Source organism: Sphingomonas sp. DMC6, from assembly GCF_056314225.1.
The window spans coordinates 53,728-111,398 of record NZ_JBQUYT010000006.1 but is presented as its reverse complement, the minus strand read 5'-3'; the positions used below and the strand labels follow the sequence as shown (position 1 = coordinate 111,398).

The window sequence follows — 57,671 nt, the reverse complement described above, 5'->3', positions numbered from 1 at the left end:
CGCCGGGCAAACCAAGGGGCCTGAGGGGGAAGGATCAAAGGGTGACAATCCGCCCTCCAATGCCTAGCTCTACCGGCAAATGCCCGAGCTTCCCGAAGTCGAAACTACCGTTCGCGGCCTGGCCCCTGTGCTGGAAGGCCAGCGAATCGAGCGTGTGCTGCTCAACCGCAGCGATCTGCGCCGGCCTTTCTCGGCCGATCTGGGGCAGCGCCTGACCGGCGCCACGGTCACCGGCCTGTCACGCCGCGCCAAATATGGCCTGATCGCCACCGATCGCGACGATACGCTCATCTTTCATCTCGGCATGTCGGGCCGCTGGCGGATCGATCCGGCGGAGCTGGGCAAGCACGATCACGTCATCATCGAGACGGCGCGCCACCGGCTGGCGCTCAACGATCCCCGGCGATTCGGCTCGATGGATCTGGTGCCCAGCGCCGCGCTTGCCGACTGGCCGCCTTTCAAGGCGCTGGGGCCGGAGCCGCTGGGGCCTGACTTCACGGCCGCGCATCTGGCGGCGGCCTTTGAAGGACGGATAGCGCCGGTAAAGGCGCTGCTGCTCGACCAGCGAATCGTCGCGGGGCTCGGCAATATCTATGTGTGCGAGGCGCTGTTCCTCTCCGGCATCGCCCCCACGCGCGCTGCGGGTACGATCACGCGCGCATGGCTGGAAAAGCTCGTCGCGGCGATTCGCGAGGTGCTGGAGGCCGCGATTCGCGCCGGCGGATCGACGCTGCGCGACTATGCCCGGCCCGATGGTGAACTCGGCTATTTCGCCAAGGAATGGCGGGTCTATGGTCGGGAAGGGGAGGCGTGCGGCTGCGGCCGCCCCGTGCAGCGCCGGGTGGATGGCGGGCGATCGACCTTCTGGTGTCCGAAATGCCAGCGCTGATGGTTGACCCGAATCGCACAAGCCGTTAAGGGGCGCGTCTTTCCGGCGTGGGCTCGCTTCCGCGCCTCACCCAATTTCGAGCAGGAACAAGACCGAATGGCGAATACGCCGCAAGCGAAGAAGCGCATCCGTCGCAACGAACGCCGTGCAGAAATCAATGGCGCGCGCGTCGGCCGCATCCGCACTTTCGTGAAGAAGGTCGAATCGGCGCTGGCATCGGGCGACAAGGCTGCTGCAACCGCGGCGCTGGCGGCAGTGCAGCCGGAACTGGCCCGCGGCGTGGCCAAGGGCGTGCTGCACAAGAACACGGCGGCCCGGAAGTTCTCGCGCCTCAACAAGCGTCTTCAAGCGCTCGCATAAACGTAACAAATCCGTAATTTTAGCCCCGTCGGAGCCCTCCGGCGGGGCTTTTTGCCGTGGATCAAACGCTTTCTGGTGCCAAATCGGCGTTGCGCCAGCGAATCGCGGAATTCCACGAGTCGTGGCGATCTATAGTGATGAACTAGTCGTAAAACGCTGATGTTATTTGATAAAATTTGGCAACCCACGGAAAATCTAGGGGTTAGCTCTGTCAACTAAACTATTTCAGATTCTTTACGTGCTCCCCCCTTGATCGACTCAGTTCTGGCTACCTAAAACAACGGTCCCGGCACGACGTGTTCGGGAAAGTTTGCGAGCCCTGCGCCCACATGGGGGCATGACCAGTGGTGCGGGGCCTCATTTCGGATTGGCTTATGACGCGGGAACCCCGTTTCCCGTGGAGGAGGGTTGCGTCACCGTGAATCAGGTTCAGGCCCTGGATCGTGATGATAGGGAAGCGGTGGCGAAGGCTTGGGCGCATGTGCGTGCCAACCTGCGCCGTTCCGCCGGCCAGCGGCTGTTCGACCAGTGGCTGAAACCTGTCGTCCTGATCGACGGCAGCGATTCGCTGACCGTGCGGCTGGGCCTGCCTTCGCCGTTCCTTACCCAGTGGGTGAAGAATCACTATGCCGACCGGCTGCTGCTCGAGTTCCGCTCGACGCTGCCCAGCGTGCGCGCGGTTCTGGTAGAGACCATTGCCGACGAATCGGCGCGCGTGCTCAAGGCCGAGCCGGCGCCGGAGCCGCGCGTGGAACAGACCAGTGCCGCCGAGCGGCCGCTGTTCGACCCGCGCTTCACCTTTGAGCGATTTGTGGTGGATTCTACCAACCGCGTCGCCTTCAACGCCGCGCGTGCCGTGGCGCAGCCGGGCGTGCCGCAGTTCAGCCCGCTCTACCTCCATGCTGGCACGGGGCAGGGCAAGACGCACCTGATGCACGCGCTGGGCCATGCGTTCCTCGATGCGAATCCGGGCGCGACGGCGATCTATTCGACCGGCGAGCGCTTCATGTTCGAATTCGTCCAGGCGCTGCGCAACAAGGACACGCATGCGTTCAAGGCGCGGCTGCGCTCGGTCGATCTGCTGATGATCGACGATCTGCAGTTCATCGGCGGCAAGGACGCGACCCAGGAAGAATTCTTCCACACGGTCAACGAGTTCATGGGCGCCGGCAAACGGCTGGTGATCGCCGCCGACCGCGCACCGCAAGCGCTGGAAGGCTTTGAGCCGCGGCTGGCAGGGCGCCTCGGCGCCGGGCTCGTCGCCGACATCAAGCCGGCCGAACTCGACCTGCGCCGCGCGATCGTCGCGCGCAAGCTGAAGGACATGCCGGCAGTCGACATGCCGGCCGAAGTGGTCGAAATGCTGGCCGCGCGTATCACCACCAATGTCCGCGAGCTGGAAGGGGCGCTCAACCGGCTGCTGGCTTATGCCAATCTGTCGAACGAGACGATCACGCTCGATTTCGCTAACAATGTGCTGGGCGAAGTGCTGCGCACCAGCCAGCGCCGCATCACGATCGACGAGATCCAGCGTGCGGTATCGGCGCATTTCGAAGTGAAGCAGCTCGATTTGATCTCCGCCCGCCGTGCGGTGGCGATCGCCCGCCCGCGCCAGATCGCGATGTACCTCGCCAAGCGGCTGACGACGCGCTCGCTGCCAGAGATTGGCCGCAAGTTCGGCAATCGCGATCATTCGACCGTCATTCACGCGGTCAAGCGGATCGAGGATCTGCGGGTGAAGGATGTCGAGATTGACGGTGCCGTGCGCGCGCTGATGCGCACGCTCGAGGGGTAAGCCCTTATAATTCCCCCCTGCAAGGGAGGGGTAGGGGTGGGTTCGCCGCCTTCAGGCGGCGGGACTCGTATTCGGCAAGTAGCGAGACTTTTTGAAGCGCGCAGACGCGCGCACCCACCCCCGGCCCCTCCCTTTCAGGGAGGGGTGCCTAGTCTCTTACACCTGCAGCCCGACCGCCTGTTGCGCAGCCTTCAGCGTCGGTGCCGCCAGCGCGCTGGCCCGTGCGGCGCCCTTGGCAAGCTGGGCGCCCACTTCGGCCCGGTCATTCAGCAGCGCCGTCAGCCGCTCGCGAATCGGGCCCAGCACCGAAATCGTCAGATCGGCCAGCGCCGGCTTGAACGCGCCGAATCCTTGCCCGGCATATTCCTCGACCACCGATTGCGGCTCGCGATCCGCCAGCGCTGCGAAGATCGTCACCAGATTGCGCGCCTCGGGCCGTTCGGCGAGCGCGTCGAACGAATCGGGCAACGGCTCGGGATCGGTCTTGGCCTTGCGGCACTTGGCGGCGATCGTGTCGTTGTCGTCGATCAGGTTGATGCGGCTCAGGTCCGAGGGGTCGGACTTGGACATTTTCGCATTGCCGTCGCGCAGTGACATGATCCGCGGCGCCGCCTTGCTGATCAGCGGCTCGGGCAGCGGGAACAGGTCGACGCCGAAATCCTGATTGAATTTGGTGGCGATGTCGCGGGTCAGCTCCAGATGCTGCTTCTGGTCCTCGCCCACCGGCACATGGGTAGCCTGATAGACGAGAATATCGGCTGCCTGAAGAACCGGATAGGTAAAAAGCCCGACGCTGGCGCCGTCGCGGTTCTTGCCCGCCTTGTCTTTCCACTGCGTCATGCGGTTGAGCCAGCCCATCCGCGCGGTGCCCTGCAGGATCCAGCACAGCTCGGCATGGGCGGGGACGCGCGCCTGGTTGAACAGGATCGAGCGGTCGTCGATTCCCGCGGCGAACAGCGTGGCGGCCATTTCGATCGTCGATTTGGCGAGTTCCTGCGGAGTCACCGTACCGGTGAGGGCGTGGAGATCGGCGAGGAAGAACAGGCATTCGCCCTGATCCTGCATCGCGACCCACTGCTTGATGGCGCCCAGATAATTGCCGAGGTGAAGGTTGCCGGTGGTCTGGATGCCGGAAACGACGCGCATGACTTTTTCACTCCGCACCCGGTTGACCGTTCGGCCGTTGGACCGGCCGCGGGTCCTTGGGCGGCGGGGGTGCTAGGGCCGCGCGAATTGCCAGGACGCGGGCGCTGTAGAGCAGCTTGCGGCGAAGGGAAACCGGATCAGCGCGCGGCGCGGCGGCGCATCAATGCTTTCAGGTCGGCGACCAGGAACGCGCGGGTCAGGAAACAGGCGACGGCATAGACCGCGCAACCCGCCCCTACCAGCAGCACCAGCCCGGCATAGCGTTCCCACAGCCGGCCGCTGAGCCAGGGGTTGAGCAGCCCGTCACCTGCCCACAGCGCTGCGCCCATCACGACCGCCGCCAGCGCAAGCCGTGGCACCCGGCGGCGCAATTGCGCATCGACGGTGAAATGGCCGCGCCGCACCAGCGTCACGTATAGCAGTACGACGTTCACCGTGGAGGAAAGCGCCGTCGCGAGCGGCGGGCCGATATGGCCGATCAGCGGGATGAGGATCAGGTTGGCGGCGATGTTGACGGCGACCGAAATCATCGCGAACCGCACCGGAGTCTTCGTGTCCTGCCGCGCATAAAAGCCCGGGGTCAGTACTTTCACCAGCACATAGGAAGGCAGGCCGATCGAAAACCCCGCCAGCGCGAGCGCGCAGCTGATCGTGTCCTGCGGGGTGAAATGACCGTACTGGAACAGCCCACGCACGATTGGCTCGGCCGCTACGACCAGCGCGACCATCGCGGGCAGGGTGAGGAACAGCGCCAGCTCCATGCCGCGATTCTGAGTCTCCATCGCCTCGGCATCCTTGCCGGCGCCGAGCAGGCGGGAAATTGTCGGCAACAGGATCGTGCCGAGGCCGATGCCGATCAGCCCCAGCGGCAACTGGTTCAGCCGGTCGGCATAATAGATGAACGAGATCGAGCCTTCGCCGAGCAGCCGGCCCGACAGCGCGGTGGAAATGACGAGGTTCAGCTGCACCGCCCCCGCGCCCAGTGCGGCAGGCAGGATCAGCTTCATCAGCTGGCGCACCTCCGGGTCTAGCCGGGGCAGGCGGGGCTTGAGCGACACTCCCGAGGCGCGGCATGCAGCGGCAAGCCACAGCAGTTGCAGCAGTCCGCCGACAGGGACGGCGATCGCCTGCACCCGCGCGGTTTCCTCGGGCGTGCCGTGGAACACGAACAGCGCCACCACCATCGCGATATTAAGCAGGATCGGCGCGGCGGCGTTGACCCAGAATTTGTCGAGCGAATTGAGGATGCCGCCCAGCAGCGAGGCGAGGCAGATCAGCATCAGATAGGGGATGGTGATCCGCGAAAGCTGTACCGCAAAGGCGAACTGTTCATGGGTCGGATGCTGTTTGGCAAAGCCGCCGGAAAGCAGTGCCGTCAGCGGCCATGCAGCGGCCAGCGCCGCCAGCGTCATCGCGAGCAGAAAGACGAACAGCACCGACAGGGTGCGCTCGGCAAAGTCGAACGCCGCGCCGCGCTCGCCGTACACGCCCAGCTTGCGGTTGAACATCGGGATGAAGGCCGATGCGAACGCGCCCTCCGCGAAGAAAGCGCGGAACATGTTGGGCAGACGGAACGCGACGAGAAAGGCGTCCGACGCGAAATTGGCGCCAACGTAACGCGCCTGGAGCGAATCGCGGACCAGCGCGAGGATCCGGCTCGCCAGCGTCAGGCCACCCACTGAACCCAGGCTGCGGACGAGCTTCATCGATAGATCGCCATCGTGGAAAGAAGAGGACGTGCCGCAGCCCATCCTCCCGTCATTCCCGCGAAGGCGGGGATCCATTTGCCGGCGCACTCACGGCAAGAACCGAAGCGTTCCCACCAATGGATTCCCGCCTTCGCGGGAATGACGATGCTGTGGTTGGAGGCTGGGGAGCGCACCGGTGCTTGCAAGGGCGGCGCTCCCCGGAACCGGATCAGGCGTTACCAGCGGGTGCGGCGAGTTCGCCTTCGGCCTGGGCGCGCTGGGTCATGTAGATGCCGGCGAAATCGATCGGCTCCAGCATAAGCGGCGGGAAGCCGCCGTCGCGGACCTGGTCGGCCAGCACGCGGCGGGCGAACGGGAACAGGATGCGCGGCGCTTCGCCGAGCAAGAACGGGTCCAGCGCTTCGGCCGGGATGTTGCGGAGCGCGAACAGACCCGCATAGGACAGGTCGACCAGGAACGCGACCTGCTCGCCGGCCTGGGCGCGGACTTCGATCTTCAGCACGACTTCGTACACGTCATCGGCAACCTTGGACGAGCCGATGTTGAACTGCACGTCGATCGCAGGCGGCGTCTGCTGCTGGTAGATGGCCGGGGCGTTCGGGTTCTCGAACGAAAGATCCTTCACATATTGCGACAGAACGCCCGCCTGCGGCGCGGTGTCGGCGCCATTGGCGGCAGTTTCGCCGATATCGGCGAAGGTGTCGTTCTCGGCCATCAAACTTTCCTCTTTTTTCCGGATAATTTCGCGCACTGGGCGCGTTACCGGGCAGGCGAGTAGCAGGCACATGCCGGCCATGCAATCGTACGTGGGACGCCCGATTTGAAACCTGCGTCCCGAACGCTTATGTGAGACGCTTGGAGGCTTTGGAGGGCCCGTGTTTTACGTCATTCTCTTCGCGATGGTGGCAGGCTTTCTCGCGCTGCGACTCTATGCCGTTCTCGGCAAGCGCACCGGGCATGAGCAGCCGCTGCCCAAACCGGCCGAAGAGCGCATCGTCGCGTCGCCGGTCGCGCGGACGATCGACGCCGCGCCTGAGCTGCGCGAGCCGGTGAGCCGTGCGATCGAGGCGGGCGCGGAAACGGGCTTGCGTGCCGTAGTAGCGGCCGATTCGGGTTTCGACGTCGCGCAGTTCGTGGAAGGCGCCAAGTCTGCCTACAAGATGATCCTTGAGGCGTTCTGGAAGGGCGACGAGGACACGCTTGCCTGGCTGGCCGATGAGGATGTGCGCGCCGCGTTTGGCGAGGCGATCGCCGACCGCAAGGCAAATGGCCATGTGCTCGACAACCGGCTGGTCGCCATCGAGCGCGCCACTATCGTCGACGCTTCGGTCGAAGGCCGGGTGGCACGGGTTGTCGTGCGCTTTGATGCCGACATCGCCGCTGTAACGCGCGATCAGGATGGCAATGTCGTCGCCGGCTCGCTGACCGACGCGGTCACCACGCATGACCTGTGGACCTTTGCACGCAACCTGCGTAGCGAAGATCCGAACTGGAAGCTGGTCGAAACCGACGAAGCCTGAGGGATTTGATGCGCCACTGGGGGGTAATTGCGCTCGCTGCGCTGCTGGGCGCCTGTTCTGGTGGCATCGTTCCTCCCGCACCGGGTTCGAGAACCCCGCCCGAGGCGCCGCAACGTCCCCGGCCCGTGCCGGTGCGGCCGGCGCCGGAATCCACGCCCCGCGCTGACAGTTCCGCCGCGCTGCCGGAAACGCCGCGCAACTTGCCCGCACGCCAGCCTGTCGGTGCGAAGCCGCTGCCCGCGCTTCCCGCTGCTCCGGTCCCGGCGGGCGCCACGACCGCACGGGCCGCCGGCGTGATCGCCGGTCCGGCGGTCGACACGTTGCCCATTGGTGAGGATAATGCCGCGCGGGCGCTGACCGCGTTCCGCCTGAGCTGCCCCGGACTGGTGCGCCGCCCGGATGCGACGGGCCTCACGCGGCCTGCCGACTGGGCCGAGGCCTGCACGGTCGCCACGAGCTGGCCCACCGACGATGCGGTGCGGTTTTTCAACGAACATTTCGAGACGCTGCAGGTCGCCGACGGCGCCGCTTTCGCCACCGGCTATTATGAGCCGGAGATTGCCGGTTCGCGCGACCATCGCCCCGGCTATGACGTGCCGATCTATGGTTTGCCGAGCGATCTGGTCGAAGTCGATCTCGGCCTGTTTTCCGACGATCTGAAAGGCAAGCACATCCGCGGCCGTGTCGACGGACGCAGCTTCGTTCCTTATTATGATCGTGCCCAGATCGAGCAGGGCGCGATCGAAGGTCGCGCGCCAGTGATCGGCTGGGCGGCGGACCCGGTTGAGATATTCTTCCTGCAGGTGCAAGGGTCGGGCCGGCTCAGGCTGCCCGGCGGCGGTGTGATGCGGATCGGCTATGCTGGCCAGAACGGCCGCGATTATACCGGTATTGGCCGGGTCATGCGCGATCGCGGCCTGCTCGCCCCCGGCCAGGCATCGATGCAGGGCATCATGGCCTGGATTCGCGCACATCCCGAGGAAGGCCGCGCGATCATGCGCGAGAACAAGAGCTTCGTCTTCTTCAAGGAACTGACCGGCGCGGGTCCGCTCGGTGCGATGGGGGTGCCGGTGGCCGGCTGGACCAGTGTGGCGGCCGATCCCAAGTTCGTGCCGCTCGGCGCGCCGCTGTTCCTGTCGATGGACCGCACCGACGCGACCGGGCTTTGGGTTGCGCAGGATACCGGCGGTGCGATCAAGGGCGCCAACCGCATCGATACCTTCTGGGGCGCGGGCGAGGAGGCGCGGGCAATCGCCGGCGGCATGGCGGCGCACGGCACCGCCTGGCTGCTGGTGCCGAGGGGAACCGTTGCCCGGCTGACGCAACCCGCCGCACAGCCATGAGCGGGCGCGGGCGCCGCACCCTGGCGCCCGAGGAATCGGCGCTGTGGCAGCGCGTGATTGCCAGTGTCACGCCGCTTCATGCGCGCCCTGCGTCAACGTCCGGGGATGCGCCTGCTCCGGTGCCGCCTGAGCCGAGCGCCAAAGCCGCGCCGCGGCCCAGGCCGGTCGCGCTCGCACCGGGCAAGCTCGTGCCCGCCCGACCGCCGCGCCCTACGGTGACGCTCACCACCCCTGCGGCCGATACGTTCGAGCGGCGGACGCTTGATGCCGGCTGGGATCGCCGCCTGTCACGCGGGCTGGTCGCACCCGAAAGCGCGATCGACCTGCACGGGCATAACCTGCATTCCGCCTATGACCGGCTCGATGCGGGGCTGGCGGCGGCGATTGCGCGGGGCGACCGGGTGCTGCTGCTCGTTACCGGCAAGCCACCCCGGCCCGAATCCGAGCGGCCGCATGCCCGTGGCGCCATCCGCGCGGCAGTGGGGGACTGGCTGGCCGCCTCGCGCCATGCCGATCGCATTGCGGCGGTACGCCAGGCACATCCGCGCCACGGCGGGGCGGGCGCGCTGTACATCGTGCTGCGTCGGCCGCGCGGACCGGGCTTGCCAATTTCTTAACTTCTGTCTGCGAAATCCTCTCTCTCAAACGGGCATCGCCCGCCGGCTGGATGGGGATTCGGAGCGGACACTGGTGGAGGGCTTTTCGCTCAGGAACCGCGCAATCGCATTTGCGATATGCGCAGGGGCGGTGGCCTTTATCCTCGCCCTCATTGCTGCGTCGGGTGGCCATGTGCCCAGCCTCGATTCGCTGGGCCGCGCGCTGATCGCGGCGATCGTCTGCGGCATCCTTAGCTGGGCTTCGGCCGAACGCGCGCTCGCGGCGACGGCATTGGCGCTTGATGTCGCGATCGAGCGGCTGGGCGGCGCGGCCAATGGCGACCTGCAGAGCCCGGTGCCGCAGACCGTCCGCGAAGCCGTGCCGCCGCTGGCGCACGCGATGGACGGCCTTTTCCGCCAGTTGCACGGCAATCTCGAAAGCGTGCAGCGGCTGGCGATGTTCGATACCGTCACCGGCCTTGCCAACCGACCCAATTTCCGTCGCAGTGCCGAACGGATCCTCGCCGAGCTGCCGCAAGGCCATCGTGCGGTGCTCTATTTCATCGATCTGGATCGCTTCAAGGCGGTGAACGACACGCTGGGCCATGCGACAGGCGACGTGTTGCTGGGGATGGTGGCGAATCGTCTGCGTGCGGTGGCCGATCGTTTTGCGGCGGAGGGCATCAGCCGCCTGCCGCTGATCGGCCGTCTGGCGGGCGACGAGTTCACCATGTTCTTCCCCGACCTGGCCGATCCGCGCGAGGCGGAGCGGATCGGGCGCGGCATATTGTTCGCGCTGTCCGAGCCGTTCGACCTTGCCGAGCAGGAAGTCTCGATTGGCGCCTCGGTCGGCATTGCGGTGCGGCCGGACCATGGCGCGACGCTCCACGACCTGATGCGCGCTGCCGACGCCGCCATGTACCATGCCAAGGCGCAGGGGCGCGGCCGGGTCGAGCATTTCACCGAGACGCTGGCCGAGCGGATGGCCGAGCGCGCCCGGCTGGAAAGCGACCTGCGCGTCGCGGTGGAGAAGGACCAGTTCATCCTCGCCTTCCAGCCGCAGATCGCCGCCACTGACGGCCGTATCGTCGGCGCCGAAGCGCTGCTCCGCTGGCAGCATCCGGAAGGGGTGCGGCTGCCCGGTGCCTTCATTCAGCGCGCGGAGGAAACCGGGCTGATCGTCGAGATTGGCGAATGGGTGGTCAATCGCGTTGCCGAAACCATTTCGCGCTGGGGCCGGCTTGGCATCGAACAGCGGCTGGCCGTGAACGTCAGCCCGCGTCAGCTCGACCACGCCACTTTCTTCCGCCGCCTGCGCGAGGCGATGCTGACGGCGCAGGCGCCGGCGCATTTGCTGGAGCTGGAAATCAGCGAGACGCTGGCGATGCATTGCTCGGAGGAAGTGATCGAAGCGATTGCCGCGCTCCGCACCGACGGCGCCAGCATCGCAATCGACGATTTCGGCACCGGCTATTCGAATCTGGCGCGCCTGCGCGATTTGCCCGTCGACCGGGTGAAACTGGATCGCAGCGTGATCGAGCGTGTCGCCGAAGACCCCGAAGCACGGACCATTGCCCAGGCCGTGATCGGGCTGGTCCATGGCCTGGGCTGCGAAGCCGTCGCCGAAGGGATCGAGACCGAGGCGCAGGTCGCCGTGCTGCGCGTCATTGGCTGCGACGTGCTGCAGGGTTATGCGCTGGGCCAGCCGATGGGTGAGGGGGATTTCCTTGCCTGGGCACGCGAAATGGCGCCGCGCCGCGCGATCGTCGGGCTGCCGGCCTAACCCACCCGTTTCAAGATTTCGGCATAGACATCGGTCAGCGCGTGCAGATCGGCGAGCGCAACTGCCTCGTCGAGCTTGTGCATCGTCGCGTTGAGCAGGCCGAATTCCACTACGGGGCAGAGGCGCGACAGGAACCGCGCGTCGGACGTGCCACCGGTGGTGGAGAGTTCTGGCGTCACCCCCAGCCGCGCCTCGATTGCGTCGCTCACCAGCTGTGACAATGCTCCCGGCGTTGTCAGGAACGCTTCGCCATAGACGCGGCCATGCACTTCTGATTCCGGCGCATGGCGGCGGACGATCGTCTCGATCCGCGCGATCAGATCGCTACCGCGCTGCTGATCGTTGAAGCGGATGCTAAGCCGCGCGGCGGCGCGGCCGGGGATAACGTTGGTGGCCTTGTTGCCGACGGCCAGATCGATCACTTCGATGTTCGACGGCTGGAACCAGGCATTGCCCTGATCGAGCTCGATCGCGTCGATTTCGGCGAGCGCACGGACCAGTCGCGGCACCGGATTGTCGGCAAGGTGGGGATAGGCGACATGCCCCTGCCGCCCGATTACCGCGATGTCGATCACCGTCGATCCGCGCCGCCCGATCTTGATCGTGTCGCCCAGCCGGTCGGCGGAAGTCGGCTCGCCGACCAGGCACATGTCGGGCTTCAGCCTGCGTTCGGCCATCCGCTCGATCAGCTTCGGCGTGCCCCAGGTCGCCGGCCCTTCCTCGTCGCCGGTGATGATCAGGCTGGTCGTGCCCGTCGCCGGCATCTGCGCGGCGGCGGCGACAAAGGCGGCGATCGCCCCCTTCATGTCCACCGCGCCGCGACCATAAAGCAGGTCGCCGCGCACGTCGGGGGCAAAGGCGCCACTCGTCCAGCCCTCGCCCGGGGGCACCACGTCCAGATGCCCGGCAAAGGCGAAATGCGTGCCGCCTTCGCCGCGCACCGCCAGCAGATTTTCGACCGGCCCGTCGGGCGCCTCGCCCTCCACGAACCGCTCGACCCGGAACCCCAGCGGCACCAGCGCCGATTCGAGCACATCGAACACCGCGCCACGCGCCGGGGTGATGCTTTCGGCCGAAATCAAGGCCTTTGTAAGTTCGACGACGTCGGGCACAGTTCCTCCAACAGGCTAAGGAGTCGGCATTGCCCAAGCTCGATCTGGATACAATCCCGCAGACGAACGCCACCGGCTATCCTGCCCCTTTCGATGCAGCGGTGGCAGGGCGTTGGTATCGCCGCCTGGCGCCGCCCGGTGGCCTCACCGAAATGGGGGTAAGCCATGTCGTGCTCAAACCCGGTGCCTGGTCGTCGCAGCGCCACTGGCACGACAGCGAGGACGAGTTCGTCGTGATGCTGGCGGGCGAGGCTGTGCTGATCGAGGATGGCGGCGAAACGCTGCTGAAGGCCGGCGACTGCGCGGCATTCCCAAAGGGCGTCGCCAATGGCCATCACCTCCAGAACCGCTCGGACGCCGACTGCGTGTTCCTGGCGATCGGTGCAGGCGAGCGCGGCGGCGGCGACTATCCCGACATCGACATGAAATTCACGGCCGAGGGCTATTTCCACAAGGATGGCACGCCCTACGCAACCCAGCGGGTGAAATAGACCCTTAACGCCCCTCCCTGAAAGGGAGGGGGAGGGGTGGGTGCGCGCGTCTGCGCGCTTCAAGAGACTCATGTTGCCCTGGAAGCCACAGGCACGGCATCGAGCCGCACCTGCGGCAAAACCCACCCCCGACCCCTCCCTTTCAGGGAGGGGAAGCATTCCACTACAAGTTTGCGGTTTCAATCGCTCATTTCCAAGGAGGAGGTGCCGCCCACTCCGCCCCAGGACTGGCGTTACGCTACCGGCAGTTCGTATTTCTCGATCACCCATTCCTCTTCCTGCGCTCCGGCGATCCAGTCCTGCAGGAAGGGGTGCTGGAGCACGGCGAGCATGTAGCTTTGGGCAAAGCGCGGCACCGGCAGGGAGTAGGTGACGATCCGCGTCACTACCGGCGCAAACATGATGTCGGCCGCGCCGAATGCACCGAACAGGAAGGGCTGTTCGCTGCCGTACCGGGCGCGGGCCTGCGCCCATAGTTCCATGATCCGCGACAGATCCTGCGCGACATCCTCGTCCACCGGCCGCGCCGGATAGACTTGGCGGATGTTCATGCTGTGCTTGCTGCGCAGGGCGGCAAAGCTGGAGTGCATCTCCGCCGCCATCGACCGCGCCATGGCGCGCGCGGCAGGGTCTTCCGGCCAGAAGCGCGTGTTGCCGGTCTTTTCATTGAGATATTCGACGATCGCGAGGCTGTCCCAGACCACCGCCTCCCCATCCCACAGGATCGGCACCTTGCCCGAGGAAGGCGCGAATTCCGCGCCCTGACGCCGCCGGTCCCAGTCCTGATCGTACATCGGCACGACCGTTTCCTCGAACGGCAGTCCCGATTGCTTGCAGGCGAGCCAGCCGCGGAGCGACCAGGACGAATAGGCCTTGTTGCCGATGATGAGCTTCATGCCACCGGGATACCCAGCGGCGGGCGACGCGGCAACCGGGAACGGCGCAAGATCATGGTTGCAACCGTAACGTCACCGTCTCATTCTAGGTATTGGCGGGGCCGCGCGGGGGCGCCGGGGTTTTGATGGGGGAAATTGATGATCGGTAAGTCGTGCCTGCTGGCCGCAGGCGCTTTGTTGCTGTCCGTTCCTTTCGCGCCGCACGCCATGGCGCAGGAAGCCAGCAAGCCGGCGACGCCGGCCGCGAGCCGCATTCCGGTGGAAGTCTTTGCCGCACTGCCGCTGCTTGAGAATCCGACGCTGTCGCCCGACGGCAAGCGCTTTGCCGCCAAGATCGCGATCAACGGTGTGCAATATTTCGTCATTCAGTCGATCGAGGCGGGCAAGCCGGCCTTGATCGGGCTCGGCGAAATCGACCTGAACTGGTGGCGCTGGGTCAATGACGACTGGCTGGCGATCGGCATCGGCGAAACCCAGCAGGTGGAAGGCGACGACTGGTACATTTCCCGCGCACTCGGCGTGAACGCGACCACCGCCAAGCTGGTCAAGCTCAACAGCCGTGACGCCGCGCAGAGCGGTGGCGATCTGCTCTGGGTCGCCAGGGACGGCACGCCCCGCGTGATGATCGCGACCCAGACTTCGATCTACAGCAACGAGCCCGGATTCTGGCCCAAGGTCGAGGAAATCGACGTCACCAACGGCAAGCGCAAGACCGTGCTTGAAGGGCAGGAAGGCGTGATGGACTGGTATGCCGATGCCAGCGGCACCGTCCGTATGGGTATCGGCAAATCGATGGACGGACGCAGCCGACGGCTGCTGTATCGCGATAGTCGCAGCCAGAGCTTCCGCGTGGTCGATCGTGCGCGCGGGCTGCACGACAGTCTTTTGGCGCCTGCACTGTTCCTTGCCGATCCCGGCAAGGCGCTGGCGGTTCGGGACGACGACCAAGGCTATTCCGCCGTTTACGAACTCGATCTCAAGACGATGCAGACGGGCAAGCAAGTGTTCGGCACGCCCGGCTACGACATTGAAGGGCTCCAGACTGACGCTACCGATACGGTGCTGACCGGCGTTTCGGTTAATGAAGAGCGGCCGTACACGCACTGGATCGACCCGGAAATGGTCGCGCTGCAAAAGAAGCTGGCGGACAAGGTGCAGGGCGCGCAGGTCGAAATCCAGTCGCTTTCGCGCGATCATTCCGTGGCGATCGTGCAGATCGGCGCGGCGAATGTCGCGGGTGCCTATTTCGTTTACCGCGCCGCAGACGATTCGATGACGCTGCTGGCGATGAACTATGAGCCGCTGGGGCTGAAGAAGCTGCACCCGGTGCAGACGATCCACTACAAGGCGCGCGACGGGCTCGACATCGCCGCCGTGCTGACGCTGCCGCGCAGCGGTCCGCAGAAGAACCTGCCGCTGATCGTGATGCCGCACGGTGGCCCGTTCGCGCGCGACACCGAAGATTTCGACTGGTGGAGCGAGTTCCTCGCCGATCGCGGCTACGCCGTCATCAAGCCCAATTATCGCGGCTCGTCGGGCTATGGCACGCAGTTTGCCGCCAAGGGCGAGGGCCAATGGGGCCTCGCCATGCAGGATGACCTGAACGATGCGGTGAAGGCGCTGGTTGATCGCGGCATCGCCGATCCGAAGCGCGTGTGCATGGTAGGCGGCTCCTATGGCGGCTATGCGGCGATGCGGGCGGCGCAGCGCGACGGCGCGCTGTATCGCTGCGCCGTGTCGTTCGCCGGTGTGTCGGACCTGCAGCGCATGGTCAGCTATAATTCGCGCTTCCTGGCCAGCGGCTCGGGCAAGGACTGGCTGAAGGCGCAGGCGCCCGACTTCAAGGCGATCTCGCCGCTATACCATGCGCAGGATTTCTCGATCCCAATCCTGATCGTCCATGGCAAGAAGGATCGCCGCGTGCCGTTCAAGCAGAGCAAGCTGATGGTCGATCAGTTGCGTGCGGCCGGCAAGACGTATGAGTTCATCGAACAGCCGCTGGCCGACCATTTCTTCACCCGTGCGCAGGACCGGCTGGAATTTCTGAAGGCGCTGGAGGCCTTCCTGAACAAATATAACCCGGCCTAGGCCTTCACATACACCCAGGCGCGGGTGCCGGATGCCAGTGGCACCAGCACCCGCGTGTAGTTTTCGCTTTCATAGATATCGGCGGCGGCCAGTTCGGTCGCCGTCACTTCGAACACCTTGCCGGTAATGGGCGGGCCATCGCCCGGCACCAGCGCGAGGTGCGTCTCGATACCGCTGGCTTCGAGCACCGCAGGGTCCCGGATCTGGATTTGGGTAATGACGAAGCCTTGCAGCACATCATCACGCCCTTCCAGCAGGCGCCCGAACTGGCTCCGCTGAACGCTTTCGAGCTGGAGCGTGCCATAGGAGAATAGCCGCTCCATGCCGCGCCTCAGTCGATCGCTTCGAGCGCGGCGGCGCGCAGTTCGGGCAGGCCCATGCCCTTGTCGCTCGACGTGGCGAGGATGTCGGGATGTGCGGCCGGGCGCTTGCGGGCTTCCTCGGCGGTGCGGGCGGTGACGTCGGCCAGTTCGGTCGCCTTGATCTTGTCGGCCTTGGTCAGAACGATGCGATAGCTGACGGCGGCCGCATCGAGCATGTCGAGAATCTCACGATCGACATCCTTGATGCCGTGGCGCGAATCGATCAGCACCAGCGCGCGCTTCAGCGCCTGGCGGCCGCGCAGATAGTCGTTCACCAGATAGCGCCACTTGCGCACCATGTCCTTGGGCGCCTTGGCAAAGCCGTAGCCGGGCATGTCGACCAGGCGGAAGCGCAGCGGCTCGCCCACGTCGAAATAGTTGAGCTCCTGGGTGCGCCCCGGCGTGACCGAGGTGCGCGCCAGGCTGTTGCGGTTGGTCAGCGCGTTGATCAGCGACGATTTGCCGACATTGGAGCGACCCGCAAAGGCAATTTCCGGCGCCACCGGGTCCGGCAGATGCTGGAGCGCCGGCGCCGATTTCAGGAAGGTAATGGGGCCGGCGAACAGCTTGCGGGCGGATTCGATCTGATCGGGGTCGAAGGGCATTAGTGGGTTCCCACCTGATATGTGCCCCTCCCTGCAAGGGAGGGGAAAGGGAAGGGGGAGGGCCCCGCCGCCATCACTTGCCCGAACCGGCCTTTGCCACCGGCGCCTTCATTTCCGGGTGCCGCGCATAGAGCCATTGCTGCTGCAGCACGGTCAGCACGTTCGAAGTGATCCAGTAGAGCTGCAGGCCGACTGCGAACGGCGCCATCAGGAACATCAGCATCCACGGCATGATCGCGAACATCTGCTTCTGCATCTCGTCCATCGGCGCCGGGTTCATCCGCATCTGGAAGAACATCGACACGCCAAGCAGCACCGGCACCACGCCGATCGCGAGGAAGCTGGGCAGCGGATAATGGAGATAGCCGAACAAGTTGAGGATCGTCGCGGTGTCGGGCGCCGACAGGTCCTTGATCCAGAAGACGAAGGGCTGGTGGCGCATTTCGATCGTCAGCAGCAGCACCTTGTACAGCGCGAACATGATCGGAATCTGCAGGAGCATCGGTGCGCAGCCCGCAAGCGGGTTCACCTTTTCCTCCTTGTACAGCTTCATGATCTCCTGCTGCTGGCGCTGCTTGTCGTCCTTGAAACGCTCCTGGATCGCCTTCATCTTCGGCTGCACCTGGCGCATCTTCGCCATCGATGCGAACTGCTTCTGCGCGATCGGGAAGAGCAGTGCGCGGATGGTGATCGTCAGCAGGATGATAGCCACGCCAAAATTGCCAACCAGCCGGAACAACAGGCTGAGATAGGCGAAGATCGGCCGCTCGATCATGCCGAACCAGCCCCAGTCGATCGCGCGATCGAACTGCACGATGCCCAGATCCTTCTGATAGGCTTCGAGCAGCTTCACTTCCTTCGCGCCGGCGAAGAAGTGGCTGGTATAGGTCGCTTCCTTGCCCGGATGTACGGTGATCGGTTGGGTCGGCGAATAATCGGCCTGATAGGCCTGGGCCGAAGTGCCGCGCTGTTCGATCTGCACGGTGCCGCGCTGGTCGGGGATCGCTGCGGTCAGCCAGTAATGGTCGGTGAAGCCCACCCAGCCGCCGGTGGTGGAGAACTGCTTCGGCGCAGTCTCGACATCCTTCCAGTTAATATAGTCGGCGGCGCCGTTATAGACGGCCATCGGCCCGACATGCGCGGCCCATTGGCTCACATCGGTCGAGCGCTGGCCGCGCGAGATCAGCGTATAGGGCGTCATCGCAACCGGTGCGCCCGCGCGGTTCACCACCGTCTGGCGCACGGTGAACATATAGTTGGAGTCGACGGCAATCTCGACCTGGAACACTTGCCCGCTGGCATTGGTGGCGGTCAGCTTCACCGGGGTCGCCGGCGTCAGCTTGTCGGCATCGGCCTGCCAGACGGTGTTGGCGTCGGGCGCACCGGTGCCCTGCCAGCCGAACTGCGCGAAATAGGAGCCCTCGGCCCCGCTCGGCGACAGCAACCGCACCGGCGGCGAGCCCTTGGCGACGGTCTGGTCGTACTGGCGCAGGACGAGGTCGTCGATGCGCAGGCCCTTCAGGTTGATCGAGCCCTTGAGCGCCGGCGTGTCGATCTCGACGCGCGGGGTTTCGCCCAGCACCGCGTCGCGGTTGCGCAGCACCTTGGGCGAATCGGCGGGGCTGGGCGCCGGCTGCGATTTGCCGTCGACCATCTTCACCGATGCGGGCTGCTGCTGCGGAAAGATCCAGTGGCTGATCATCGGCCAGCCGAACAGGATCAGCGCGGCGAACACCGCAAAGAGCACGAAATTCTTCTGGTCTTCTTTCACCGATGATTCCCCGGAAGGTCGCTCAAGGTACGGGATCTGGGCCGTGCCCGCCCCATGGATGACAACGGGCGATGCGCCGGAGCGCAAGCCAGCCGCCTTTCAGCGCCCCATAGCGGCGAAGCGCCTCGATTGCATAGGCCGAACAGGAAGGCTGGTAGCGGCAACTGGGCGGCAGGATCAGCGACGGCCCCAATTGCCAGCCGCGCGCCAGCAGGATCAGCAGCCGGGCAATCACTGCGCGTCTCGCGGTGCCACGCGACGCAGCGCCTTGGCCAGCTCTGCCTTCAGCTCGGCATAGGGCCGCTCGATTCCGCCCGCGCGGCCGATCAGCACATGGTCGGCGCCCGCGATTCCCGCCTGCGGCAGCACTTCGCGCGCCAGCACGCGGAACCGCCGCTTCATCCGGTTGCGGATTACGGCGTTGCCGACTTTCTTGGATACGGTAATGCCGACCCGCATGACCGGATCGGCATCGCCACGGTCGCGCACGATGAGGACGAAGCCGGGCATCGGTGCCCGTTTGCCTGCATTCGCGGCGAGATAGTCCTTGCGCTGCGTGAGCCGTTCGAGGCCCACCGAAGCAGTGCCGGCGATTACGCCGACAGCTTCTTGCGGCCGCGGGCGCGGCGGGCGCGGATCACGTTGCGACCGCCCGGGGTCGCCATCCGTGCACGGAAGCCGTGCCGGCGCGCACGCACCAAGTTGCTCGGCTGAAAGGTCCGCTTCATCGCTCATCCTCGAGTATCTAGAACGTAAAAGGGCCGCCACAGGGGCGGCCGCGTGTCGGGTGCCCTTACGCAGATGTAGCGCCCGAGTCAACGCGCGATCGCGGGGATAAGGCGGCGGGGCGTACATTGCCGCGGCAGATGGGGAGGGTGTGTTGGGGTTGCAAGACGGTTGGGGTGGTTGTGCTCGCTATCGATCTGCGTTCCCCTCCCGCTCGCGGGAGGGGCCAGGGGAGGGGGCGACGTGGTCGCCCGCGAACCCGTCGCGGAAAGAGCCGCCACATCAGTCCCTCCCCCGACCCCTCCCGCAAGCGGGAGGGGAGCCCTAGAAAGGGCCCCCAACAAACTTGCATCCATTCCGGTTGGGTCCGGTTCCGAAACGGTTCCCAGCCTCTATGCTCGCCCGCGGGGGGAGAGTGGCTTTGGTCGCAAGCGTTTCGACGGTCGCCTATCTCGGGCTGGAGGCCCGGGCGGTGGAGGTGCAGTGCAACCTCGTCGCCGGCCTGCCCAAGTTCGTCGTCGTCGGCCTGCCCGACAAGGCCGTTGCCGAAAGCCGCGAGCGGGTGCGTGCCGCGATGGCTGCGATCGGCCTCGCGCTGCCGCCCAAGCATATCGTGCTCAACCTCTCGCCGGCCGATCTGCCCAAGGAGGGATCGCATTTCGACCTGCCGATCGCGCTGGCCCTGCTTGCCGCGATGGGGGTGGTCGATGCGGAGACGATCGCCGGCTATGTCGTGGTCGGCGAACTCGCGCTCGACGGGCGGATCGCGCCGTCGCCGGGGGTGCTGCTCGCGGCGATGCATGCGGCCGAAGAGGGCAAGGGGCTGGTCTGCCCCGCCGCGCAGGGGCCGGAGGCGAGCTGGGCCGGGCAGGTGGAGGTACTCGCCGCGCCCGACCTGATCGCGCTGCTCAACCATTTCAAGGGCAGTCAGCTGCTCCCCGCGCCCGCCGCCGGCACGGTCGATCCGCCGGGGCAGGGGCCGGACCTCGTCCAGGTCAAGGGGCAGGAAACCGCCAAGCGCGCGCTGGAGATCGCCGCAGCCGGCGGCCACAACATGCTGATGGTCGGCCCGCCCGGCGCCGGCAAGTCGCTGATGGCCTCGTGCCTGCCGGGCATATTGCCGCCGCTCGATGCGGCCGAGGCGCTCGAAGTCTCGATGGTCGCCTCGGTCGCCGGCACGCTGCAGGGCGGGCGGCTCACCCGCACCCGCCCGTTCCGCAGCCCGCATCATTCCGCCTCGATGGCGGCGCTGACGGGCGGCGGGCTGAAGGTGAAGCCGGGCGAAGTCAGCCTCGCCCATCTCGGCGTGCTGTTCCTCGACGAGCTGCCCGAGTTCCAGCGCGTCGTGCTCGATTCGCTGCGCCAGCCGCTGGAGGCCGGGGTGGTCAGCGTCGCGCGCGCCAATGCGCATGTCACCTTTCCCGCGCGGGTGCAGCTGATCGCGGCGATGAACCCGTGCCGCTGCGGCCATCTCGGCGACCCGGCACTTGCCTGTGCCCGCGCGCCGCGCTGCGCGGCGGACTATCAGGCCAAGGTCTCCGGTCCGCTGCTCGACCGCATCGACCTGCATGTCGAGGTCCAGCCCGTCACCGCCGCCGATCTGGTGATGCCGCCGCCCGCCGAGGGATCGGCCGAAGTCGCCGCGCGCGTCGCCACCGCCCGCAGGGTCCAGACGGCGCGCTATGCCGGCACCGCCACGCGCACCAATGCCGAGGCCGACGGCGAACCGCTGATGGCCGTCGCGACCCCCGACGACCCCGGCCGCAAGCTGCTCGCCCAGGCGGCGGAAGCGATGCGGCTATCCGCGCGCGGCTACACCCGCGTGCTGCGCGTGGCCCGAACGATCGCCGATCTGGCGGGCGCGGAGGGCGTAGGCCGCATCCATGTGGCGGAGGCGCTCAGCTACCGGCGGCAGGCGCCGCGGGGGTGAGAGGGGAATGGGTATACTGTCCCTCTGACCCGGGTATACTGTCCCTCTGACCCCTGAAGCTTTGGAAATTATATACTGTCCCCGGATTTCAAAATGCTATACTGTCCCCGGATTTCTCTGCCCTCTGACCCTAAAATTTCCTCGAGGAACGCAAATGGTTGGCGGCATCGACCGGTCTGTCGTGGCGGCGTCAATTCCCCGCAAGTAGAGCGTTAGCGCACCTATCCAACGCGTCGTATTCAAACTCACTGCACGCACGAACGCTTGTTATAAGGTCGTTCTGTATCTCCAAAGAGTAAAATTCCCATTTGATGGCTTCATCAGAATTGCATTGTGAAATTGTTATTCCGGGAATGTAAACAGAACCATCGGCCTCTTTTGGGCGAATTCGATCAAACCACTCGATTTTCTGACCAATATCATAAATTATCAAATCTTCAAAGCCCCAGTGGAATTGAATTAGATCAGGAAATGTAAGATTTGCATATTTTAGAAGATTAAATCTTGCCATGTTAAAGCCTATTGATAGCTGCGGCGCGGTGTACAAATTTTGCCGGTCAAGGATTTCACGTTCAAATTTCGGGTTAGGGTGCTCGCGAAACAGTGGGGACGTTAAAAGTGGTGCACTGTCCCAAAATTCAGTCGATTTTCTAAAATATATCTTGGCGTCCCAATGTATAACATTTCATAATTTCACACTAGGTGCAGGGAATTACAGGGACAGTATATCTATTCCCTGTCCCCATTCCAGCGCTGTTCCGGTCTCGCCCAGCCCCGCAGAGACCCCGGCGTGCGCCGGGATGACAGTGATTCGAGGCAGCGCACTGCGCGAATATCCGTATCAACGCGGCTTGGTATGAGCCTCCGCGTCTCTGCGCCTCTGCGCGAACCATACACTTCTTCCCTGACCCCTTCGCGTCTTCGCGCCTTCGCGTGAAACCGGCCAGTCCCCGCGCCGACCGCTCGCCACCCCCTGACTCTCGCCGGTCGCCGCAAAAAACGCTTCCCTACACGCCAATGTTCTGTTTATGTTCTATTTTCAGCTCTCCAACCCCAGGGTGCGGCCGCTCCTGAAAAAACTGCGCGATACTGACAACTTCCTAAACTTCACCTCATTGCCGCCCGCGTTTCATCGCAAGAACGCTCGCGGCGGCGCGTTGATTTTACACGGCGGTTTTGCGCGACCGCGGCCTCTTGCCTCTCCATCCGGACACTGTTAACACTAAACCATATGGTTCAGTATTCGTCTCTCGCCCTCGATCTCTCCTTCGCCGCCTTGTCCGATGCCACAAGGCGCGGCGTGCTGGAGCAGCTGGCGCGGGCGGAGGCGTCGATCACCAGCCTGGCCGAGCGGTTTCAGATGACGCTCACCGGCATGAAGAAGCATGTCGCCGTGCTCGAACGCGCCGGGCTGGTCGCCACCGAGAAGGTGGGGCGCACGCGGGTTTGCCGGCTGGGGCAGCGCAGTCTGGCGGCCGAGGCCGAATGGATCGCCGCCTGGCACAACCGGTTCGCGGCGCGGTTCGATGCGCTCGACCGCGTACTTGCCGAGATACAACAGGAGGAGGACGAAGATGGCCGACCAGACTGACATTCCCGCCGCCGCGCATCGAACGGCCGTGGCGCGCAAGTCCGACCGCGAACTGGAAGTGACGCGGCTGTTCGATGCCCCGCCGCGCATCGTCTTCCGCGCCTGGTCGGAGGCTGCGCTGTTCCGCCGCTGGTGGGTGCCGGAGGGAGTGGGCGTCACGCTGGTCGGCTGCGAGATGGATGTCCGCACCGGCGGCAGCTATCGGCTGGAATTTGCGGCCGCAGAGGGCGCCACCATGGCCTTTTACGGCAAATATCTGGACGTGGTGCCGGGCGAGCGCATCGTCTGGACCAATGACGAGGGGGAGGAAGGCGCCGTCACCACCGTGACCTTCGAGGACCAGGGCGGCAAGACGCTGGTGACGTTCCATGAGCGTTATCCCACGCCGGAGGCGCTGGAAGAGGCGATGGAAGGCTCGGCGGCGGGGCTGCCGATGCAGCTCGATCAGCTCGCCGCCTTGCTGCCGGCGATCGACGCCTGACGGGCAAGCTGGCGGGGCAACCTCCCGGGGTCCGCGGCGTTCAGCGGGGATGCAACCATCCCCAAGCGACGCCGCGGACGGCGACGAGGCCCAGCTCCCCGCCGCCGAGGAGGACGAAGTCGCCCGCCGCCGCGCCGCGCCTTCGCGGGTCATTCACGAGGCGATCCGCCAACAGGGGGACGAGGAACTCGACCGGCCGGCGGGCTCGCTGCTCTGGTCGGGGGTGGTGGCGGGTATCGCGATGGCGGCCTCGGTGCTGGGGCGGGCGCTGATCGAAAGCCGTCTGCCCGATGCGCCGTGGCGGCCGGCGGTGGCGAGCATCGGCTATTCGCTGGGCTTCATGATCGTGATTCTGGGGCGATTGCAGTTGTTTACCGAAAGCACCCTGTCGGCGGTGATCCCGGCTGCGGCCGATCCGACGCCGCGCAATCTGGGGCGGCTGGCGCGGCTATGGGGGCTGGTGTTCGTGGCGAATATGGGCGGCACGCTGCTGATCGCCTGGCTGGTCTCCGCCGGCTGGTCGGGTACGCCGGAAGCGGCGGCGGCGATGCTGGAAACCTCGCGCAGCCTGGCCGAACATAGCGGCTGGGCGGCGGTGCGGGCAGGGGTGCCGGCGGGGTTTCTGATGGCGGCGGTGGCCTGGTCGCTGCCGGGGGCGCGGCGGCAGGAATTCTTCGTGGTCCTGTTCTGCACCTATTTCATTTCGCTGGGCGGCTTTGCCCATGTGGTGGCGGGTGCGGTGGAGGCATGGCTGTTGTGGCTGGCGGGGGAGGCGAGTCTGGGATGGGTGTTGTTCGGCTTTCTGGCGCCGGCGCTGCTGGGCAATATTCTGGGCGGATCGGTGCTGTTCGCGCTGCTGGCGCATGCCCAGGTGCGGGAGGAATTGTGAAGGCGCTTGCGGGCGGCGCACGCTTCGTCTAGCCGTGCCGCCTTCGCTGCCCCTGTGGCGAAATTGGTAGACGCATTCGACTCAAAATCGAACGCCGCAAGGCATGCTGGTTCGAGTCCGGCCAGGGGCACCAGTACATATTGAGAACATTGTAGAAATCCGCGAAAAACTGCGATAAAATCGCGGTTGACAATCCCGTGGTTTCTCACTTTGTTCCGCTAAGGCCCGCGAAAAGTGGGCCACGAATCGGTGGACCACGGGCCTCGCAGGAGTCGTGGCCCACCATGCTAACCGTCGTCGAAATCCGTGCGTTGAAGCCTCGCGATCGCCCGTTCAAGGTGTCGGACGGCGACGGCCTGTATCTTCTCGTGCAGCCATCCGGGGCGTTGCTCTGGCGATTTCGCTACAAGGTTTTCGGGATAGAGCGAAAACTTTCGCTCGGGAGCTTCCCCCAGGTGACTCTGCAACAGGCGCGGCGCAAGCGCGACGAGGCCCGTTCTGAGCTCACGGATGGCTTTGACCCCGTCGAGGCCAAACGGTTGAAGCGTCTCGAGGCAGAGCACTCGGCTAAGACCACCTTCGGGCTGGTTGCCGGCGAATATATTGAGAAGATGGAGCGAGAGGGGAAATCCGCCGCTACGCTGAAGAAAGCGCGTTGGTTTCTGGAACTGCTGGGCGGAATCGCCAAGCGGCCGATCACGGAGATCACCCCGCACGAGTTGCTGGATACGCTCAAGCGTGTCGAACGAAAGGGGCACCACGAGACTGCGGTTCGCCTACGATCCTTCGCCGGGCGCGTGTTTCGCTACGGCTTCGCGACGTTACGCACCGAGCGAAATCCTGCCGAGATCCTCCGCGGCGCGCTAATCGTCCCACGCGTGAAGCACCACGCTGCGATCGTCGAGCCGAAGAAAGTGGGAGAATTGCTTCGGGCCATCGAGGATTATAAGGGGCGACCGGAAACGCTCTATGCCCTGCGCATCGCGCCCCACGTCTTCCTGCGGCCGGGCGAGCTGCGGCAGGCCAAATGGAACGAGATCGACTTCGTAGACAAGGTCTGGCGCGTGCCGGCCGAGCGCATGAAGATGAAGCAGCCGCATGCCGTGCCGCTATCGCGCCAAGTGATATTTCTTTTGCAGGAGTTGCGTTCGCTTCCTCGAGCGAGCGAATATCTGTTCCCCGCGCTCTACACGACGCAACGGCCGATTTCAGACAACACGATGAACGTCGCACTCCGACGGCTGGGCTTCGACCATGATGAAATGACCAGCCATGGCTTTCGCGCAATGGCCAGCACGCTGCTGAACGAATCTGGCCTCTGGCACCCCGACGCAATCGAGCGCGCGCTGGCTCACGGCGAACGGGATCGCGTCCGGGCGGCCTATCACCGAGGCGCTCACTGGGATGAGCGGGTCCGCATGGCGCAGTGGTGGTCTGACTACCTTGACCAGCTTCGGGTTGGCGGTGCGGTGATCAAGGCGAAGTTCCGAAAGCGCGGGTAGAGTTAGCCTAATCGCCAGCGGTTGCAGGAATCGAATGGATCGGAATGCTTTTTTTAAAACAATCACTTACCGCACTGCAACAAAAATGGAGCCCCAGGGGACAGGCCCCACTCCCCTTCTCGTAAATCGGGTTCGAAGCACAAACGCGATCGGGTTAAGCAACTACGAACGTCGAAAATGTCCCGTGATCGTTAGGCCGCTGGCGACCAGGTCGAGTCGTTCCGCGGCGGAAAGACGAACGTCTGCTCCGGCCGAAACCGCGTGCTCGCCAGACTTCAGCAGCCGAGAAACAGTGCGACCAGGCCTTTGCAGCCCAGGAACTCTCCGCAGGCTCTCGCAGACCTGTTGCCCGGAACGTGTAGGACGATAATTGAACGTGCGGTTGTCCAAAGCTGTGGGCTGGGCGGGAAAGAGGCGTCGCGCGCCTGCGGCAGCGCGGCGGCCAGCGCTAGCGCCAATCTCGCCGTCGGGGTAGCAACCGATGGGCTGGTGCGTGCCACCGGATCGGCTGCAACCGATGCGATCAGCGCCGCCAAGGCGGCGGCTGAGGCCAAGGCGGTCGCAAACGCCGCCGAACAGGCCGCGATCAATCGCGCCGCCGTGGGCGCGCTATCCCCAGGCAACGCCCAGGCGATCGCTAAACCGGTAGCGGGCGGGATCGAACAGAGCGGTGCCGCGTCATCTGGTGCGGCCAGCCTCTCGGGCAGCGGCACCGCGACGTTCGACACGCGACCAGCGCTCACGCCCGACAGCGTCAATGTCACGTCCGGGAATGGCGGCGCTCAGGGTGCCCCAAGCTTGCCCGCCTCTGCCGCAACTAGCAACGCGGCTGCAGCCAGCCGACTCGGTTGGGCTCAAGCCGACCTCAGTGCTGAATTTATCCCGCAGGGGCTTGGAAGTACTCCGGGCAATACTCCTGTCGGCGCGGCTCTTGCTTACTTTTGTCTGTGCTTTTGGGGTGATATTCCTTCCCACCGCGTGAATGCCCTGGTGAAGCTCGACGTTTCGGAGAAGCCAAGCATTTCCGCGATCCGCTCGATCGACAGCGTCGACTTGTCGAGCAGGTCGATGGCGCGTTCGCGGCGGATCTGGTCGAGCAGCTTGCCGAAGCTTGTGTGATTCGCATCGAGGCGACGATGCAGCGTGCGTTCCGAAACATGAAGCTTTTCGGCTACGTCGGCGACTGAAGGAAATCCGCGCCCGGAACGGACCAGCAAGCCAAACACTTGGCCGACGAACGGGTTCTGCACCGGCGCCGCAGCAAGCAGCTTCTTGCACAGATTGCTGTAGGTCTCCTCGAGTAGCGGGCTGGCCATGGGAAGTGGCAGGTCGCCGACATCTCCCTCGAACACCCAGCGCGTCCGTTCCGCACCAAAAAAGACGGGGACGCCGAGCAGGGCATCACAGCCTTGCCAGCCGCTGGGGCGGTCGAGCGACGATTCGATGTGCCGCAGCGGGAAGCGGGGTGGCTGCATGTCGTTGAGGAACATCGTCACCGATCCCAGTGCGCGTTCCTGGATGAATGCGCGCAAGCCTGCGGGGGCGTCGCGGTCATGGCCGGTGAGGGCGATAGCGCGGCCGTTCTCGACCTGAACGTCATAATGCATGAGCGAGAAAGTGAGCGCCTGAAACGCGCCCAGCACCTGGAGCCCTTCTGCGACGTTGCCGGCAGCCAAGACCGCGAGCCCAAGGGGGCCATAGGACATGACGCGGTAGCGTTGCCCTGTCCGCATCCACACGCCCGGAATATGTCGCGTCGCATTGGCGAAGAATTGCTGGAAACGCAGTTCCTGCGCGCAACTCACTTCGCCATTGGGATTGGTAAGGATATCCGTCTCGATGCCGGCCTCGATCAGCCCCGGGATCGGATCGATCGCATGCTCGCGCATCGCCGACGCCATGATCCGCAGGCTCTGGTTCGATAGACGCACGGTTTCGAGAAGATCGATCTGCATCGTCTGCCTCCGGCGCGATCGCTACGCGAGGATGGCAGTTTAAGTCAAATTTTGGCAGTTGCGGCTATTCTGGCGGGCGGGCGATCGTGGCACCACCAGCACAACCCGGGAACCAATCCCGGATGCCAATGGAGAGGACGAAATGAGCCAGGCAGCAGCGCTCCGGGCCGTGCCCGTTGATGAATCCGGTCCCCGGCCATTCGGCCGCTGGGACGCAAATCCGAACGTCAAGCTGGGACCGCTCGGTGCCGAACCGCCACTCGACGATCTGGTATCCGAACTGCACCGTACCGTGCATGGCTTCGCCGACCGGGTCATGCGTCCAGTGGGTCGCGAACTTGACCGATTGACCGCCGAAGAGGTGATCGCACCGGGATCGCAGTTATGGGATTTTCGCAAGGCCTATGCCGAACTCGGCATCACTGTAGAGGCGCTCGGTGGATTTCCGGCGGCGGCGATGCCGGACATCTTTGCCATCCTGTTCGAAGAACTGGGCTGGGGCGATGCGGGCCTTGCGATCTCGGCCGGTGTCGATCTGCTGCCGCATTACATGGCGGCGAAATTCGGCAACGCCTTCGTTGCCAAGACCTATTCCGAGGATCTGATCGGTTGCTGGGGAATCACCGAGCCTGACCATGGCAGCGACTCGCTCGATGCGAACGGCGCGATCTTCCACCCGCAGGGGCGGTATGGGCGGCCGAACTGCGTCGCCAAGATCACCGACGGCAAGGTGATCCTTTCGGGGCAGAAGTCGGCTTGGGTCTCGAACGGCCCGATTGCGGAGCTGGCGATCCTCTATTGCGCGGCGGAAACGAGCGAGGGCGTCGATCCGCGCCGCGGCGCGGTGGTCGTCGTGCCGCTCAAGTCGCTTGGTGTCAGCAAGGGCAAGCCGCTGGAGAAAATGGGGCAGCGCGCGCTCCCGCAGGGCGAGATCTTTTTCGACAACGTCGAGCTGGACATCGACCATCTGCTGGTCGCGCCGGAAGAGTACAAGAAGGGCGTCTATGCCATCCACAGCGAGGCGAATGCGCTGATGGGCGGCGTCTTCACCGGCTGTGCGCGTGCCGCCTATGAACATGCCTTTGCCTATGCGCATGAGCGCAAGCAGGGCGGCGTGCCGATCATCCGACACCAGGACGTGGCCAAGCGCTTGTTCCACATGGCGCGCAAGGTCGAGCTGTCGCGCGCGATCACCCGGCGGGTCACCACCTTCAATATGGTCAACGACATGCCGGCCCTGCAGGCGGCGATGTTCTCCAAGGTGACCGCGACCCAGCATGCGGTCGACGTTGCCAGCGACGCCGTGCAAATGTTCGGCGGCAACGGCGTCACCCGCGAATATCCGGTGGAGAAGATATTCCGCGACGCGCGCTCGTCGCTGATCGAAGATGGCTGCAACGAGATCCTCGCGATCAAGGGCGGCACGCTGATGATCGATCCGGACCTGCTCCAGCCGACTGCCTGAAGCGCCGCGGCTGCGGCGATGTCCGCGGCCGAAGGAACCTGTCAAATCGAAGGCCCCGGCTTTCGAACAGTATCAACCGTGCCTCGCTGGGAGGCACGGAACGGGGAGACGTGTCTTGCGCCAGAAGGCGATCATCGCGGGGGTGGGCATCACCCCGTTCGGAAAACATCTCGATCGCAGCCTTGCAAGCCTGGCCCAGGAAGCGATCCGGCAGGCGCTTGCCGATGCGGGCATGGGGCTCGATCGGGTGCAGGCGGTATGGTCGGGCAATGCCGGCGGCCCGATCGTCACCGGGCAGGTCTGCGTCGCGGGCCAGGTGGTGCTGCGGCAGATGGGGTTAGGCGGCATTCCCGTCATCAACGTCGAGAATGCGTGCGCGACGGCATCGACTGCGTTCCAGCAGGCGTGCACGATGGTGACGCTCGGCGTCTATGACGTGGTCCTCGCCTTCGGGATGGAGAAGCTCTACCATCCCGACAAGGAACGCCCGATGGCGGTTTATGCCGGGTGCGTGGACACCGAGCATCCCCAACAGCTCGACCGCTATCTGACCGGCGACCTCTCCGCTGCGCAACTGGAGGCGGCACCACGCGACCGGCGGTCGCTGTTCATGGACATCTATGCGCGGATGGCGCGGGATTACATGGCGCAGAGCGGGGCGACCCAGCGCGACTTCGCCAGCGTATCGGCCAAGAACTCGCGGCATGGCGCCCTCAATCCCAATGCGCAGTTCCGCGATGTGCTGACCGTCGAGGACGTGCTGGCGGCCAAGCCAATCTCGCCGCCGCTGACGCTCCCGATGTGCTCGCCCATCGGTGACGGCGCCGCGGCGGCGGTGATCGTTTCCCCGCGCATTGCGGCGGAACTTGGAATCGCCGATCCGGTCCATGTCCGGGCGTCGATCGTTTCGAGCGGTTTCGACGTCGCACCGGGCGCGCCGGGGGTGACTACGACCGTTTCGCGCCAGGTCTACGAAGCGGCAGGCATCGATCCGCGCGACATCGATTGCGTCGAGCTGCACGATGCGACCTCGCCAGCCGAGCTGATCTACTACGAGGCGCTGGGGCTATGCGGCCCGGGCGAGGGACCTGCCTTCCTGGCAAGTGGGGCGACGGCGTTGGGCGGTCGCGTGCCGGTCAATCCTTCCGGCGGCCTCGTCCGCAAGGGGCATCCGATCGGCGCCACCGGCCTGGGCCAGATTCACGAGCTGGTGCAGCAATTGCGCGGCCGGTGCGGTGCGCGGCAGAGCGAGCGCGTGCGGCTGGCGCTGGCCGAGAACGGCGGCGGCTTCATCGGTTCGGACGCGGCCGCGATCGCCATCACGGTGCTGTCGCGATGAGCGTCCCCTTGCGGACCCTGCTGGCAATGGTGCTCGACGGCGCAGCCGCAGACGGCGCCACACCGATCCTGACCTTCGTCGACATCGATCCTGCCGGCGCCTTTGTCGAAGAAGTGCGGAGCTATGACGATCTGCTGCGGTCGGGGCGCGAACTGGCTGGCGGATTGCGCGGCGAAGGCATGGGCGAAGGCGACGCTTTCGCGATCATCATGCGCAACCATCCCGAGTTCGTGGAGGCGATGGTCGCGTCCGAAATCGCCGGAACGGTGTTCGTCCCCATCGATCCGCGCACCCGCGGGGACAAGTTGGCCTATATGCTGCGCTTCTCGCGGTGCCGGGGCGCGATCGTCACCCGCGACGTGCTGCCGCATCTCGATGCGATCCGCGGGGGCCTGCCCGATCTCGCCTGGGTCTGGGTGATCGACGCCAGCGGCTCCCACCAGCCCGGGCATCGTGGGCTTGCGGACGTCCGTGCGGCGGCGGTGCCCGTGCAGGACGTGTCACCACGTTCCGGCGATGCGCCGATGCAGATGCTGTTCACCTCGGGGACGACCGGCGACCCCAAGGCCATCCTCGCGCCGCACGCCCGCTTCGCCGCGGTGGCGTCGCTCGGCCCGGTGATGGGCCTGGCGCCCGGCGATCGGCTCTATACCGGGCTGTCGCTCACCCATGCCAACGCCCAATTGATAACGCTGGGCAATGGCCTGTCGGCGCGCCTGCCGGTCGTCATCAGCCGGCAGTTCACCAAATCGCGCCTATGGGAAATCCTCGCGCGCTACGGCTGCACCAGCTTCAACCTGCTGGGCGGGATGGCAACCGCGATCTTCGCCGAGCCGGACGGTCCGTTCGACCGGCAGCATGCCGTGCGTTTCGTGCTGAGCGCGGGGATGCCAGCGACGATGTGGCGCGCGTTCGAAGCGCGGTTTGGCGTCGCGATCTTCGAATTTTTTGGCGCGGCCGAGGGCGGCCTGTCGCTCAATCCGCCAGGCACGGGCCCGGTCGGCTCGATCGGCAAGCCGCCCCTGGGCGGCATCTGCGAAATCCTCGACGAGGCGGGCGCCATTCTTCCGCCCGGAGAGCCAGGCGAAATCTGCTTTCGCAATGCCGACGGGACGGTCGCGCCGGTGCTCTATTTCGGCAACCCGGCCGCCTCGGCGGCGAAGACGCGCGGCGGCTGGTTCCACACCGGCGATATCGGGTGGAAGGACGGAGAGGGCTGGCTCTTCTTCTCGCACCGCGACGGACATTCGATCCGGCGCAACGGCGACTTCATCGATGCGCGTGCGATCGAAACGGCAATCGCGGGCATGGCTGGCGTGGCGGACATCTATGTCTATGGTCTGGCCACGCCGCAGAATACCCCGGGCGAGAAGGAGGTGATCGCGGCAATCGTCGCCGGCAGCGGCTTCGATCCGGAAAGCATCATCCTCAACTGCGCGCAAGCGCTCGGCTCGGCGAATACGCCCACCTACCTCCAGATCGTCGATACCATTCCCAAGACGGCATCGGAAAAGCCGCAGGATCGGCATCTGATCGCGATGATCGAGAGCGGCACGTGCCGCCTGTACGATCGCAACGGCCCTACAACATGGAAGAAGAAGCAGGAGAGGATTGCATCATGACGGCACCTGTCGTGGTTTACGGCGCCAGTGGATATACGGGCAAACTGATCGTATGGCATCTGGCGCTGGCTGGAATTCCCTTCATTGCTGCGGGCCGCAGCAAGGCGCGCCTGGAGACGCAGATGGCCAAGGTGCCGGAACTCGCCGGCGCCGACTACAGCATTGCGGAAGTGGCGCACGATCGCGAATCGCTTGCCGAACTCTGCCGCGGCGCGAAGATCGTGTACAATGTCACCGGCCCGTTCATGCAACTCGGCGAGCCCGTGGTGCAGGCGGCGCTGGATGCCGGATGCCATTATCTGGACACGACCGGCGAGACGGACTGGATGGCCCTATGCCGTGACCGCTATGGCGCGCAGTTCCAGGCGAAGGGCCTGCTGTTGGCCCCGGCATCCTCCTATATGTGGGCGGCCGGCAACATCGCCGCTGAGATCGCGCTGGAAACCCCCGGCATCGACACGCTCGACATCCTCTATCTGGCGGATTCGAGCACCAGCGTTGCCTCGACCAAGTCGTTCCTGCGCATGTGCACCAAGCCGCAATACTTTCTCGAGCACAATGAGCTTGTGATGTGGCCCTATGCGACCGCCTATGAGGTGCGGTCGCCCGACCAGCATCGCTCGTTCAAGGCCCTGCCATGGGGCGGCGGTGGTGAGCCCCTCTGGTATCGCGACGATCCGCGCGTCACCAATTGCGCGACGCTGGTCGGCTTCAAGAACCAGCTCATGTTCGGCGCGGTGCTGCAGGTGCTGGAGCAGTTCGAGGAGAAATACCGCCATCTCGACGCCGCGGAGCAGGAACGCATCACCAACGAACTGGGGGGGCAGATCACCGAGGTCGAACCCGACCGCGAGGATCCTGATCGCAACCGCTCGGTCATCTCGTGCATCGGGCGCGGCAACATGGCCGGCGTGACGGTCGTGATGCGTGGCAACTCACCCTATCTACAGACCGGAGAGCTAGCGGCCGAGGCGTGTCGCCGCATCGTGGCGGGCAAGCTCCTCGCGACGGGCTTCCAGTCTGCGGCGAATGCGATCGGCGCGCGCCACATCCTCAACGCCTGGGCGGAGAAGGGCTACCACGCCTGGTCCGCCACCGCCACCTGACGCCGGGCTGAGCGCCGCCGAAGGCGGCCACCGTATCGTAATGCACAGGGATCGCGACATCACCGCCGGCGGCTGGGTCGGCGGCGGAAAAGTCGCGGCTTGAAAGGGAGAGGAAGCATGGAAGGGACTATCCGGCGCACGATTGTTGCGCTCATGACGAGCGCGGCGGTTGCGGCCATCGCGCAGGATGCATCGGCACAGACGGCGCCCGCGCCGACCGCCGCACCCGCGCAGCAGGCCAGCAGTGACGGGATCGAAGACATCATCGTCACCGCACAGAAACGGTCGCAGAATCTACAAAACGTGCCGGTGGCGGTGTCGGCGATCGACAGCAACGCATTGAAGGCGAAGGGCATCACAGACACCTCGGACCTTATGGGCGCGCTACCCAGCCTCCAGATCACCACGCCCTACGGCAAGACGCAGCCGAACTTCTCGCTGCGCGGTGTGTCGGTCGCGAATGAATTCGCAGCATCGACCGCCTCGCCGGTCGGCGTCTATGTGGACGAGGTATATCAGAGCTTCCGCGCCAGCCACGGGCAGCAGCTATTCGACCTTGATCGCGTCGAGGTGCTGCGCGGCCCGCAGGGCACGCTCTATGGCCGCAACACCACCGGGGGGGCGATCAGCTTCTTCACCAAGGCGCCGGAACTGGGCCGCAACAACGGCTATGTCACGCTCGGCTATGGCAATTACAACATGGTCACAGCCGAGGGTGCGGCGGAAGTGACGCTGGTGCCGGACGAACTCGGCATCCGGGTCGCCGGCACCTATGCGAAGGGCGATGGCTGGCTCTACAATCGCGCGCAGAAGCGTGACGTCGGCACGACCGACAGCATCGCAGGTCGCGCAACCCTCCGCTGGCGGCCTTCCGCGGGCCTCGAGATCCGATTGAAGGTTTATGGCGCGCGCGACAACCCGCTGGCGGCGACACCATTCGGCCTGGGGCAATTGGCCGGGGGGCGCGATGTGCTCGGCTATTCGCGGTTCGATCCGTCGCAGAATGGCGGCACCCCGCTCGGCGAGAACGAGATCAATTCCAACTCCAGCGGCCACTATTTCACCGATGCGTATGGCGGTGCGCTCACGATCAAATATGATCTCAGCAACAAGCTGTCGGTCACCTCGATCACCGGTTATGATCACGGGCGCTATCGCAACGCGCCATTCGATTGCGACGGATCGCCGAACGACGTCTGCTCGGTCCGCTATTTCTCCAGCAGCAGCAATTTCAACCAGGATCTGCGCTTCAACCTGCAGGACGGGCCGCTCAACCTCACCGCCGGGCTCTATTATGGCCGGGACAAGGTCTATACGCACAACCAGCCCGATTTCTTCGGGGTGCTGCGCCCGCTGCTGCTCGGTGCGGGCGTGCCCGGCACGTTCAGTAACCCGGCGGTCGCGACGCCGGATTCGATCGGCATCGTGCCGGCCTTTGCGGTCAATCCGTCGCTGACCCCTTCCTCGCCGGGTTTCTGTGCGCCGGTTCGGGTAAAGGCGGACGGCTTCCTGGATGCGCGGACGCTGATCGCGTTTCTGACGGACGTCTCCATCAACAACAGCGGCAACGGCGGAGCGGGCGGCGCTTATTCCGCGGGCTGCCGGGCCGCAGGCGCGCCGCCTTTCAGCCCGATCCTGGGCGAGCAATATTACACGATCGACCGCCCGTCCAAGGCGATCTACGCCGATGCCAGCTACGAGGTCACCGCCAAGCTTACCGTGACCGCCGGCCTTCGCTATACCTGGGACAAGGTGAAATATGAGGATGGCCGCACCATCCTCTACGACCTGTCCGGGAAGAACATCGCCGCCAGCACCATTCCGTACAGTTTCCCCTACAACCCCAACCTGCCGGCGATCAACAAGCAGGAGCATGCAAACCGCCTGACCGGCCGGTTCAACCTCAGCTACAATTTCACCGATCACATCATGGGCTATGCGCAATATAGCCGGGGCTATCGGGCCGGCAGCTATAACGGACTGGCCTATCAGGGGCTCAATCAGGTCTATTATATCCAGCCGGAGAAGGTGAATGCGTATGAGGCTGGCCTCAAGACGCGCTTCTTCGATCGCCGTGTCCAGCTCAACCTGGCGGGTTTCTACTACGACTATCAGAACCAGCAATTCACCCAGGTGATCGGCGCCACCACGTTCACCCGCAGCGGCAATGGCCGGCTGTTCGGCGGCGAGGCGGAACTGACGGTGCAACCGACCAGGCGGTTGCGCTGGGATGCGTCGCTGGGCCTGCTGGACACCGAATATACCGGCAACACCATCGATCCCACCAATCCCAGCAGCGCCACGCTGCCGATCAACGGCAATCCTTTCCCCAACGCCTCGAACGTCACCTTGTCTTCGTCGCTGGACTGGGTCGCATACGAACGGGGGAGCAACAAGCTCCGCCTGCACGGCGACACGACCTATGTGGGCAAATATTATTTCGATCCCTTCAAGAACTATGGCCAGACACCGTGCAACAAGCCTGCGCCCGGGTTCAACATCCTCCAGGCGGGGCCCGCTATCGCGTGCGGAAATCCGGGATATTGGCTGTTCAATGGCCGGATATCTTATGAAACGCCGAAATGGGCGCTCGCGATTTGGGGCAAGAACCTGACGAATAAATATTATTACAACTACGGCCTGAACATCAACATCTTCGGGGTCGACTATCTCAATCGCGGCATGCCGCGCACCTATGGGGTCGAACTCACGGCCCGCTTCTGACCGCTGACGATGCCGATGCGGCGCGGCTTCATCACGTCGCATCGGCGAAGAGGCGAATGAAAATCCAATAAGGAGGAAAACGGATGGCAGGCAGGCTTGAGGGCAGGATCGCGCTGGTCACCGGTGCCGCACGCGGGATCGGCAATGCGATCTGCCATGCGCTGGCGCACGAAGGCGCGGCGATCGTGGCGACCGATCTGATCGTCGACGAAGGCGAGGCGCTGGTCGGTACGCTTGTCGCCGCCGGTCACCGGGCCGTGTTTCGGCGCCAGGACGTCACCGACGAGGCGGGATGGGATGCGATCTTCGCGGAGACCGCCCTGCCGTTCGGCCCGATCGACATCCTGGTGAACAATGCCGGCATCGCCCTTCCGGGCTCGATCGAGGAGCAGAGCTTCGCAGACTGGCGCCGCACGATGGCGGTCAACCTCGATGCCGTCTTCCTCGGCACGCGCGCGGCGGTGCGTCACATGAAGGCGCGGGGCGGCGCGATCGTCAACCTTTCGTCGATCGAGGGGATCGTCGGCAATCCGCATGTTCCCGCCTACAATGCGTCGAAGGGCGGCGTTCGCCTGCTCACCAAATCGGCAGCGCTCCATTGCGCGCGGGCGGGCTATCCCGTCCGGATCAACAGCCTGCATCCCGGCTATGTCGCCACGCCGATGGTGATCGGGGCGCTGCCGTTCGTTCCCGACGATTTTGCCGAGAAGGCGCGTGAGCGGACGCCGATGGGCCGGTTCGGCGAAGCGGCCGAGATCGCGCGCGCGGTCGTGTTTCTCGCCTCGGAGGACTCCAGCTACATGACCGGCGCCGAGCTGGTGGTCGACGGAGGCTATACCGCATGACCAGCGAGCGCTTCCCCGCCGTCGTCATTGATCATGACGGCCAGCGCCAGCACGCCGAACTGCGGCATATCGATGCGGACGCACTGCCAGCCGGGAACGTCCTGGTGCGGGTCGAGGCGTCGACCGTCAACTACAAGGACGGGCTGCTCCTGTCCGGTGCCATCCCGCTGATCCGGTCCTTCCCGATGGTGCCAGGCATCGATCTGGCCGGCATCGTCGAATGGAGCACGCATCCCGGCTGGCGTGTCGGCGACCAGGTGGTCGCCAATGGCTGGGGGCTGGGGGAGCAGCATTGGGGCGGCTATGCCGCGAAGTGCCGGCTGGACGGCGACTGGTTGATAGCCCGCCCAGACCGTTTCTCCGCGAAGCAGGCGATGGCGATCGGCACTGCGGGCTATACCGCCATGTTGTGCGTCCAGACGCTCGAGCGGCAGGGCGTGGTGCCGGGACAGGGCGAGATCCTGGTCACCGGCGCCAGCGGCGGGGTAGGCAGTGTCGCGATCGCGCTGCTCGCCGGTCGCGGCTATGCCGTGGTCGCCGCCATCGGGCGTGCGGCGGAGGCGCCCTATCTGCGCCGTCTCGGTGCGGCATCGGTGATCGACCGGGCCTCTTTGGGGGAGCGGGGCGCGCCGCTACAAGCCGAGCGATGGGCGGGCGCGATCGATACGGCTGGCAGCCACACGCTCGCCAATATCTGCGCCTCGCTCCGCTACGGCGGCACGGTCGCCGCAACCGGGATTGCGCAGGGCGCCGATTTTCCGGCGACCATGTATCCGCTCGCATTGCGCGGCATTACCATCTGCGGTGTGGATAGCGTCCACGCGCCGCGCGACGCGCGGCAACGCGCATGGGCCGCGCTCGCGGAGGAACTCGACCTCGATCTGCTGGCAAGCATGACGAGCGAGATCGCGCTTGGCGATGTCATCGAGAAGGCACCGGCGATCCTGACCGGCAGCGTGCGTGGCCGAACCGTAGTGGAGATTGCAGCATGAACCGGGATCCCCGATCGATTTTCATCACCGGCGCGGCATCGGGTATCGGGCGGGAGGCGGCCCACCGGTTTGCTGCGGAAGGGTGGCGGGTCGGCCTGTCCGACAGGGACGCGCAGGCGCTCCACCTCCTCCGCGAGGAGTTGGGCGAGCTGGTGTCGGCGCATAAAGCCGATGTGCGCGACTTTCGTGGGCTTTCCGATGCCATCACTGCGTTCAGCGCCGGTCAGGACGGCCTTGACGTGCTGTTCAACAGCGCCGGCATCCTGTCGATGCGCGATTTCGCCGACACCGATCCCGAGCGGCTGAAGGACATTGTCGACGTCAACGTGACCGGCGTCATCAACGGCATCCACGCCGCCCTGCCCTGGCTGCGCAAGGGCCGTGACGCGCATATCGTCACCATGTCCTCCGTATCCGCGCTCTACGGCATACCCGAAGAGGCGGTCTATTCGGCGAGCAAGTTCGCCGTTCGCGGCCTGACCGAGGCGCTCAACATCGAGCTGGAAGGTGCGGGAATCTGGGTCTGTGACGTTCTTGTCGCCTATGTCGCGACACCGATGGTGCTGGATGCCGCGCGCAAGGCGAAGTCGGTCGACATTCTCGGGGTGAACGTGCTTCCCCGGCAGGTCGCCGACACCGTCTATGCGGCTGCGACGGGTCGACAGGTTCACTGGTTCGTCACCGACGCGGATTCTGCCGTCGCGGCGCAGATCGACGCGACACCCTGGGAAGCGCGCCGCGCCATCGTGAAGGCGATCACCGGCTTTTGACGCAGCGGCTGCGCCGGTCGCGGCGCGTCCACAATCATGGAAAGGATCGAAGGTGAAGGTGCTGGTGCCGGTCAAGCGTGTGCTTGATTACAATGTGAAGCCCAGGGTGAAGGCCGACGGGTCGGGAGTCGATCTCGCCAACGCCAAGATGAGCATGAATCCGTTCGACGAGATTGCGGTCGAGGAAGCCGTCCGCCTGAAGGAAAAGGGCATCGCCACCGAGGTGGTGGCGGTATCGATCGGCGATGCGAAAGTGCAGGAGACGCTGCGCACCGCACTGGCAATGGGTGCCGACCGCGCGATTCTCGTGCAGTCGGACGACAAAGTCGAGCCACTGGCCGTCGCCAAGCTGCTCAAGGCCATCTGTGTGGAGGAACAGCCTTCGCTCGTCATCCTCGGCAAGCAGGCGATCGATGACGATAATGGCCAGACCGGCCAGATGCTCGCCGCGCTGACCGGCTGGGGTCAGGGAACCTTCGCGTCGAAGGTCGATGTCGCGGACGGCAAGGTCGCGGTGACGCGCGAGGTCGATGGGGGCGCGGAAACCGATGTGCTGACGCTGCCGGCGGTAGTCACCACCGATCTGCGCCTCAACGCACCGCGCTATGCCTCGCTGCCGAGCATCATGAAGGCCAAGTCGAAGCCGCTCGCAGTGAAGACCGCTGCCGAATACGGCGTCGACGTCGACCCGCGCCTGACCACGCTGAAGGTCGTCGAACCTGCGAGACGCCAGGCGGGCGCGAAAGTCGCGGATGTCGACGAACTGGTCGGCAAGCTCAAGGCGCTGGGCGTCGCAAGATAACATCCCCGTTCGCGCAGCGCGGACGGGCTCAGGAAAGGTTCCAAGATGAAAACCCTCGTCTGGGTCGAACATGACGGCCGGTCCGTCAAGGATGCGACGCTGACTGCGGTCACTGCGGCGGCGAAGCTGGGAGACGTCCATCTGCTGGTCGCCGGGCAGGGCCTGGATGCGGTCGCAGCCGAAGCCGCCGGCATTGCCGGCGTTGGCAAGGTCCATGTCGCCGACGATGCGGTCTATGCGCATGCACTGGCCGAAAACGTGGCGCCGCTGGTGCACGCGCTGATGGCAACGCACGATGCCTTCGTTGCGCCTGCGACCAGTACTGGGAAAAACATCGCGCCGCGCGTCGCCGCCCTGCTGGACGTGATGCAGATCAGCGATATCCTCTCGGTCGAGGGGCCGGACACGTTTACCCGGCCGATCTATGCCGGCAACGCGATCGCCACCGTTCGTACCCGGGATGCCAAGCTGGTCCTCACCGTGCGGGGCACCGCGTTCGAGAAGGCGGCGACAGAGGGTGGTGCCGCAGCGATCGAGCCGGTAGCAGCGACCGGGGATGCCGGCGTGTCGGCCTTCTCGGGCAGCGAGATCGCCAAGCTGGAACGCCCCGAACTGACAAGCGCGAAGGTGATCGTCTCGGGCGGCCGCGCACTGGGGTCGAGCGAAAAGTTCGCCGAGCTGATCGAGCCGCTGGCGGACAGGCTCGGCGCCGCTGTCGGTGCTAGCCGCGCGGCGGTCGATGCCGGCTATGTCCCCAACGACTATCAGGTCGGCCAGACCGGCAAGATCGTCGCGCCGGAAGTCTATGTGGCGATCGGAATCTCCGGCGCGATCCAGCATCTCGCGGGGATGAAGGATTCGAAGGTCATTGTCGCGATCAACAAGGACGAGGAAGCGCCGATCTTCCAGGTGGCGGACATCGGTCTCGTCGCCGACCTGTTTGCGGCCGTTCCCGCGCTGACCGCGCAGCTTTGACCCCGCTCCGCCCTTTCGAGAGACCCCGATGACCTTCCGACCACCGCTCTCCGAGCAACGCCTTGTCCTCGACCATATCGCCGGGATCGGGGATTTCCTCGCCGATGGCGCATTCCCGCACCTCGACCGGGACATGATCGACGCCATTCTCGAAGGGGCGGGCGCGCTCGCCGCCGATGTCTGGGCGCCAACCAATCGCATCGGAGACACCACGCCGCCGCTTTGGTCCGATGGCGTGGTCCATATGCCCCTTGCACTCCGGCAGGCGTATCGCGCGTATGTGGAGGGCGGTTGGGGCGGCATCTCGGCACCGCAGGCATTTGGCGGGCAAGGCCTGCCCGCCGTGCTCGGTCTGGCGGTGGCCGAGAGTCTGGGCGCAGCCAACATGGGGCTGAACCTCTGCCCCATGCTCACCGCCGGTGCGATCGAAGCAATCGTGGCGCATGGGGCACCGGACCTGCAAGCCTTCTATCTCCCGAAGCTGATCTCCGGCGAATGGACCGGAACGATGAACCTCACCGAGCCGCAGGCCGGTTCGGACGTGGGGGCGATCCGCACCATGGCGACGCCGGCGAGCGGCGGCGAGTGGCGGATCAAGGGAACGAAGATCTTCATCACCTTCGGGGAACATGATCTCGCCGACAACATCATCCATCTGGTGCTGGCGCGCACCCCTTCCGCGCCGCCCGGTACAAAGGGCATTTCGCTGTTCCTGGTGCCGAAGCTGCGCCCGAATGGCGACAGGAACGACCTGCGATGCGTGTCGATCGAGCACAAGCTCGGCATCCACAGTTCACCGACCTGCGTGATGAGCTTCGGCGATAGCGACGACTGCCATGGCTGGATGATCGGCGCCGAAGGCGGAGGCATGCGGGCGATGTTCACAATGATGAACAATGCGCGCCTCAACGTTGGTCTTCAGGGCGTGGAGATCGCCGAGCGCGCGACCCAGCGGGCCATGGCCTATGCTGCCGAACGGGTCCAGTCGCCGCTTGCCGCCGATCCGGCGCGCGGGCCGGTGCCGATCATCGAGCATCCCGATGTCCGGCGGATGCTGATGCGAATGACCGCGCAGACCCAAGCCATTCGAGCGCTCGTCTATGCCGCGGCGGCGGAGATCGATCGCACCCATCTGGGCAAAGCAGGTGCGCAGCAGCGGCTCGATCTGCTCACGCCGTTGGCGAAATCGCATGCTAGCGATGTAGGTTGCGAGGTGACGAGCCTTGGAATTCAGGTTCATGGCGGCATGGGTTTCATCGAGGAAACCGGTGCCGCGCAACATTATCGCGATGCGCGGATCGCGCCGATTTATGAGGGCACGAACGGCATCCAGGCGGCGGATCTTGTGGGGCGCAAGCTCATGAACGACGGCGGGGCGGCGATGCGTGCGCTGATCGCAGACGTTCGAGGAGAGGCGCGCCATCCCATGGTGATCGAACTCGTCGATCAGGTCGACCGGCTGACGACGCATCTGCTAGCGGCAAATATAGAAGACCGGCTCGCCGCTAGCGCTCCGTACCTAACGATGGTGTCCGTCATGGTATGTGGCTGGCTGACCGAACGCCTACTCGCGACTGGCCATCCCTCGGACGGGATCGATATAGGTCCGCAGTTTAGTCAGGCAAACATCGGCAATTACTATCTATCCAGCATCGTGCCGGAGGCATCGGGCCTGCGTTGCCACATAATGAACGGGTCGAAGTTCATCTCGTCATGACATTGTTCGGTGCATCAAGGTTTCCGCTGACTGACGCAGGTTTCCTGCCTCGTTCTAGGAAGCGAATTCCGCCAGGCTGGGCTGCTTACCGGATCGGATCAGCCTGCGGTCCTGTCCTGCTTTCGTTTTGGACCATTTCGGCTCTTTCTGCCATCGATGCGCGGCGCGGGCGGTTGCAGACCAGCATGGCCTTGTCGCACAGGCAGCGAAGTTCTTTGCCGCTGTTTCCGTTCAGCGGGCATGTTGGCGTGCCGGCGTGAACGACAGGAACGGGTTGTATTCGCACGGTACCGGCGTGGCGGCATAATGCCGACGCGACTCGAAAAAAGGAGCACCGCCATGTTTCGTCTGTCGTCTGCCCTTGTTGCTCTTGCGATGATCGCCAGCCCGGCATTTGCCGGGCCGTGCCGCGACGCCAAGGGCAAGTTCATCAAATGTCCACCGACACCGGCTGCTGCGGCGGGTGGCGTCGTCAAGGACGCGAAGGGCAAGTGTCATGTCGCCAGCGGCCCGAAAAAGGGCCAGTTCACCAAATGCCCCTGATATCGCCTCGCGGCTGAGCGCCGGCGCGGACTGCGGCGTCTCGCGCCGGTGCGCCGACTTTACCCCAGCCAGTCCGCGAGCGCAGCCAGCAGCGGCAGTGCCATCAGGATCGCGGTGATGATCGCGATCCAGCGAGGTTCGGGCGCGTCATCGCGGGGATCGGGCCATAATCGCGGCATCGGGGCTTTCCTTGATGAAGCGGCGCGGGCAGAAAGAGCACATGCGACGGCAGACCTTGATCCTGTTGCCCGCGCTTCTGGCACCGGTACCTGCCTTTGCCTGGGGCAATGCGGGGCATCATGCGATTGCGCTGATCGCGCGCAGCTATCTCACGCCGGCAGCCCTTGCGTGTGTCGACGCGATCCTTGCCGGCGATACCGATCCGCTGACCGCGGCGGACATGGCGTCGCGCGCGACCTGGGCCGATGCCTGGCGCAACGGTCATCGCGTCACCGCGGGCTGGCATTTCGCCGATATCGAAATCGATGGCGGCAGTCTTGAGGCGGCGTGTTCGGGCTTTCCCGCCCGAACCGGTCCGGCGAGTGCCGGGCCGGCCGGGGACTGTGTGGTCGCCAAGATCGAGCAGTTCGCCGCCGAGCTGCGTGACCCCGCTACCTCGGCTGAAGAGCAGCGCTTCGCGCTCAAATTTCTGCTCCATTTTGTCGGCGACGTGCACCAGCCGCTCCATGCCTCCGATCATCAGGATCGCGGCGGCAATTGTGTGCGTGTGACGCTGGGCGGCACGCGAACGGTCAATCTCCACAGCTATTGGGACAGCGTCGTGGTCGGCGAACTTGCCCCCGATGCCGAGACGCTCGCGACGACGCTGCGTGCACGCATCACGCCGGCCGAGCTGGCGGCCTGGCAGGCAGGCAGTGCGCGCGACTGGGCAATGGAAGCCAATGCCGTCGCGCGGTCCTCGGTCTATACGTTCGGCGCGCCTGCAGGTTGCGACGCGAATGCCGCGCCGATCCCGCTTCCGCCGGGGTACGATGCGCGCGCCCGTGACATCGCTGCCATACAGATCGAGCGCGCGGGCGTCCGGCTGGCATGGATGCTCAATACAAGCCTTGGGGGCGCGCCGGGTGCAGCGCTGCCTGCCGGCGGAACGCCGCCCCCCGCCGGTATGGGCGGGGAGGATGCAGATCGCGCGGCGCGTTCGCTTGCCTGTTCGGCCGAGGCAGATGCCCAAGGGTTGCACGGCAAGCCGCGCAAGGCGTTTCGTCGCCGCTGCATGCGCCCGTGACCGGATCGGCTTCACAGCCAGCGGGCGACACCACCATGGTGCGAGCAGGTGCCGCTATGGTGGAGGCTGAAGCTGTACGAGCCGTCGCGGCACCGGGCAGTGGCGCCGCCCGGCGCATGGCGGGCATAGACCGGACGGTGGACCCGCCGGCCATCGACATTGGTATAATAGCCGCGGCCGTAGCGCGCAGGGGCATGATGGTGCGAGGCATGGCCCGGGCGCGCAGAATCGTGCCGCGCGTGTTGTCCGCGCGCCAGTACAGGCGGCGCGGTAAGCAGCGGTAGCAGCGCAAGCACGGCGCCGGTGCGGCGCAATAGACGCGATGGCATGTGGCAAGCCTCCCTTTATGCCATCGACCCTAGCGGCGAGGCAGCGCGGCGGACAGCGGCGGGACCGGGCGATACCACCGGTTCGGAAGCAATTACGGTGGAAACCGCGCTCCATTCCCTCTCGGTGGCCGCCTGGCGAGGGTTGCACCGGGGGAATGTCGAATTGCCCGTCTCAGGCGAGCACCGCCGCGACCGATTCGACAAAGAGATCCGTATCCTCATCCGACAGGTTGAGGGGAGGCGTCACGCGGATCGAGCACGGCGCGTGCGCCACGCCCGTCACCAATATGCCGCTTCGGATCAGGTCCACGCATTTGCCGTTGGCGATTTGGGGATCTGGGCTCATTTCCATCGCGAGAAGACACCCTCGCCCATGGACGCGGACCGGGCGCTGCGGGTTTATGCGCGCGATTCCCTCGATGATTCGTTCCCCGATTCTTGTGGCGCGATCGATGAGTCCATCGTCGTTGATCATGTCGAGCATCGTCAGGCCGCAGGTCATGGCAAGGCGATTGCCGGCGAACGTGCTTCCGTGGATTTTGGCACGGCCGGGTCGACCATAGGTAGCGGCGAATACTTCCTCCGACATAAGGACGGCGGATAGCGGCACCATGCCCCCTGTCAGCGCTTTGGAAACTAACACGATATCGGGTTGGAAACCGGGGCCTCCGGCGTGAAACGCAAACCAGCTGCCCGTCCGTCCCAGCCCCGTCTGCACCTCGTCGATAACGAGCAAGGTACCAAAGGTTTGACAAAGTTCGGCGGTACGCTCCAGCGCGCCGCGCGACCAGCCATCGCCCGCATCTGAGCCAGGGACGATCTCGAGGACGAGCGCAGCGAACTCTCGGGACTGGAGGTGCGCTTCGAGGCCATCGAGATCCTCGGCTGCGATTTCTGCGGCGCCGACCCAGATGTCAGGGAAAGGCGCGCGCCACCAGTCTGCTCCGGCAAGCGCCGTCGCGCCAACCGAAAGACCATGGAAACCGCCGCGCACCCGTAGAAATCTGCGGCGCCCGGTGTGCGCGGCTGCCAATTTCAGACCGGTGTCGATCGCCTCGGCACCGGTGCTGCCGAACTGGACTTTTGTGAGATGGCCGCCGGCGAGCGCGAGTAACCGCGCGGCCAGCTCGCCCGCTTCGGGGATGACACTGAGCGGCGCGATCATGGGTGTCCCCAGCTCCAAAGCGTCCTGCAGCGCGGTGATCAGCCTCGGCGGATTATGGCCAAGAGCCGCAGCGCCAAAGCCTGCGACCATGTCGAGCAGGCCCGTGCCGTCGTCTCGTTTCAGCCAGCTTCCGTGCGCGCGAAATCCATCGACGGGCAGACCAACAGCTTCCAGAATTTCCGCCCAGCCAGGGTTTATCACGCGCGCGTGAAGGTCGAGTATCTTTCTCGTGCGGTCGATCACGCCAGTACGGGTGCATTGTGTCGGCAAGCGAGCGCGGAATCGAACGCTTGCGGCAACCGGAGCTCCGTCTGGCTTCCGTAAAAGTCCAACAGCGCCTCCCAGGCCCTGAAGTTTAGTTCGAAGACCAGGGCAAGGGCATCCAGGGCCTGCTGCTGCTCGGCAACATCGATCGCCGGAATGAGCGCAAGGGCCAAGCGGGGAATGCTGGCGTGATTGAGGCCAAGGTTAAGGGTTTCGTGCTTGCGATAGATGGAACGGACCTCTGCATCCTCGGGCATCAGCGCGTCGACGCGCTCGTTTAGCGGAGAGGTCTCCCCGAGCATCCCCTCGGTAATGGCGACAGCGGCCAGGAAGCCGATGGGTCCGCGCCGCGAGAGCATCGTGAAGACATCGACAAAGATCAGGTGCAGTGGCAGCGGACACGCTGCATCCAGGGACGCTCCCGCGACTCCGAAGGCCGCACAGGTCGCGCGTTCGAAGCTTTCGTGGCCAACTTCCTCCGCGAAATAGCGGTAGATGAGGGCGCGCAAGGGGGCGTCGAGGTCCGCAGCCATCAGCGGCGTGATCATCTCCACGAAACGCCGCGTGACATGATATTCCTCGACGTGGCAGCCAATCGCGAGCGGTGCGTCCGCGGCAGCGAGATTAGACCATGCCTGCGCAAAGGCGCCGCTGCCCAGCGTATCGGCATGGCTGCGCATCGATCGTTCGGTCAGTTTGGCGAAGGCTGTACCCGAGAGCGGCGCGTGTGCGCGCGTCGCCTGGCAGCGACGCATCTCATCCGACCCGAGGCTGCGCACCAACAGGGTCGCGATTGCGCTCACATGCGCGCGCATTTCGGCGAGCGAGTAGCCAGCGATCCCGCGGGCCGGCGCCGAAACCGCGCGCGTACGCATGCCGGCAAGTTCGCGCAGAACGTGTATCGCGACCTCAAACGCCGCGGGGTGGCTGGTCCGCAGGCGCGCCATGCTCAGGCGCGCCACGGCGCGATGGAACCTGTCATCGTGCCAGGCATCGTGCGCCTCGTCACCGTCGCGGTCGATGCGCTCGAGCCAATCCTGCGCCGCCCCTGCGACCACGTCGTCCATACCGCGACCCGTCAGCCGCCGGACATGCGCAATTGCCGCGGTGGCGCATTCCACGGCTTCTCCATCCCACCGATGCAGCCAGGGCGCCGGGTCGTCGTCGGCATCATCAATAAATGCCCAGGCGTCGAGATGTTCGATGAGCGTTCGCCAGCTACCTTCGCCTTGCGCACCAATCCGCGTCCATGGTTCGCCGGCGGGATCCCGCAGCGCTTCGAGATCCGACGCAATCGCGCTCGCAGCAGCGGCGGAGTCAACGCCGATAGTCCGGCATTCACCCGCGCGCAGCAACTCCACGAAGTCGCCCGATGTGCGGACCTCGACATCGGGCGCCAGCCGCGGCCGACGATATCTGGCGGTTTCCCAAGCGTCCATGGGCTAGTCAAACACGCGTGGGGACCGGTTCGACGGCTCCCCATAATAGGTCAGGATCTCGTGCTCCTGCAGGAGCATGGTCTCCGCCAGCACCGAAACATTGCGCAAGACCACGACGCGCTCCTCTGCCGATACCGCAGGCACCAGCCCGAGGAGCTGCATCGAAATGCTTCCGTGATCGGCGTCCTCGTTGACCCCCGAGTGCTGGCGGAGCGGCAGGTAAAAATCCTCAGCCAGGCCGAGGGCTGCACATCGCATCTCAAACGCCTCGATGAAAGCGGGCTGGGGCTGTTCGAAGAGGAAGAGGGCGGCCTGGAAGCTAAGGGGATGCTGCTGTGCGTAGGCGCCGAGCGAGGCGCAGATCTGGAAAGTTGTCGGAAGCGGTTGGAGCCCTTCCAGACTGGCAGCGACGCCAACGGCGCGAAGCGCCTTCAGGAGAAATCGGTCATGATCGAGTTCAGACACTAAAAACGCCTGCAATGCTGCGCGCATTGCCGGGCTGGTGGCGGTTGCCAGAGAAGGTGCGACGAGCGCCGGGGCCGCGCGGACAAGCCAGTAATATTCGAGCGCGTAGCCGACGAGTTGGCGGCGGGTGGCGGTTCCATCGACCAATGCGTTGTGGAACCGCGAGGATGCGAGTCGCTCGTGTAGCCGGCGGACCATGCGCCGAACGTCCCGGTTCAGCTGCGCACCGGAGATCACGCCTTCGGGCAGCGCGAACGCACTTTCTGTCAACAGATGGAGACTGTCGAGCTGCTCGAGCAGTCCGGCAAGTTCGTCGATCTCGTCATGTTCCTCGGAAAGCGCTGATATGGATGCGCCGCCGCGACGAAGATCGCTGATCAGGCGCGCCATTGCCGGACGTCCGTGGGCAGGAAACCGCAGCTTGTGGATCCCGGACGCGCCACGGAAGACCGCGTGATCCGGCGCCAGATCGACCTGCACCGACGCCCGCAGGCGGGGGGCAACAAGGGAGACCCGCTCCACGCTAGAGATCCGACACACGCCGCAGAAGCGCGGGCGCACGCGAATAATGGTCCCATACGCCGCGATAGAAAGCGTCATAGAGTTCGACGAACAGATGCGTTTGGGCGCGTAGCCGCTGGCGGGTTGCACGGTCCACAAAGCCCAGGCTCGCGAAAATGGTCCGGGTCAGGCTGCCATGATCGGCATCGATGTTGATGTTCGAATGAAGGCGGAGCGGATGTACGAACGCCGGGTCGATCTTCATGCGCTCGCAGGCGTCGATGAAGGAGTCGGTTTTCATTCCCTGACCTTCGAGCAGACCGAGTGTCGTGAAGAAGAAGAGCGGGTCGGTCAGCGACCAGAAGGCCAGCGCATTGCAGAGGCCGAGCGTTTGCGGCAGCGGAATGGAGTCGGCGAGATCTGCTCGGGTCAGGCCAAGCGTCTCGAGCGCGCGAAGCAGTATCTCGTCATGGCCATATTCTTCGGCGAAAAACGCGTTCAGCGCGAGGCGTACCGAGCGATTGGGCACGTACGACAGGACGGGCGCGTCGAAATAGCTCTCGCGCACGAGGAACTGCCAGTTCTCGATCACCATTCCGTGCACGACGTTCAACGGCATATCGCCCGGACCACGCGCACCAAGGCAGGCCTGCCAGAAAGGATTGTGGTCTATCATCGAGGCGCTGAGGCGATCTACGAGCTCTTCGAGCTCGATCAGGAACTCCAGCGCCGGGATAACGTCCGGTGTCGCGCTGTCGTCGATCAGGTCGGCGTCGTCGAGCTCGGCGACAATAGCGCCGCAAAGCGAACTGAGCCCCGGTGCGAGACGTGTCTCAAGCTCTTCGATCGAAAGCTTGCCGTCCATTTGGCCGATCAATTCGACCAGACCAGGCGCACTGATGTCTCCGGCGGCGAACTTGCGCCCGTCGCCATCAACGAGAATCGCGTCGGCTTCGGCAATGATCCGCCCTCGAAAGCGAGGGCGGATCATATGGGCCACTTCCGACATCGCTTACAGGTGAAGCGCGATCAGCGTCGGCTTTGCACCCTCGTGCTCGACGCTGACGAGGAAGCGGCGATTACCCGTCAGGCCTGTTTTGACGAAAAGGTCTGCGCGATGGGCGTCCTTGGCGGCCTTTATTGAGTCATCGGAGTGAACTTCGACGATTTTTGCGGGGGATTTGCTTTCCGACATGGTGTTCTCCTATGTCTTGGATAGTCAACATGGTTATCCTCTCATGAGGCTTGATAGTTGGCAAGGAGGTTGCCGCCAATTCGGTTGAGATTTATTTCGTGATTTCGTCGTTTGCTGGGCTATTTTGCCGGGGCGGGGCAATTTCACATGTGTTTATGTGCATTCTTTTGAATTGGCGCGTATTTGAAGCTTTGTGTGGCAAATGGCTGGGCGTTTCCCGCTGGCTTCGTGCTTCCGGAGACGGGGCGCGGTCCGGCGTTCGCAGCAGTGTCGGACAGGGCTAGTTTCGACGGAGAGGCTGCCGGTCCAGCGCATTGTCGTCGACCGCGAGTCGGGTGGCGCTTTTTCTCCGAAGCCGGTTCGGCGGGAGACGGTGGCTGTGCGGTTCAGGCGCAGTGAAGATTGCAAGCGCCCGCGCTGTGATCGCGGGCAAGGTGTCGCGTTTATGGTTGGATTATCGCTGACATCTATATCAATTGTTCGTGAGATGTATTATTGTTGAGGTGAGGCGGCGATTGTATGATTTCTCCGAATCGGTCTAAAATCATTGGCTATGCTAGTGATTAATGTATTAGTTTTTCATTATAATTTGCATATTTTACTAATGCGTGGGGCATTCGGAAGTTTTTTTCTTCTGAAATCTGCTGAACTTGCTTTTTGGAGGGACGGGCAATGAAACTGGCAGTGGTGAAACACGATTTGGTGGATTGCCGTGCAGCCCATCGACGCGTCTATGCAGTCGAGCAGCTGGACGGGGATACATGGCGTCCTTTTCAGCAACTCGTAGTCACCAGCGAGGGCGCGACGCTCGGCGGCGAGTTGATCGACGCGATCGGCTACCAGGGGGCGAGCCACGCGCTCGTGCTACGCGGCCGGCAGAGCGATGGAAGTTTTAGCGCGCGCCTCGATCTCACCGAATGCGGGCACGGCTTTGTCGGTTCGATGTCGACCGGCACTTCCGATCCGGTCTCGATCCGCGGGGCCGCGATCGAGTCGGTGTACCACACGCAGCGCCAGCCAGCCGACCAGCCCACCGCACCCTGGGTCGATTGGGACAATTTTATCATCAAGACCGAATGGCACGATGGCGAGCTGCAGGTCCTCTATTTTCTCGGCACCACCGATGTCAGCGATCGCGTGCGGGTAACCAGCGTCGATCGGCGCAAGGGCGAGACGACGCTCGAAATGCCGCCCGATTTCCTCAACCCGCCCTTCGCGCAGAACCAGTTTCTGATCGTGCTCTCCTCCGGTAGTCACTCGTTCCTCGGTACCTATGCCGATGACGCGGATACGCCGTTCCAATGGCGCGGTTCGCTTGCCCCAGCCCAGCTGGCGCAGCGAGCGCCGCTCTTTGCTGCGACAGCAGTGGCGCGCCGGGTCATTCGCTCGGCGGTTGCAGCCGAACCGGACCCTACCCGCCTGCAGGAGCTGGACAATATCTCCTCGATCCAGATCGTCACCGGCGAAGACGGCAAGCAAATCACGGTCGATTACGCGCAGACGACGTGCGGCGGCTATTTCAGCCGCTGCCTCGCGAACGGCCTCGAGCCGAAATGGATCGAAGGCATTTACGGCCATGGCTTCTCCGTGCCCGATGGCGTTCAGCGGGTCTTCGACGAGAAGAAGCAGTTCTTCTCGTCCAACTCGGTGCTGAGCACCGGACAGATGCTCTATGACAATTTCGCCCGCGATGAACATTACAAGGACTTGATCAAGCGGATTAAGCCCGATGCGCTGAAGGCCGCGTGGGAGGAAATGGGCAAGACGACCAAAGAAGGCCCGAGCTACCAGGACGTCAGCGGTGCACTCTACATCGAGGGGTATCGCAACGGTGTCCCGGCGATGCAGCCCTTCCTCAAGGATGATCCCGAGCGCTGGGCCGAGGCCTATTTTAACTGGCTGAGCGCGCCCGAGCGCATTCAGACCTGGCAAATCCAGGTCGCAAGCAAGATGTTCGACAATGTCCGGCAGCGCATGTACGAATGGTATGTCAAGTTGCAGGTGCTGGCGCCCAATCGCGATTTCGGCGAGCGCTTCCTCACGATCGCCTATGCGGCGCTTCTCGGGGTCAATTATGCGAAGTCGCAATGGTCTGAGGATCTGCGACCCTTTCTTGAGGCGACGCTGCAAAACGCCCGTGATGGCACGACCGACCCGACTGTCATGGACGAAGCGCAGCGCCAGGCAGCCGAGGAGATTCAGGAGCAGATCCGCACGCTGATCCAGACGGCCGATCATATCCAGTCGCTGGTGACCGGCATCGCCGACGCGATCACCATCTGGCAGAACAAGCATGGCACCAGACCGTTGCAGCAGCTGGCCCAGGATGGCGAGTTGCAAAGGCTGGTTGGCGATCAGCTGCAAGGGCAGCAGTACCAGGCCTGGTCAGACCTGTCGCGCAAGGGCAAGGTTGGCGGGATCCTCCAGACCATGTTCTATGGCGCCAGCGCCGCCTTCCTGATCTACTCCATCGCCGACAGTGCGGAAAAGCCCTTGACGCCGCGGCAGATTGTCGCGGACGTCAGTATGGGCATTCTCGCGATGGCCTTGCTGGTCAAAGGTGCCCAGAAGATGTTTTCGCTGGGCGTCGGCCGCTTCCTCGAGAATTTCTCGCGCGCTGGTCAGGGTGGCGCCTTTCGAACCTTCGCGGGCGACATTGCAACGTGGTTCAAGCAAGGCGGCAAGATCGTCCCCGAAGGCAAGATGGGCAAGGCCTTCGTCGCGATCTTCGGGGAAAACGCAACCGAGTTCATGGCGAAACGGATCGGACCAGCAATGGCGGTGGTCGGGCTGGTCCTGTCCTCCTTCATGCTGGCGGATGCGATCCGCTCGGGCGTCATCCGCGATATTGTCTTCGAAGCGCTCAACACCTTCTTCGCCCTTGCCGATCTGGTCTTTATCGGGCTGGAGCTGTTCAGCGTCGCCTGGGCCGGCCCGGTCGGGCTGGCGGTGGCCGCCGTCGGCATTATCGTGGTGCTCGTCCAGCTGATCTGGAACTGGATCGATCCGCCGCCGCCACCGCCGGACCCCATTACCGATTTCGTCAACGGTCCGATGGTGCAGAAGGGCTTCGCTCGCACCTGACGCAGTGCCGGCGCCGGACCAGCTCGGGCGGCGCCGGCTTTTCTTGCCCGACTTTCGCGCGGAGGCCGCGACATGCAATTGCTCAATCCCGCCACCCCGCGGGTGGCGCTGCTCGGCAACCCCGATCCGCTGATCGAGGACTTGATCAACGTGCTGCCCGACTACAGCACGGGCGATCGCTTGCACGGCCTGTTCGTAAACAAGCTGATGGGCCGGTTGCCAGGCAATTACTCGCAGCTGATCGGAACGGGGCCGAGCTTCCTGAGCATCTTCTATCCGGGCTATCAGGCGTCGGCGCTGCTGCCACTCCTCGACAGTCTGGGGCTCGACGACAATTGGTGGAGTGACTTTTCGGTCGCGGTACTCTGCCAGGCAATCGCCGACATGGCGTCGTCGATCCGTGGACAGATGCTGGTCGACAGCATCAATGCCGATATTGCCAGCCGCAACGACGCCATTCGCACCCGATGCACGCGCGCCTATGCCGGCATGCTGAACGCGACCTTCCCTCCCATTTCCGACATTGTCCGCCGGCTCGATCCCGCAACCGCCAAACGCAAGTTCCACGACGCGTTGCTGCAGAACGTGCAGAGCCGCCAGCTCTGGTATCAGGCGGGGCAATGGACCAGCCCGGATTGGGAAGTGTTCAATCAATATGCCAAATATATGATCCTCGGCGCCTCGGACGCGGAGGTGGACGCGCTCGCCAACGAACTGTTCGCCGCCGGGTTGCCGCTGCCGGATGTTGTGAAGGCCAATGCCTGGCGCCGCTATTCCGAGCAGCTGCGCAACAAGCCTTCGGTCGACCAGAACGACATCCGCGACGTCGCCGCGGCAGGGATCCAGAAGACGACCTATCTGCCGAATTTCGGCGGCGGCATGCCCGCCCAGATGCCCAATGGCAACTGCTATGAGTTCACTGCCAACAGTCAGCCGGGCAATCGCTTCCGCCAGCCGCCGTCCGGCTCGTGCTTCACCGGTGATACCGAGATACTGGCCGGTGACGGCACCCCGATCCGCCTCGCCGATCTCCGCCCGGGGCAGATCATCGCGACGCGCAGCGGCGTCGCGACGGTCGGCTATATTCCGCGCCCGCCGCGGGCGGGGCGGACGCTCTACCGGCTGAACGGTGGTGGCCCCGTTTTCACCGCAACGCATCCGTTCGTGAACGGCGCTCCCGAGAATGCCGGGGAGGCCAGACCGGCAGTGCTGGCCATCGATCCCGCTTGGCTGGGCTGGCAGCTACCCAGCCTGGCGCCGGAAGGCATCGGCACGCTTGCGGAGGAGGCGACCGTGCTCGGCCGGATCGGCGGTGGGGCTGCGAGCGCGGTCAAGGTGACGGGCGTCGCCGCCTTGCCACCGGACACAGACGATACGCCGCTGTACGACGTAAACCTCAGTCCCGGAGGAGCCCAGGAATTCTGGGCCGGGAAGGACGGGGTCTTCTATCTGGTTGCGCCCGAATTCCCGGTCTTCGGTGCGGACGACGCCTGGGCCGTCGCCGCGGTCGCACTGTTCGAGGGGATGCTCGCTGGCGGCGCTCCCCTGATTACGGCGCGCGCGGAAGACGTCGTCGCCACGATCCAGCAGTTCGGGGCGGGGCTCTATACGCGCGCACTCGATGCCGCGCTCGCTGCTACGTCTGCATTTCCCCATCCGGCCCCGCCATCCTCGCCGGTTGCGGTGCGGATCGAGAGGATATTCGCTGCGCTTTCGGCGCTTCCGCCCGGCCCCGCGAGCGCAGTCGCGACATTGTTCGATTCGGCAATGGCGACGATCGGCGCGCGGCTCGCCGCCTCTGTCGTGCTCGGCTGGCGCGACTGTCAGACCCTGGGCGGCAGTGTCTTGTCGATCACCATCTTCGATCTCGCCTTGACGCCGTCCACGCCGATCCCGGCGGACACGCTGGTCCGTCTGGAGCTCCGTGCCAGCGGCGGGGAAGCGACGCTCGACACCCGCATGTGGGATCGGCGCGGCCGGACCAACACGCGTTTCCACCACTATTTCGATCAGGTCGTGCACGTCGCGATGCGCCCGGATCAAGCGCTCGAGCAGCTCGCCTTCGCTGTCGCAATCGACGACGCGCCCGTCGCCACGCTGGTCGGCCAGGTCCCGATCGGTGCGCCCGACGCGAGACATGTTTTCCAGTCGGCGCCGATGACAGACGCCTTCGGCAACGCAATTGGCAACGTAATGTTCGACTGGCGGATCATCAGCGAGGATGTGGCGACCCGCGAACTCGGCAACAGCGGCCTATGGACGCCGACAGCGGCTGCCGCCTATGCCGACGCGCTCGGATCGGGAATGGTGCAACCGGTGCTTACGGGACTAGAGGCGCTGCTGCCGAAACGCTGAGCGCCCGCATCCGCTCTTGCCCTTGCCCGGCGCGTCGCGCAGGCCGTGCACGGGAGCGCGCTCGCGCGGCCGATGCCGTGCGGGTCGGCATCAACCGTCAGTTGCGGGGCAGGGCACTCAGGCGGGTGATGAGGATGGCAGCGCGTTTGGCCTGGCGGCGGATGCTGGCAAGGTCGACCGTCTCGCCCGGGGCATGGTCGCCGGTGCTGTAGGTACCGAGCCCCGCCAGGCTGTCGACATCGTGCGCCACGAACGAAATATCGCCGGCCCCGCGCTTCAGCGGATCGAGCGCGGGCATTTCTGCAAGACCGAGATCGCGATTGACGCCGTTCAGTGCCGCCAGCAGCGCCCTGTTGCCCGCGGTCGGCGCCATGGCGGGATAGCCTTCGCCGAACTCGATCCTCGCGTCGGTGCCGGGCGCATGGGCGGCAACGATCGCTTCCATTTTTGCCCGTACCCGCGCGGTCTGCTCGACACTGAGCGTTCGGAAGTCGCCGGCGGCGATCGCCGTTGCCGGAATGATGTTCGTCTTGCCTGCGGCCGTCGCCACGCCGCTATCGTCGATCTGCGCACGCGCGCCGCCGGCGACGATGCCCGCATTGAAGGTGAGATTGGGCTCGGGGAGTTCCTGGCGGAAGCGCGCGAGGATTCGTACCAGTTCGTTGGTTGCGCCATCGCCAAATTCGGGCGTGAAAATCAACGAGCTGTGGCCGGTCTTTCCGCTCGCGGTGATCCGCCAGTCGGTGACCGAGCGGCGCGCGATAGAGCCCATGTCGCGGCCATCCTCGATCACCAGTCCCTCGAAATCGAGTGCCACATCCGCGCGCTTGCTAGCGGCGATCAGGTCGGCGCGGGACAGCGTTTGCGGGGTGCCGGCATCTTCCTCGTCGCCGGTCAGCACGATCTCGATAGTCGCGTTCTTGAGCGTGCCGGCGGCCTGCATCGCGCGCAGTGCGGCAACGATCACCACCATGCCGCCCTTGTCGTCGCCCGCACCCGGACCCTCGGCCTTGTCGCCAGTGCGGACGAATTTCTGGAAGGGCGAGCTCGGCTCGAAGACGGTATCAAGATGGCCGATCAACAGGATGCGCTTGCCGCCCGGCCTGCCACGATGTTCGGCAATCAGATGGCCGGCGCGGTGCACTTCCGCTATCGGTTTCCAGCGAACCGTGAAGCCGAGGGGCTCCAGCTCGGCGCACATCATCGCGCCTATTCTGGTCACGCCTTCGAGGTTGAGCGTGCCGCTGTTCTGATCCACCAGCCGCTGGAGCAGCGATACCGAGCGTTCATATTCGGCATCGACTGTACGGACGATCACCGCCTCAGGGGAGGAAAGGCGCTGCGCGTCCGCCGGCATCGCCGCGAGCGCCAGTGCGGCGCCCAGCAGACCCCGCCCGATCACAGCCGCGCCCCGCCGAGCTTGTAGGTGAGTTGCACGTAGAAGCTGCGCCCGACCCCGTCGAACCAAGAGATGTCGTAATAGGGGTAGGAGCCGTAGGTGCGGTCCTTGATCGGGTCCTGATCGAACAGGTTGTTGATCGTCCCCGACAGCCGGATGCGATCGGTGATGCTATACTGTGCGGAAAGATTGAACAGATAGCTCGCCTTGATCCTGCCCGTTTCCGCATAGTTGGGCAGTTCGCCCAGCCGCTGGCCGGTAAGGGTGGTCGAGAATTTGCCCAGATCCCAGGTGAGGCTCGCGGTGCCCTTGTCGCGGGGGATGTCGTAGCCGCTGTCATAGGCGAGCTTGCTGATCACCGGATCGCCCGGATACTGGCGGATACGGTGCGTGAACACATAAGTGTAGCTGGTGCTCAGCGCGAAGCTGCCTAGCGCCGCGGTCGGCACCCGGACATGCGCAGCGATGTCGATGCCGTCGGTTGTTTCCTCGGCGACGTTGATCGGGTTGATCGCGACGCTTTGCAATTGTCCGTCGAGCGCGCCGCCGACGTAACGCTGGACGCGGGCGAGCGCATCGACGCAGGTGGGCGAGGTGATGTCGACCGAAGTGCCCGCCACCGTCTTGCCGATCCGGCAATCGGCCTCGTCGCGCAGCAGCGTGTCGATGTTCATGTCGAGCACCTGGTTCTTCATCGCGACGCGGAAATAATCGGCCGAGACGTCGAAATGGCGCGAGGGCTGCCACACCACCCCGGCGTTGACCGAGGTGGAGGTTTCCGGGCGCAGCTTGCGGTTGCCGGTGCGACGCGAGACGATGCCTTCGTCGGCATAGCTGCAATCGGTGATGTCGCTCGGCTGGCCGGGATCGGTGCGGCAGAGATAATAGTCCGTGGCCGAAGGATGGGTATTCCCGGGGCCGCGGAACACATAGTTGAGGTCGGGCGCGCGGAAGCCGGTGCCATAGGCGGCGCGCAGCATCAGCTTGCTGGTCGGCCGCGCGATCGCCCCGAGATTATAGGTGAAGCGACCGAAACCGTTGCCGGCAAAGGCATAATGATCGTAGCGGCTGGCAGCGTCGATTTCGAGGAACGACAGGGCAGGCAGGCGCAGTTCGCCGCCCAGACCCCAGTGGCGGCGGGTTCCCTTGCCATCCGAATCGATCAGGCCGACATAATATTGGGTCAGCGCCAGCGGATCCGGCCGCAGGTCATAGCCCTGGTTGCCTGCCTCGGCCGCGATCGCGAGGCCCGCCGTGCCGCCGGGCAGCCGGAACAGATCGGTGGTGCTCACCGTCGCGGCGACATTGTTGACCCAGCTTTTCGGGTGATAGACCGAGGTCGCGGTAATCGAGCGATATTCCGCCGGGGTAAGTGGCTTGTACAGCCGGGCGGGATCGGCATCGAACTCAGGATAGCCCGAGGACGGGTCAACGCCCACCTGCGGCCCGAGGAAGAAGTCGTTCGCCTTGGAAATGACGACGTGCGGGAAAGCGACGCGCGCGCTGTATTCGGCGTGATTGACGTTGACCTCGTAGCTCCAGCTATCCGCGAACCGGCCCTTGATGCCCGGCGTGACATTGTAGCTGGTCGACCGGTTGCGCGTCAGCCCCTGGTCCAGTCCGCCCATTTCCTCGGGGGTGAACTGGCGGGTCCAGTTGTCGAGCTGGGCGCCGCTGTCGGTCTGGCCGGGTGACAGATATTTGGGGTTGTAGAAGGTGCCCTCTTCATTGCCGTTCGGCGCGATATAGTTCCAGCTCAGCACGTCGCGGAACAGCTTGAGGTTCGATC

51 protein-coding genes and 1 tRNA gene (1 of these 52 running past the window's edge) are annotated in these 57,671 nt (G+C 64.8%); 31 read left to right on the top strand and 21 right to left on the bottom strand.

Annotated features, from left to right (window positions below; genetic code table 11):
- The first annotated feature begins 79 nt into the window (after positions 1–79).
- From mutM to dnaA, 3 genes are all read left to right on the top strand, one after another.
- Positions 80–889 carry a bifunctional DNA-formamidopyrimidine glycosylase/DNA-(apurinic or apyrimidinic site) lyase gene (gene mutM, locus ACT53M_RS14950; RefSeq protein ID WP_476234323.1) on the top strand — a complete coding sequence of 270 codons (810 nt, stop codon included), beginning with the start codon at positions 80–82 and terminating at the stop codon, positions 887–889.
- Between the two features lie 96 nt (positions 890–985).
- The gene (gene rpsT, locus ACT53M_RS14945) at positions 986–1,249 is read left to right on the top strand and encodes a 30S ribosomal protein S20 (RefSeq protein ID WP_476229945.1); all 264 of its coding nucleotides are present in this window, start codon (positions 986–988) and stop codon (positions 1,247–1,249) included.
- Between the two features lie 460 nt (positions 1,250–1,709).
- On the top strand, positions 1,710–3,044 hold the full coding sequence (gene dnaA, locus ACT53M_RS14940; RefSeq protein WP_476234322.1) for a chromosomal replication initiator protein DnaA: 1,335 nt from the start codon (positions 1,710–1,712) through the stop codon (positions 3,042–3,044).
- A 156-nt stretch (positions 3,045–3,200) separates the two neighbouring features.
- On the opposite strand, the gene trpS is transcribed toward dnaA, so the two are convergent.
- From trpS to secB, 3 genes are all read right to left on the bottom strand, one after another.
- Positions 3,201–4,190 carry a tryptophan--tRNA ligase gene (gene trpS, locus ACT53M_RS14935; protein WP_476234321.1) on the bottom strand — a complete coding sequence of 330 codons (990 nt, stop codon included), beginning with the start codon at positions 4,188–4,190 and terminating at the stop codon, positions 3,201–3,203.
- A 137-nt stretch (positions 4,191–4,327) separates the two neighbouring features.
- A complete protein-coding gene (murJ, locus tag ACT53M_RS14930) occupies positions 4,328–5,896 on the bottom strand; it encodes a murein biosynthesis integral membrane protein MurJ (RefSeq protein ID WP_476234320.1) in 1,569 nt (522 codons plus the stop codon).
- Positions 5,897–6,107: 211 nt separating this feature from the next.
- The gene (secB, locus tag ACT53M_RS14925) at positions 6,108–6,614 is read right to left on the bottom strand and encodes a protein-export chaperone SecB (protein ID WP_476234318.1); all 507 of its coding nucleotides are present in this window, start codon (positions 6,612–6,614) and stop codon (positions 6,108–6,110) included.
- 184 nt (positions 6,615–6,798) lie between these two features.
- Here secB and ACT53M_RS14920 point away from each other — a divergent pair, with 184 nt between their 5' ends.
- The 4 genes from ACT53M_RS14920 to ACT53M_RS14905 all read left to right on the top strand — a co-directional run bounded on the left by ACT53M_RS14920 (position 6,799) and on the right by ACT53M_RS14905 (position 11,141).
- Positions 6,799–7,419 carry a Tim44/TimA family putative adaptor protein gene (locus ACT53M_RS14920; protein ID WP_476234513.1) on the top strand — a complete coding sequence of 207 codons (621 nt, stop codon included), beginning with the start codon at positions 6,799–6,801 and terminating at the stop codon, positions 7,417–7,419.
- Between the two features lie 8 nt (positions 7,420–7,427).
- The gene (gene mltA, locus ACT53M_RS14915) at positions 7,428–8,762 is read left to right on the top strand and encodes a murein transglycosylase A (RefSeq protein ID WP_476234316.1); all 1,335 of its coding nucleotides are present in this window, start codon (positions 7,428–7,430) and stop codon (positions 8,760–8,762) included.
- Positions 8,759–9,379 carry a Smr/MutS family protein gene (locus ACT53M_RS14910; protein ID WP_476234314.1) on the top strand — a complete coding sequence of 207 codons (621 nt, stop codon included), beginning with the start codon at positions 8,759–8,761 and terminating at the stop codon, positions 9,377–9,379. Before mltA ends, ACT53M_RS14910 begins: the two co-directional genes overlap by 4 nt.
- A 73-nt stretch (positions 9,380–9,452) precedes the next feature.
- Complete coding sequence (locus tag ACT53M_RS14905) at positions 9,453–11,141, top strand: putative bifunctional diguanylate cyclase/phosphodiesterase (protein WP_476234312.1); 1,689 nt, start codon at positions 9,453–9,455, stop codon at positions 11,139–11,141.
- Here ACT53M_RS14905 and dapE read toward each other — a convergent pair.
- Positions 11,138–12,253 (bottom strand): succinyl-diaminopimelate desuccinylase, encoded by a 1,116-nt coding sequence (dapE, locus tag ACT53M_RS14900; RefSeq protein ID WP_476234310.1) that lies wholly within the window; start codon positions 12,251–12,253, stop codon positions 11,138–11,140. The two genes, ACT53M_RS14905 and dapE, sit on opposite strands and share 4 nt — an antisense overlap.
- A gap of 29 nt (positions 12,254–12,282) precedes the next feature.
- Here dapE and ACT53M_RS14895 point away from each other — a divergent pair, with 29 nt between their 5' ends.
- A complete protein-coding gene (locus tag ACT53M_RS14895; RefSeq protein WP_476234308.1) occupies positions 12,283–12,744 on the top strand; it encodes a cupin domain-containing protein in 462 nt (153 codons plus the stop codon).
- A 233-nt stretch (positions 12,745–12,977) separates the two neighbouring features.
- On the opposite strand, the gene ACT53M_RS14890 is transcribed toward ACT53M_RS14895, so the two are convergent.
- On the bottom strand, positions 12,978–13,640 hold the full coding sequence (locus ACT53M_RS14890; protein ID WP_476234307.1) for a glutathione S-transferase family protein: 663 nt from the start codon (positions 13,638–13,640) through the stop codon (positions 12,978–12,980).
- Between the two features lie 138 nt (positions 13,641–13,778).
- Here ACT53M_RS14890 and ACT53M_RS14885 point away from each other — a divergent pair, with 138 nt between their 5' ends.
- The gene (locus ACT53M_RS14885; protein ID WP_476234305.1) at positions 13,779–15,728 is read left to right on the top strand and encodes an alpha/beta hydrolase family protein; all 1,950 of its coding nucleotides are present in this window, start codon (positions 13,779–13,781) and stop codon (positions 15,726–15,728) included.
- Here the strand turns inward: ACT53M_RS14885 and ACT53M_RS14880 are convergent.
- The 6 genes from ACT53M_RS14880 to rpmH form a co-directional block, all read right to left on the bottom strand.
- Positions 15,725–16,051: a gamma-glutamylcyclotransferase family protein gene (locus ACT53M_RS14880; protein WP_476234304.1), complete on the bottom strand. Its 327-nt coding sequence runs from the start codon at positions 16,049–16,051 to the stop codon at positions 15,725–15,727. The genes ACT53M_RS14885 and ACT53M_RS14880 overlap by 4 nt on opposite strands.
- Positions 16,052–16,059: 8 nt before the next feature.
- Complete coding sequence (gene yihA, locus ACT53M_RS14875; protein ID WP_476234302.1) at positions 16,060–16,695, bottom strand: ribosome biogenesis GTP-binding protein YihA/YsxC; 636 nt, start codon at positions 16,693–16,695, stop codon at positions 16,060–16,062.
- Positions 16,696–16,768: 73 nt separating this feature from the next.
- Positions 16,769–18,466 (bottom strand): membrane protein insertase YidC, encoded by a 1,698-nt coding sequence (yidC, locus tag ACT53M_RS14870; RefSeq protein ID WP_476234301.1) that lies wholly within the window; start codon positions 18,464–18,466, stop codon positions 16,769–16,771.
- A gap of 22 nt (positions 18,467–18,488) precedes the next feature.
- The gene (gene yidD, locus ACT53M_RS14865) at positions 18,489–18,701 is read right to left on the bottom strand and encodes a membrane protein insertion efficiency factor YidD (protein ID WP_476229960.1); all 213 of its coding nucleotides are present in this window, start codon (positions 18,699–18,701) and stop codon (positions 18,489–18,491) included.
- Positions 18,698–19,042, bottom strand: coding sequence for a ribonuclease P protein component (gene rnpA / locus ACT53M_RS14860; RefSeq protein WP_476234299.1), 345 nt, complete (start codon positions 19,040–19,042; stop codon positions 18,698–18,700). The genes yidD and rnpA overlap by 4 nt, the downstream gene beginning before the upstream one ends.
- Positions 19,043–19,059: 17 nt before the next feature.
- Positions 19,060–19,194, bottom strand: coding sequence for a 50S ribosomal protein L34 (gene rpmH, locus ACT53M_RS14855; RefSeq protein WP_010545931.1), 135 nt, complete (start codon positions 19,192–19,194; stop codon positions 19,060–19,062).
- A 419-nt stretch (positions 19,195–19,613) separates the two neighbouring features.
- On the opposite strand from rpmH, the gene ACT53M_RS14850 reads away from it, so the two are divergent.
- Entirely contained in the window at positions 19,614–21,122 is a 1,509-nt protein-coding gene (locus ACT53M_RS14850; protein WP_476234511.1) for a YifB family Mg chelatase-like AAA ATPase, read from the top strand.
- Between the two features lie 190 nt (positions 21,123–21,312).
- On the opposite strand, the gene ACT53M_RS14845 is transcribed toward ACT53M_RS14850, so the two are convergent.
- Positions 21,313–21,633: a hypothetical protein gene (locus ACT53M_RS14845; protein WP_476234297.1), complete on the bottom strand. Its 321-nt coding sequence runs from the start codon at positions 21,631–21,633 to the stop codon at positions 21,313–21,315.
- A gap of 720 nt (positions 21,634–22,353) precedes the next feature.
- On the opposite strand from ACT53M_RS14845, the gene ACT53M_RS14840 reads away from it, so the two are divergent.
- The 5 genes from ACT53M_RS14840 to ACT53M_RS14820 all read left to right on the top strand — a co-directional run bounded on the left by ACT53M_RS14840 (position 22,354) and on the right by ACT53M_RS14820 (position 25,585).
- Positions 22,354–22,713 (top strand): ArsR/SmtB family transcription factor, encoded by a 360-nt coding sequence (locus tag ACT53M_RS14840; protein ID WP_476234296.1) that lies wholly within the window; start codon positions 22,354–22,356, stop codon positions 22,711–22,713.
- Positions 22,697–23,194, top strand: a complete 498-nt coding sequence (locus ACT53M_RS14835; RefSeq protein ID WP_476234295.1) for an SRPBCC family protein — start codon at positions 22,697–22,699, stop codon at positions 23,192–23,194. Before ACT53M_RS14840 ends, ACT53M_RS14835 begins: the two co-directional genes overlap by 17 nt.
- Before the next feature lie 49 nt (positions 23,195–23,243).
- Entirely contained in the window at positions 23,244–24,083 is an 840-nt protein-coding gene (locus tag ACT53M_RS14830; protein WP_476234293.1) for a formate/nitrite transporter family protein, read from the top strand.
- Between the two features lie 48 nt (positions 24,084–24,131).
- Positions 24,132–24,216, top strand: a tRNA-Leu gene (locus ACT53M_RS14825).
- 151 nt (positions 24,217–24,367) lie between these two features.
- Positions 24,368–25,585 carry a tyrosine-type recombinase/integrase gene (locus ACT53M_RS14820; protein ID WP_476234292.1) on the top strand — a complete coding sequence of 406 codons (1,218 nt, stop codon included), beginning with the start codon at positions 24,368–24,370 and terminating at the stop codon, positions 25,583–25,585.
- 275 nt (positions 25,586–25,860) lie between these two features.
- Here the strand turns inward: ACT53M_RS14820 and ACT53M_RS14815 are convergent, their stop codons facing one another.
- Together ACT53M_RS14815 and ACT53M_RS14810 are read right to left on the bottom strand one after the other, a co-directional pair.
- The gene (locus ACT53M_RS14815) at positions 25,861–26,349 is read right to left on the bottom strand and encodes a hypothetical protein (protein WP_476234290.1); all 489 of its coding nucleotides are present in this window, start codon (positions 26,347–26,349) and stop codon (positions 25,861–25,863) included.
- 171 nt (positions 26,350–26,520) lie between these two features.
- Positions 26,521–27,540 (bottom strand): AraC family transcriptional regulator, encoded by a 1,020-nt coding sequence (locus ACT53M_RS14810; RefSeq protein ID WP_476234289.1) that lies wholly within the window; start codon positions 27,538–27,540, stop codon positions 26,521–26,523.
- A 142-nt stretch (positions 27,541–27,682) separates the two neighbouring features.
- Here ACT53M_RS14810 and ACT53M_RS14805 point away from each other — a divergent pair, with 142 nt between their 5' ends.
- The 13 genes from ACT53M_RS14805 (at position 27,683) to ACT53M_RS14745 (ending at position 43,686) form a co-directional block, all read left to right on the top strand.
- Positions 27,683–29,005, top strand: coding sequence for an acyl-CoA dehydrogenase family protein (locus ACT53M_RS14805; protein WP_476234288.1), 1,323 nt, complete (start codon positions 27,683–27,685; stop codon positions 29,003–29,005).
- 115 nt (positions 29,006–29,120) lie between these two features.
- Complete coding sequence (locus tag ACT53M_RS14800; protein ID WP_476234287.1) at positions 29,121–30,344, top strand: thiolase family protein; 1,224 nt, start codon at positions 29,121–29,123, stop codon at positions 30,342–30,344.
- Entirely contained in the window at positions 30,341–31,966 is a 1,626-nt protein-coding gene (locus tag ACT53M_RS14795; protein WP_476234285.1) for an AMP-binding protein, read from the top strand. The genes ACT53M_RS14800 and ACT53M_RS14795 overlap by 4 nt, the downstream gene beginning before the upstream one ends.
- Complete coding sequence (locus ACT53M_RS14790) at positions 31,963–33,072, top strand: saccharopine dehydrogenase family protein (RefSeq protein ID WP_476234284.1); 1,110 nt, start codon at positions 31,963–31,965, stop codon at positions 33,070–33,072. The genes ACT53M_RS14795 and ACT53M_RS14790 overlap by 4 nt, the downstream gene beginning before the upstream one ends.
- 117 nt (positions 33,073–33,189) lie before the next feature.
- Positions 33,190–35,796, top strand: coding sequence for a TonB-dependent receptor (locus ACT53M_RS14785; RefSeq protein WP_476234282.1), 2,607 nt, complete (start codon positions 33,190–33,192; stop codon positions 35,794–35,796).
- 83 nt (positions 35,797–35,879) lie between these two features.
- Complete coding sequence (locus tag ACT53M_RS14780) at positions 35,880–36,641, top strand: glucose 1-dehydrogenase (RefSeq protein WP_476234281.1); 762 nt, start codon at positions 35,880–35,882, stop codon at positions 36,639–36,641.
- Positions 36,638–37,633 (top strand): acrylyl-CoA reductase (NADPH), encoded by a 996-nt coding sequence (acuI, locus tag ACT53M_RS14775; RefSeq protein WP_476234279.1) that lies wholly within the window; start codon positions 36,638–36,640, stop codon positions 37,631–37,633. The genes ACT53M_RS14780 and acuI overlap by 4 nt, the downstream gene beginning before the upstream one ends.
- Complete coding sequence (locus ACT53M_RS14770) at positions 37,630–38,403, top strand: SDR family oxidoreductase (protein ID WP_476234277.1); 774 nt, start codon at positions 37,630–37,632, stop codon at positions 38,401–38,403. Before acuI ends, ACT53M_RS14770 begins: the two co-directional genes overlap by 4 nt.
- A 52-nt stretch (positions 38,404–38,455) precedes the next feature.
- Positions 38,456–39,205 carry an electron transfer flavoprotein subunit beta/FixA family protein gene (locus ACT53M_RS14765; RefSeq protein ID WP_476234276.1) on the top strand — a complete coding sequence of 250 codons (750 nt, stop codon included), beginning with the start codon at positions 38,456–38,458 and terminating at the stop codon, positions 39,203–39,205.
- Between the two features lie 45 nt (positions 39,206–39,250).
- The gene (locus tag ACT53M_RS14760; RefSeq protein WP_476234275.1) at positions 39,251–40,180 is read left to right on the top strand and encodes an electron transfer flavoprotein subunit alpha/FixB family protein; all 930 of its coding nucleotides are present in this window, start codon (positions 39,251–39,253) and stop codon (positions 40,178–40,180) included.
- A 28-nt stretch (positions 40,181–40,208) separates the two neighbouring features.
- Entirely contained in the window at positions 40,209–41,897 is a 1,689-nt protein-coding gene (locus ACT53M_RS14755; protein WP_476234273.1) for an acyl-CoA dehydrogenase family protein, read from the top strand.
- 339 nt (positions 41,898–42,236) lie between these two features.
- Positions 42,237–42,440, top strand: a complete 204-nt coding sequence (locus tag ACT53M_RS14750; protein WP_476234271.1) for a hypothetical protein — start codon at positions 42,237–42,239, stop codon at positions 42,438–42,440.
- 220 nt (positions 42,441–42,660) lie between these two features.
- Positions 42,661–43,686 carry a S1/P1 nuclease gene (locus tag ACT53M_RS14745; RefSeq protein WP_476234270.1) on the top strand — a complete coding sequence of 342 codons (1,026 nt, stop codon included), beginning with the start codon at positions 42,661–42,663 and terminating at the stop codon, positions 43,684–43,686.
- An 11-nt stretch (positions 43,687–43,697) separates the two neighbouring features.
- Here ACT53M_RS14745 and ACT53M_RS14740 read toward each other — a convergent pair whose 3' ends face one another.
- The 5 genes from ACT53M_RS14740 to ACT53M_RS14720 all read right to left on the bottom strand — a co-directional run bounded on the left by ACT53M_RS14740 (position 43,698) and on the right by ACT53M_RS14720 (position 48,714).
- Entirely contained in the window at positions 43,698–44,015 is a 318-nt protein-coding gene (locus tag ACT53M_RS14740) for a DUF3761 domain-containing protein (protein WP_476234268.1), read from the bottom strand.
- 172 nt (positions 44,016–44,187) lie between these two features.
- Entirely contained in the window at positions 44,188–45,423 is a 1,236-nt protein-coding gene (locus tag ACT53M_RS14735; protein ID WP_476234267.1) for an aminotransferase class III-fold pyridoxal phosphate-dependent enzyme, read from the bottom strand.
- Entirely contained in the window at positions 45,420–46,883 is a 1,464-nt protein-coding gene (locus tag ACT53M_RS14730) for a hypothetical protein (protein WP_476234265.1), read from the bottom strand. Before ACT53M_RS14730 ends, ACT53M_RS14735 begins: the two co-directional genes overlap by 4 nt.
- 3 nt (positions 46,884–46,886) lie before the next feature.
- Positions 46,887–47,828, bottom strand: coding sequence for a thiaminase II/PqqC family protein (locus ACT53M_RS14725; protein WP_476234264.1), 942 nt, complete (start codon positions 47,826–47,828; stop codon positions 46,887–46,889).
- A gap of 43 nt (positions 47,829–47,871) precedes the next feature.
- The gene (locus ACT53M_RS14720) at positions 47,872–48,714 is read right to left on the bottom strand and encodes an iron-containing redox enzyme family protein (RefSeq protein WP_476234262.1); all 843 of its coding nucleotides are present in this window, start codon (positions 48,712–48,714) and stop codon (positions 47,872–47,874) included.
- On the opposite strand from ACT53M_RS14720, the gene ACT53M_RS14715 reads away from it, so the two are divergent.
- The 3 genes from ACT53M_RS14715 (at position 48,715) to ACT53M_RS14705 (ending at position 54,483) form a co-directional block, all read left to right on the top strand.
- Positions 48,715–48,993: a hypothetical protein gene (locus ACT53M_RS14715; protein WP_476234260.1), complete on the top strand. Its 279-nt coding sequence runs from the start codon at positions 48,715–48,717 to the stop codon at positions 48,991–48,993.
- A gap of 738 nt (positions 48,994–49,731) precedes the next feature.
- Positions 49,732–52,128, top strand: coding sequence for a hypothetical protein (locus tag ACT53M_RS14710; protein ID WP_476234258.1), 2,397 nt, complete (start codon positions 49,732–49,734; stop codon positions 52,126–52,128).
- A 72-nt stretch (positions 52,129–52,200) separates the two neighbouring features.
- Positions 52,201–54,483, top strand: coding sequence for a Hint domain-containing protein (locus ACT53M_RS14705; protein WP_476234256.1), 2,283 nt, complete (start codon positions 52,201–52,203; stop codon positions 54,481–54,483).
- A gap of 97 nt (positions 54,484–54,580) precedes the next feature.
- Here the strand turns inward: ACT53M_RS14705 and ACT53M_RS14700 are convergent, their stop codons facing one another.
- Positions 54,581–55,882, bottom strand: a complete 1,302-nt coding sequence (locus tag ACT53M_RS14700; RefSeq protein ID WP_476234509.1) for a M20/M25/M40 family metallo-hydrolase — start codon at positions 55,880–55,882, stop codon at positions 54,581–54,583.
- Positions 55,882–57,671 carry the 3' portion of a TonB-dependent receptor plug domain-containing protein gene (locus ACT53M_RS14695; protein WP_476234255.1) on the bottom strand. Its footprint extends 1,048 nt past the window's final position, so 1,790 of the gene's 2,838 nt are visible here — the last part of the coding sequence; its start codon lies beyond the right edge, outside the window — the gene reads right to left on this strand; its stop codon occupies positions 55,882–55,884. The genes ACT53M_RS14700 and ACT53M_RS14695 overlap by 1 nt, the downstream gene beginning before the upstream one ends.

Bases quoted from the DNA above. Each gene is read 5' to 3' on its own strand.
- mutM (WP_476234323.1), top strand. From the start codon at position 80: ATGCCCGAGCTTCCCGAAGTCGAAACTACCGTTCGCGGCCTGGCCCCT.
- rpsT (WP_476229945.1), top strand. From the start codon at position 986: ATGGCGAATACGCCGCAAGCGAAGAAGCGCATCCGTCGCAACGAACGC.
- trpS (WP_476234321.1), bottom strand. From the start codon at position 4,190: ATGCGCGTCGTTTCCGGCATCCAGACCACCGGCAACCTTCACCTCGGC.
- murJ (WP_476234320.1), bottom strand. From the start codon at position 5,896: ATGAAGCTCGTCCGCAGCCTGGGTTCAGTGGGTGGCCTGACGCTGGCG.
- secB (WP_476234318.1), bottom strand. From the start codon at position 6,614: ATGGCCGAGAACGACACCTTCGCCGATATCGGCGAAACTGCCGCCAAT.
- ACT53M_RS14920 (WP_476234513.1), top strand. From the start codon at position 6,799: ATGGTGGCAGGCTTTCTCGCGCTGCGACTCTATGCCGTTCTCGGCAAG.
- mltA (WP_476234316.1), top strand. From the start codon at position 7,428: ATGCGCCACTGGGGGGTAATTGCGCTCGCTGCGCTGCTGGGCGCCTGT.
- ACT53M_RS14910 (WP_476234314.1), top strand. From the start codon at position 8,759: ATGAGCGGGCGCGGGCGCCGCACCCTGGCGCCCGAGGAATCGGCGCTG.
- ACT53M_RS14890 (WP_476234307.1), bottom strand. From the start codon at position 13,640: ATGAAGCTCATCATCGGCAACAAGGCCTATTCGTCCTGGTCGCTCCGC.
- ACT53M_RS14885 (WP_476234305.1), top strand. From the start codon at position 13,779: ATGATCGGTAAGTCGTGCCTGCTGGCCGCAGGCGCTTTGTTGCTGTCC.
- ACT53M_RS14880 (WP_476234304.1), bottom strand. From the start codon at position 16,051: ATGGAGCGGCTATTCTCCTATGGCACGCTCCAGCTCGAAAGCGTTCAG.
- yihA (WP_476234302.1), bottom strand. From the start codon at position 16,695: ATGCCCTTCGACCCCGATCAGATCGAATCCGCCCGCAAGCTGTTCGCC.
- rpmH (WP_010545931.1), bottom strand. From the start codon at position 19,194: ATGAAGCGGACCTTTCAGCCGAGCAACTTGGTGCGTGCGCGCCGGCAC.
- ACT53M_RS14845 (WP_476234297.1), bottom strand. From the start codon at position 21,633: ATGGCAAGATTTAATCTTCTAAAATATGCAAATCTTACATTTCCTGAT.
- ACT53M_RS14840 (WP_476234296.1), top strand. From the start codon at position 22,354: ATGGTTCAGTATTCGTCTCTCGCCCTCGATCTCTCCTTCGCCGCCTTG.
- ACT53M_RS14835 (WP_476234295.1), top strand. From the start codon at position 22,697: ATGGCCGACCAGACTGACATTCCCGCCGCCGCGCATCGAACGGCCGTG.
- ACT53M_RS14830 (WP_476234293.1), top strand. From the start codon at position 23,244: ATGCAACCATCCCCAAGCGACGCCGCGGACGGCGACGAGGCCCAGCTC.
- ACT53M_RS14820 (WP_476234292.1), top strand. From the start codon at position 24,368: ATGCTAACCGTCGTCGAAATCCGTGCGTTGAAGCCTCGCGATCGCCCG.
- ACT53M_RS14810 (WP_476234289.1), bottom strand. From the start codon at position 27,540: ATGCAGATCGATCTTCTCGAAACCGTGCGTCTATCGAACCAGAGCCTG.
- ACT53M_RS14805 (WP_476234288.1), top strand. From the start codon at position 27,683: ATGAGCCAGGCAGCAGCGCTCCGGGCCGTGCCCGTTGATGAATCCGGT.
- ACT53M_RS14795 (WP_476234285.1), top strand. From the start codon at position 30,341: ATGAGCGTCCCCTTGCGGACCCTGCTGGCAATGGTGCTCGACGGCGCA.
- ACT53M_RS14790 (WP_476234284.1), top strand. From the start codon at position 31,963: ATGACGGCACCTGTCGTGGTTTACGGCGCCAGTGGATATACGGGCAAA.
- ACT53M_RS14785 (WP_476234282.1), top strand. From the start codon at position 33,190: ATGGAAGGGACTATCCGGCGCACGATTGTTGCGCTCATGACGAGCGCG.
- ACT53M_RS14780 (WP_476234281.1), top strand. From the start codon at position 35,880: ATGGCAGGCAGGCTTGAGGGCAGGATCGCGCTGGTCACCGGTGCCGCA.
- acuI (WP_476234279.1), top strand. From the start codon at position 36,638: ATGACCAGCGAGCGCTTCCCCGCCGTCGTCATTGATCATGACGGCCAG.
- ACT53M_RS14770 (WP_476234277.1), top strand. From the start codon at position 37,630: ATGAACCGGGATCCCCGATCGATTTTCATCACCGGCGCGGCATCGGGT.
- ACT53M_RS14760 (WP_476234275.1), top strand. From the start codon at position 39,251: ATGAAAACCCTCGTCTGGGTCGAACATGACGGCCGGTCCGTCAAGGAT.
- ACT53M_RS14755 (WP_476234273.1), top strand. From the start codon at position 40,209: ATGACCTTCCGACCACCGCTCTCCGAGCAACGCCTTGTCCTCGACCAT.
- ACT53M_RS14750 (WP_476234271.1), top strand. From the start codon at position 42,237: ATGTTTCGTCTGTCGTCTGCCCTTGTTGCTCTTGCGATGATCGCCAGC.
- ACT53M_RS14745 (WP_476234270.1), top strand. From the start codon at position 42,661: ATGCGACGGCAGACCTTGATCCTGTTGCCCGCGCTTCTGGCACCGGTA.
- ACT53M_RS14740 (WP_476234268.1), bottom strand. From the start codon at position 44,015: ATGCCATCGCGTCTATTGCGCCGCACCGGCGCCGTGCTTGCGCTGCTA.
- ACT53M_RS14730 (WP_476234265.1), bottom strand. From the start codon at position 46,883: ATGGACGCTTGGGAAACCGCCAGATATCGTCGGCCGCGGCTGGCGCCC.
- ACT53M_RS14720 (WP_476234262.1), bottom strand. From the start codon at position 48,714: ATGGACGGCAAGCTTTCGATCGAAGAGCTTGAGACACGTCTCGCACCG.
- ACT53M_RS14705 (WP_476234256.1), top strand. From the start codon at position 52,201: ATGCAATTGCTCAATCCCGCCACCCCGCGGGTGGCGCTGCTCGGCAAC.